The sequence below is a fragment of the Gordonia sp. McavH-238-E genome (genome assembly GCF_022348225.1).
Classification (GTDB): Bacteria; Actinomycetota; Actinomycetes; order Mycobacteriales; family Mycobacteriaceae; genus Gordonia; species Gordonia terrae.
The window spans coordinates 56510-113662 of sequence record NZ_JAKRFE010000015.1; the positions used below are offsets into that span (position 1 = coordinate 56510).

51 protein-coding genes (2 of these 51 only partly in view) are annotated in these 57153 nt (G+C 69.7%); 25 read left to right on the plus strand and 26 right to left on the minus strand.

What is annotated here, in order from left to right; genetic code table 11:
- Positions 1-704: the 3' portion of a GTPase HflX gene (hflX, locus tag MHN80_RS20600; protein ID WP_239403456.1), read on the plus strand. 769 nt of this gene lie to the left of the window's left edge; 704 of the gene's 1473 nt are visible here — the last part of the coding sequence; its start codon lies off the left edge, out of view; its stop codon occupies positions 702-704.
- A gap of 20 nt (positions 705-724) precedes the next feature.
- Here the strand turns inward: hflX and MHN80_RS20605 are convergent, their stop codons facing one another.
- The 4 genes from MHN80_RS20605 to MHN80_RS20620 form a co-directional block, all read right to left on the minus strand.
- Complete coding sequence (locus MHN80_RS20605; RefSeq protein WP_004019388.1) at positions 725-985, minus strand: HPr family phosphocarrier protein; 261 nt, start codon at positions 983-985, stop codon at positions 725-727.
- Positions 986-1095: 110 nt separating this feature from the next.
- The gene (locus tag MHN80_RS20610; RefSeq protein ID WP_239403457.1) at positions 1096-3201 is read right to left on the minus strand and encodes a fructose-specific PTS transporter subunit EIIC; all 2106 of its coding nucleotides are present in this window, start codon (positions 3199-3201) and stop codon (positions 1096-1098) included.
- Between the two features lie 77 nt (positions 3202-3278).
- Positions 3279-4244, minus strand: a complete 966-nt coding sequence (pfkB, locus tag MHN80_RS20615; RefSeq protein ID WP_239403458.1) for a 1-phosphofructokinase — start codon at positions 4242-4244, stop codon at positions 3279-3281.
- Positions 4241-5011 (minus strand): DeoR/GlpR family DNA-binding transcription regulator, encoded by a 771-nt coding sequence (locus MHN80_RS20620; RefSeq protein WP_010840857.1) that lies wholly within the window; start codon positions 5009-5011, stop codon positions 4241-4243. The genes pfkB and MHN80_RS20620 overlap by 4 nt, the downstream gene beginning before the upstream one ends.
- 149 nt (positions 5012-5160) lie before the next feature.
- On the opposite strand from MHN80_RS20620, the gene MHN80_RS20625 reads away from it, so the two are divergent.
- On the plus strand, positions 5161-6870 hold the full coding sequence (locus MHN80_RS20625; RefSeq protein WP_239403459.1) for a phosphoenolpyruvate--protein phosphotransferase: 1710 nt from the start codon (positions 5161-5163) through the stop codon (positions 6868-6870).
- Here MHN80_RS20625 and lexA read toward each other — a convergent pair.
- Positions 6848-7552 carry a transcriptional repressor LexA gene (gene lexA / locus MHN80_RS20630; protein WP_239403460.1) on the minus strand — a complete coding sequence of 235 codons (705 nt, stop codon included), beginning with the start codon at positions 7550-7552 and terminating at the stop codon, positions 6848-6850. The two genes, MHN80_RS20625 and lexA, sit on opposite strands and share 23 nt — an antisense overlap.
- Before the next feature lie 242 nt (positions 7553-7794).
- Between lexA and MHN80_RS20635 the strand changes: the two genes are divergently transcribed.
- Both MHN80_RS20635 and nrdR read left to right on the plus strand, forming a co-directional pair.
- Positions 7795-8334 (plus strand): LysM peptidoglycan-binding domain-containing protein, encoded by a 540-nt coding sequence (locus MHN80_RS20635; protein WP_239403461.1) that lies wholly within the window; start codon positions 7795-7797, stop codon positions 8332-8334.
- Between the two features lie 99 nt (positions 8335-8433).
- Positions 8434-8946 carry a transcriptional regulator NrdR gene (nrdR, locus tag MHN80_RS20640; protein WP_033203453.1) on the plus strand — a complete coding sequence of 171 codons (513 nt, stop codon included), beginning with the start codon at positions 8434-8436 and terminating at the stop codon, positions 8944-8946.
- Here the strand turns inward: nrdR and hrpA are convergent.
- Positions 8920-12909, minus strand: a complete 3990-nt coding sequence (gene hrpA / locus MHN80_RS20645) for an ATP-dependent RNA helicase HrpA (protein ID WP_239403462.1) — start codon at positions 12907-12909, stop codon at positions 8920-8922. The genes nrdR and hrpA overlap by 27 nt on opposite strands.
- Before the next feature lie 83 nt (positions 12910-12992).
- On the opposite strand from hrpA, the gene MHN80_RS20650 reads away from it, so the two are divergent.
- The gene (locus MHN80_RS20650; RefSeq protein ID WP_033203550.1) at positions 12993-14246 is read left to right on the plus strand and encodes an aspartate aminotransferase family protein; all 1254 of its coding nucleotides are present in this window, start codon (positions 12993-12995) and stop codon (positions 14244-14246) included.
- 162 nt (positions 14247-14408) lie between these two features.
- Here the strand turns inward: MHN80_RS20650 and MHN80_RS20655 are convergent, their stop codons facing one another.
- Positions 14409-14942, minus strand: a complete 534-nt coding sequence (locus MHN80_RS20655; protein ID WP_004019398.1) for an alkyl hydroperoxide reductase — start codon at positions 14940-14942, stop codon at positions 14409-14411.
- Between the two features lie 11 nt (positions 14943-14953).
- Positions 14954-15541, minus strand: a complete 588-nt coding sequence (locus MHN80_RS20660; protein WP_004019399.1) for a peroxiredoxin — start codon at positions 15539-15541, stop codon at positions 14954-14956.
- Positions 15542-15667: 126 nt separating this feature from the next.
- Here MHN80_RS20660 and MHN80_RS20665 point away from each other — a divergent pair, with 126 nt between their 5' ends.
- Complete coding sequence (locus tag MHN80_RS20665) at positions 15668-16600, plus strand: hydrogen peroxide-inducible genes activator (RefSeq protein WP_239403463.1); 933 nt, start codon at positions 15668-15670, stop codon at positions 16598-16600.
- On the opposite strand, the gene MHN80_RS20670 is transcribed toward MHN80_RS20665, so the two are convergent.
- Positions 16597-18729 (minus strand): RNA helicase, encoded by a 2133-nt coding sequence (locus tag MHN80_RS20670; RefSeq protein ID WP_033203449.1) that lies wholly within the window; start codon positions 18727-18729, stop codon positions 16597-16599. The genes MHN80_RS20665 and MHN80_RS20670 overlap by 4 nt on opposite strands.
- Positions 18730-18746: 17 nt before the next feature.
- Entirely contained in the window at positions 18747-19718 is a 972-nt protein-coding gene (locus MHN80_RS20675; RefSeq protein ID WP_004019402.1) for a proteasome assembly chaperone family protein, read from the minus strand.
- 178 nt (positions 19719-19896) lie between these two features.
- Between MHN80_RS20675 and MHN80_RS20680 the strand changes: the two genes are divergently transcribed.
- Both MHN80_RS20680 and MHN80_RS20685 read left to right on the plus strand, forming a co-directional pair.
- A complete protein-coding gene (locus tag MHN80_RS20680) occupies positions 19897-20601 on the plus strand; it encodes a hypothetical protein (RefSeq protein WP_239403464.1) in 705 nt (234 codons plus the stop codon).
- Between the two features lie 93 nt (positions 20602-20694).
- Positions 20695-21819: a DUF4192 domain-containing protein gene (locus MHN80_RS20685; protein WP_239403465.1), complete on the plus strand. Its 1125-nt coding sequence runs from the start codon at positions 20695-20697 to the stop codon at positions 21817-21819.
- Between the two features lie 46 nt (positions 21820-21865).
- Here the strand turns inward: MHN80_RS20685 and MHN80_RS20690 are convergent, their stop codons facing one another.
- Positions 21866-22561: a metal-dependent transcriptional regulator gene (locus MHN80_RS20690; protein ID WP_004018860.1), complete on the minus strand. Its 696-nt coding sequence runs from the start codon at positions 22559-22561 to the stop codon at positions 21866-21868.
- A 185-nt stretch (positions 22562-22746) separates the two neighbouring features.
- Here MHN80_RS20690 and MHN80_RS20695 point away from each other — a divergent pair, with 185 nt between their 5' ends.
- Positions 22747-23991: an acetoin utilization protein AcuC gene (locus MHN80_RS20695; protein WP_064571751.1), complete on the plus strand. Its 1245-nt coding sequence runs from the start codon at positions 22747-22749 to the stop codon at positions 23989-23991.
- Positions 23984-26833 carry a bifunctional GNAT family N-acetyltransferase/acetate--CoA ligase family protein gene (locus MHN80_RS20700; protein WP_101818749.1) on the plus strand — a complete coding sequence of 950 codons (2850 nt, stop codon included), beginning with the start codon at positions 23984-23986 and terminating at the stop codon, positions 26831-26833. Before MHN80_RS20695 ends, MHN80_RS20700 begins: the two co-directional genes overlap by 8 nt.
- A 56-nt stretch (positions 26834-26889) precedes the next feature.
- On the opposite strand, the gene MHN80_RS20705 is transcribed toward MHN80_RS20700, so the two are convergent.
- Together MHN80_RS20705 and MHN80_RS20710 are read right to left on the minus strand one after the other, a co-directional pair.
- A complete protein-coding gene (locus tag MHN80_RS20705) occupies positions 26890-27828 on the minus strand; it encodes a sigma-70 family RNA polymerase sigma factor (protein ID WP_171011532.1) in 939 nt (312 codons plus the stop codon).
- Between the two features lie 276 nt (positions 27829-28104).
- The gene (locus MHN80_RS20710) at positions 28105-28557 is read right to left on the minus strand and encodes a DUF3099 domain-containing protein (RefSeq protein ID WP_064571753.1); all 453 of its coding nucleotides are present in this window, start codon (positions 28555-28557) and stop codon (positions 28105-28107) included.
- A gap of 100 nt (positions 28558-28657) precedes the next feature.
- On the opposite strand from MHN80_RS20710, the gene MHN80_RS20715 reads away from it, so the two are divergent.
- The gene (locus MHN80_RS20715; protein WP_010840877.1) at positions 28658-28930 is read left to right on the plus strand and encodes a DUF3039 domain-containing protein; all 273 of its coding nucleotides are present in this window, start codon (positions 28658-28660) and stop codon (positions 28928-28930) included.
- Positions 28931-28982: 52 nt separating this feature from the next.
- Here MHN80_RS20715 and MHN80_RS20720 read toward each other — a convergent pair whose 3' ends face one another.
- The gene (locus tag MHN80_RS20720; protein WP_239403466.1) at positions 28983-30188 is read right to left on the minus strand and encodes a YihY/virulence factor BrkB family protein; all 1206 of its coding nucleotides are present in this window, start codon (positions 30186-30188) and stop codon (positions 28983-28985) included.
- Positions 30189-30471: 283 nt separating this feature from the next.
- Here MHN80_RS20720 and MHN80_RS20725 point away from each other — a divergent pair, with 283 nt between their 5' ends.
- The gene (locus MHN80_RS20725; RefSeq protein ID WP_004018853.1) at positions 30472-32232 is read left to right on the plus strand and encodes a DEAD/DEAH box helicase; all 1761 of its coding nucleotides are present in this window, start codon (positions 30472-30474) and stop codon (positions 32230-32232) included.
- A gap of 132 nt (positions 32233-32364) precedes the next feature.
- Here MHN80_RS20725 and MHN80_RS20730 read toward each other — a convergent pair whose 3' ends face one another.
- The 4 genes from MHN80_RS20730 to ppgK all read right to left on the minus strand — a co-directional run bounded on the left by MHN80_RS20730 (position 32365) and on the right by ppgK (position 36698).
- Positions 32365-32571, minus strand: coding sequence for a hypothetical protein (locus MHN80_RS20730; protein ID WP_004018852.1), 207 nt, complete (start codon positions 32569-32571; stop codon positions 32365-32367).
- A 258-nt stretch (positions 32572-32829) separates the two neighbouring features.
- Entirely contained in the window at positions 32830-33879 is a 1050-nt protein-coding gene (locus MHN80_RS20735; protein ID WP_239403467.1) for a sulfite exporter TauE/SafE family protein, read from the minus strand.
- A 393-nt stretch (positions 33880-34272) separates the two neighbouring features.
- Positions 34273-35838: an RNA polymerase sigma factor gene (locus MHN80_RS20740; protein WP_239403468.1), complete on the minus strand. Its 1566-nt coding sequence runs from the start codon at positions 35836-35838 to the stop codon at positions 34273-34275.
- 56 nt (positions 35839-35894) lie between these two features.
- A complete protein-coding gene (gene ppgK / locus MHN80_RS20745; protein ID WP_004018849.1) occupies positions 35895-36698 on the minus strand; it encodes a polyphosphate--glucose phosphotransferase in 804 nt (267 codons plus the stop codon).
- Positions 36699-36855: 157 nt separating this feature from the next.
- On the opposite strand from ppgK, the gene MHN80_RS20750 reads away from it, so the two are divergent.
- On the plus strand, positions 36856-37782 hold the full coding sequence (locus MHN80_RS20750; RefSeq protein WP_239403469.1) for an inositol monophosphatase family protein: 927 nt from the start codon (positions 36856-36858) through the stop codon (positions 37780-37782).
- Position 37783: 1 nt separating this feature from the next.
- Here MHN80_RS20750 and cei read toward each other — a convergent pair whose 3' ends face one another.
- The gene (gene cei, locus MHN80_RS20755) at positions 37784-38476 is read right to left on the minus strand and encodes an envelope integrity protein Cei (protein WP_004018847.1); all 693 of its coding nucleotides are present in this window, start codon (positions 38474-38476) and stop codon (positions 37784-37786) included.
- A gap of 411 nt (positions 38477-38887) precedes the next feature.
- Here cei and MHN80_RS20760 point away from each other — a divergent pair, with 411 nt between their 5' ends.
- Positions 38888-39187, plus strand: coding sequence for a DUF4193 domain-containing protein (locus MHN80_RS20760; protein WP_004018846.1), 300 nt, complete (start codon positions 38888-38890; stop codon positions 39185-39187).
- 81 nt (positions 39188-39268) lie between these two features.
- On the opposite strand, the gene MHN80_RS20765 is transcribed toward MHN80_RS20760, so the two are convergent.
- Positions 39269-39841, minus strand: a complete 573-nt coding sequence (locus MHN80_RS20765) for a DUF3093 domain-containing protein (protein ID WP_239403470.1) — start codon at positions 39839-39841, stop codon at positions 39269-39271.
- Between the two features lie 22 nt (positions 39842-39863).
- Here MHN80_RS20765 and dut point away from each other — a divergent pair, with 22 nt between their 5' ends.
- Both dut and MHN80_RS20775 read left to right on the plus strand, forming a co-directional pair.
- The gene (gene dut, locus MHN80_RS20770; RefSeq protein WP_101818756.1) at positions 39864-40349 is read left to right on the plus strand and encodes a dUTP diphosphatase; all 486 of its coding nucleotides are present in this window, start codon (positions 39864-39866) and stop codon (positions 40347-40349) included.
- 84 nt (positions 40350-40433) lie between these two features.
- Positions 40434-41330 carry a DUF3710 domain-containing protein gene (locus MHN80_RS20775; RefSeq protein WP_239403471.1) on the plus strand — a complete coding sequence of 299 codons (897 nt, stop codon included), beginning with the start codon at positions 40434-40436 and terminating at the stop codon, positions 41328-41330.
- Positions 41331-41337: 7 nt separating this feature from the next.
- Here MHN80_RS20775 and MHN80_RS20780 read toward each other — a convergent pair whose 3' ends face one another.
- A complete protein-coding gene (locus MHN80_RS20780) occupies positions 41338-42069 on the minus strand; it encodes an alpha/beta hydrolase (RefSeq protein ID WP_239403472.1) in 732 nt (243 codons plus the stop codon).
- Between the two features lie 214 nt (positions 42070-42283).
- On the opposite strand from MHN80_RS20780, the gene MHN80_RS20785 reads away from it, so the two are divergent.
- Both MHN80_RS20785 and MHN80_RS20790 read left to right on the plus strand, forming a co-directional pair.
- Positions 42284-42658, plus strand: coding sequence for an OB-fold nucleic acid binding domain-containing protein (locus MHN80_RS20785; protein WP_004018839.1), 375 nt, complete (start codon positions 42284-42286; stop codon positions 42656-42658).
- A complete protein-coding gene (locus MHN80_RS20790; RefSeq protein WP_239403473.1) occupies positions 42655-43347 on the plus strand; it encodes a DUF3159 domain-containing protein in 693 nt (230 codons plus the stop codon). The genes MHN80_RS20785 and MHN80_RS20790 overlap by 4 nt, the downstream gene beginning before the upstream one ends.
- Here the strand turns inward: MHN80_RS20790 and MHN80_RS20795 are convergent.
- Positions 43328-43990: a TrkA family potassium uptake protein gene (locus MHN80_RS20795; RefSeq protein ID WP_004018837.1), complete on the minus strand. Its 663-nt coding sequence runs from the start codon at positions 43988-43990 to the stop codon at positions 43328-43330. The genes MHN80_RS20790 and MHN80_RS20795 overlap by 20 nt on opposite strands.
- Positions 43991-44012: 22 nt before the next feature.
- Positions 44013-44681 carry a TrkA family potassium uptake protein gene (locus tag MHN80_RS20800; protein ID WP_004018835.1) on the minus strand — a complete coding sequence of 223 codons (669 nt, stop codon included), beginning with the start codon at positions 44679-44681 and terminating at the stop codon, positions 44013-44015.
- Between the two features lie 78 nt (positions 44682-44759).
- On the opposite strand from MHN80_RS20800, the gene MHN80_RS20805 reads away from it, so the two are divergent.
- The 4 genes from MHN80_RS20805 to MHN80_RS20820 all read left to right on the plus strand — a co-directional run bounded on the left by MHN80_RS20805 (position 44760) and on the right by MHN80_RS20820 (position 51381).
- Positions 44760-46775 carry an APC family permease gene (locus MHN80_RS20805; protein WP_004018834.1) on the plus strand — a complete coding sequence of 672 codons (2016 nt, stop codon included), beginning with the start codon at positions 44760-44762 and terminating at the stop codon, positions 46773-46775.
- Positions 46772-48076 (plus strand): class I SAM-dependent RNA methyltransferase, encoded by a 1305-nt coding sequence (locus tag MHN80_RS20810; RefSeq protein WP_239403474.1) that lies wholly within the window; start codon positions 46772-46774, stop codon positions 48074-48076. Before MHN80_RS20805 ends, MHN80_RS20810 begins: the two co-directional genes overlap by 4 nt.
- 151 nt (positions 48077-48227) lie before the next feature.
- Positions 48228-50186: a 1-deoxy-D-xylulose-5-phosphate synthase gene (dxs, locus tag MHN80_RS20815; RefSeq protein WP_239403475.1), complete on the plus strand. Its 1959-nt coding sequence runs from the start codon at positions 48228-48230 to the stop codon at positions 50184-50186.
- A 31-nt stretch (positions 50187-50217) separates the two neighbouring features.
- Positions 50218-51381, plus strand: a complete 1164-nt coding sequence (locus MHN80_RS20820; protein WP_374206399.1) for a glutamate--cysteine ligase — start codon at positions 50218-50220, stop codon at positions 51379-51381.
- Between the two features lie 13 nt (positions 51382-51394).
- Here MHN80_RS20820 and MHN80_RS20825 read toward each other — a convergent pair whose 3' ends face one another.
- The 3 genes from MHN80_RS20825 to MHN80_RS20835 form a co-directional block, all read right to left on the minus strand.
- Positions 51395-51823 carry an SRPBCC family protein gene (locus MHN80_RS20825; protein ID WP_239403476.1) on the minus strand — a complete coding sequence of 143 codons (429 nt, stop codon included), beginning with the start codon at positions 51821-51823 and terminating at the stop codon, positions 51395-51397.
- 120 nt (positions 51824-51943) lie between these two features.
- On the minus strand, positions 51944-53221 hold the full coding sequence (locus MHN80_RS20830; protein WP_239403477.1) for an HRDC domain-containing protein: 1278 nt from the start codon (positions 53219-53221) through the stop codon (positions 51944-51946).
- Complete coding sequence (locus MHN80_RS20835) at positions 53218-53844, minus strand: DUF3000 domain-containing protein (protein WP_033203548.1); 627 nt, start codon at positions 53842-53844, stop codon at positions 53218-53220. The genes MHN80_RS20830 and MHN80_RS20835 overlap by 4 nt, the downstream gene beginning before the upstream one ends.
- A 91-nt stretch (positions 53845-53935) precedes the next feature.
- Here MHN80_RS20835 and hemE point away from each other — a divergent pair, with 91 nt between their 5' ends.
- The 3 genes in view from hemE to hemQ are tightly spaced (at most 57 nt apart) and all read left to right on the plus strand, a layout consistent with a single transcriptional unit that may run on beyond the window.
- Positions 53936-55000 (plus strand): uroporphyrinogen decarboxylase, encoded by a 1065-nt coding sequence (gene hemE / locus MHN80_RS20840; protein WP_082932142.1) that lies wholly within the window; start codon positions 53936-53938, stop codon positions 54998-55000.
- Positions 55000-56406: an FAD-dependent oxidoreductase gene (locus MHN80_RS20845; RefSeq protein WP_239403478.1), complete on the plus strand. Its 1407-nt coding sequence runs from the start codon at positions 55000-55002 to the stop codon at positions 56404-56406. The genes hemE and MHN80_RS20845 overlap by 1 nt, the downstream gene beginning before the upstream one ends.
- A gap of 57 nt (positions 56407-56463) precedes the next feature.
- Positions 56464-57153: the 5' portion of a hydrogen peroxide-dependent heme synthase gene (hemQ, locus tag MHN80_RS20850; RefSeq protein WP_004018825.1), read on the plus strand. Its footprint extends 6 nt past the window's final position; 690 of the gene's 696 nt are visible here — the first part of the coding sequence; it begins with the start codon at positions 56464-56466; its stop codon lies off the right edge, out of view.

Consider the following 57153-nt stretch of genomic DNA (forward strand, 5'->3'; position numbering starts at 1 on the left):
AACGCGCTGCGCGCAAGAGTGGTTCGATCCCGACGATCACCGTCGCCGGGTACACCAACGCCGGCAAATCCAGTCTGGTCAACGCGATGACCGGTGCCGGGGTGCTCGTGCAGGACGCCTTGTTCGCGACCCTCGATCCCACCACCAGGCGTGCCACGCTCGACGACGGGCGCGCGGTCGTGTTCACCGACACCGTCGGGTTCGTCCGCCATCTGCCGACCCAGCTCGTCGAGGCATTCCGGTCCACGCTCGAGGAGGTCGTCGACGCCGACCTGTTGCTCCATGTCGTCGACGGCGCGGATGCCTTTCCGATGGAACAGATCTCGGCCGTCCGTCAGGTCATCAACGACATCGTCGCCGAGGAGGGCGTTTCCGCGCCGCCAGAGCTGCTGGTGATCAACAAGATCGACGCCATCGACGGCAACCGCCTCACCGAGTTGCGCGGTGCGCTCGGTGCGGATGCGGTCTTCATCTCCGCCCGGACCGGAGAGGGACTGCCCGAACTGTTCGGGCGTGTTCGCGAGTTCGTCGGTCGCGAGGACGTGGAGATGACCATCGAGGTGCCGTTCGACCGGGGCGACGTCGTCTCTCGGGTTCACAGCGAGGGTGAGGTCATCTCCTCGGAGCACACCGAGGCCGGCACGACGATGAAGGTCCGCGTCCCGGCCGCGTTCGCGGGCGAGATCGCGGACCTCCGGATCTGAGCGGGTTCGCTGCGTACGGACTAATCCGCGTCGAGATCCTTCTCGACGAGATCGACGATGGTGTCGAGCGCGGCCTGGTCGTCGGCCGTGACCACCACCCGGGTCCCCTTCTCGGCCCCCAGCGTCATGATCATCAGCGCCGATCCCGCGTCGACCGGATCGCCGCCCTCGAGACCCAGCGTCACGGGGCTGCCGGTCTCGGCGACCGCCTCGGCGATGATCGTGGCGGGTCGGGCGTGCAGTCCGACGGCGGAGCCGACGGTGGCGGTGGTGCTGGGCATGGGAACTCCTTCGAGTGGGTTGGGATGTCGGGTGGGGTCGGTCGTCGTGCGATTCGGTGCCGGGGTCTGACCCGGATGTCGGGCGGTCGGGTGGTCGCGTCGTCGAGGCGTCAGGCGGCGACCGCCTCGAGTTCGTCGAACGCGACGGCGTCGCGACTGCGATGGACCTGCTTGGCCGCGATCACCAGGACGGCGGACAAGACGGTACCGGCGACGAGTGCGACGAGGAAGAGCACCCAGTTGTTCATCGCGAAGAAGACGAAGATGCCGCCGTGCGGAGCACGGAGTTCGACGCCGAACGCCATGATCAGTGCGCCGCTGAGCGCGCCGCCGGCCATCATCGAGGGGATGACGCGGAAGGGATCGACCGCCGCGAACGGGATGGCGCCCTCGGAGATGAACGACGCGCCGAGAAGCCATGCGGCCTTGCCGTTCTCGCGCTCCGGCTCGGTGAACAGGCCGGGGCGCAGGACGGTGGCGAGTGCGAGCGCCAGCGGCGGGACCATGCCGGCGCACATCACGGCCGCCATGATCTGGTACTGCGCGGTGCCTGCGGTCGCGGCGTCGGCGATCCCGGCGGTGGCGAACAGGTAGGCGGTCTTGTTGACCGGCCCGCCGAGGTCGAAGCACATCATCAGACCGAGCACGATCCCGAGGGCGATGGCCGATCCGCCGGACATGCTCTCCAGGCCGCTGTTCATCTGCTCGGTCAGCCAGGCGAGCGGCTTGCCGAGCACCATGTAGAGCAACCCGCCGACGATCATGCTGCCGAACAACGGGATGACCACGACCGGCATGAGGCCGCGCGCCCACTGGGGCACCGGGGTCCGCGCGATCCACAGGCACACCACACCGGCGATGAGGCCGCCGATCAACGCGCCGATGAAGCTGGCGCCCACCGCGAGCGAGACGATGCCGGCCACGAAACCGGGTGCGATACCGGGTCGGTCGGCGATCGCGAACGAGATGTAGCCGGCGAGCACCGGGACCGCGAGTCCCATCACCCCCGAGCCGATCGCGAAGCTCACCGCACCCAGGTACTGCAGGAGTCCACCGGACGGCAGGTCCCACAGACTGTTGTTCAGGGCGATGAACGCGCCGTCGCTGAGGGTGCCGCCGTCGTCGAGGGTCGTGTTGGCGACCTCGTAACCGGCGAGGAGGAAGCCGAGTGCGATGAGCAGTCCGCCGGCGGCGACGAACGGGATCATGTAGCTGACACCGGTCATCAGGGCCTGGCGCGTGCGGCCCGCGAGGCCCACGCCCGACGTTGCGGTGTCGGCGGACTCGGCATCGGCCCCATCGCCGGTGACGCGCGCCGCGTTCGGGTTGCGCCCCGCGGCCACCGCCTCGGCGATCATCGCGTCGGGTTCGTTGATCGCCCGTTTCACCCCGGATGCGATGACGGGTTTGCCGCTGAACCGGTTGCGACCCTTCACCCCGACGTCGGTGGCGAAGATGACGGCATCGGCCGAGGCGATCACCTCCGGGTCGAAAGCGGTGGTGGCCGAGGACCCCTGGGTCTCCACCGCGAACTCGACACCGGCCCGCTCGGCTGCGTACTTGAGCGCATCGGCGGCCATGTAGGTGTGGGCGATCCCGGTGGGGCACGCGGTGATCGCCACGATGCGCGGCTTCGAGTCCGCGGTCTGGGCCGGATCGGTCGGGGCCGGGTCCTTCTGGGCCGGTGCGCTCTCGGGCTTCGCGGTCGACACCGCTGCAGCTGCGGGCGCTACGGCCGCCGGGGCGGCGGGGGCGGGGGGTGCGGGGTTGATGGCCTCGTCGACCAGTTCGATCACTCGCTCCTCGTTCTCCGCCGCGCGGAGCGAGGCCACGAAGTCGGGCCGGACGAGTGAGCGGGCCAGGGAGCTGAGGAGTTTCATGTGCGCGCTGGCGCCCCCCTCGGGGGCGGCGATGAGGAAGACCAGGTCGGCCGGCCCGTCCGGCGCGCCGAAGTCGACCTTCCGGGACAGCCGCGCCATGGCGAGACTGGCCGTGGTCACCGACGCGGTCCGGGCGTGCGGGATGGCGATGCCGCCGGGAAGCCCGGTGGCGGACTTGGCCTCCCGGTCCAGCGCGGCCCGCGCGAGATCGGCGGGATCGGTGGTCCGGCCGGCCGCGGCGAGCGCGTCGGCCAGCGTGGTGATGACGGCGGCGGGATCGCCGCCGGCGTCGACGTCGAGACTCACCGTCTGGGCGGTGATGATCTGCTCGGTCATGGGATGTCCTTCGGTGACAGGGGGTACGGGGTCAACGGGTGGTACTGGATGTGCGGTGCGGGTCCGTGAAGGTGGCGTCAGCTCATGCGGGCGGCTCCCGACAGTTCGGTCACCCGGACGCCGGGGAGGTCGAGATGGTCGGGAGTCGGGGCCTGGGTGCCCGCTAACGAGGCGGCCGCGGCGCCGTAGGCCACCGCCGACCGGAGGCAGTCCGCGGGCGAGGCCCCCGTGCTCTGGGCGATGAGGAAGCCGGCGAGCGAGGAGTCGCCGGCGCCGACGGTGCTGCGCGGCACGATCGGAGGGGGTGTCGCCGACCAGACGCCCGATGCGGTGACCAGGACGGCGCCGGCTGCTCCGAGTGTGGCCAGGACGTTGCCGCCGATCTGTTCCGCGATCGTGGTCGCGGCCTCGACCACGGGTTCGAGGTCGTTGCGCGACAAGGCTTCCCGCAGCGTGGCCGGGTCGGCGCCGGTCAGTTCGGCGAGTTCGTCCTCGTTGGGTTTGATCAGGTCGACGCGACCGGCAACGGTCGCCCGGAGCGGGGCGCCGGAGGTGTCCACCGCGACGCGGCACCCGGCCAGGACCAGGTCGTCGGCGATCGCGCGGTACCAGTTGTCGGGTACGCCGGGCGGGAGGGAGCCGCAGAGGGTGACCCACTGGGCGGAGTCGGCGTGCGCCCGGATGAGTTCGACGAGCGCATCGCGATCCCGCTCGGTCAGCGCGACACCCGGAGCGTTGATCTTGGTGGTCGTGCCGTCCGACTCGGCGATCGTGATGTTGGAGCGGACCTCGCCGTCGACGGGCACCGCGTCGTAGGCGAGTCCGAGTTCGTCGAGTGCGGTACACAGCGGGTCGCCCGTCCGCGCGGGGAGCAGGGCTCGGGTGGACAGGCCGGCGGCCGCGACGACGCGGGCCACGTTGACGCCCTTGCCGCCGGGTTCGGTGCGGACCGTACCGGCGCGCTGCACCTCGCCGCGTGCCAGCGGTGCGCCGAGCTCGAGGGTGCGATCGAGGCTGGGGTTCGCGGTGACGGTGACGATCATGCGATCACGACCTCGACGCCGCGCGCGGACAGTGCCGCCGAGAAGGCCGGGTCTATCCCGGAGTCGGTGATGAGGACGTCGACGTCGTCGATCCCGGCGAAGGAGGAGAGGTCTTCGCGATCCATCTTCGAGCTGTCGGCGAGGACCACGACGCGTTGCGCGGCCGCGACCATCGCCGCTTTCACCGCCGCCTCGTCGGGATCGGGAGTCGACAGCCCATGGGACTCGCTCAGACCGTTGGTGCCGAGGAACGCGGTGGTGACCCGAAGGCGGCGGAGCGCGTCCACCGTCTCGACGCCCACCGTGGCCTGGGTGAGACCACGGACGCGTCCGCCGAGCGCATGGAGCCCGTCGGGGTGGGTGCCGGCCAGCAGGCCGGCGATGGGCAGGCTGTTGGTGAACAGGGTGAGCCTCCGATCGGGCGCGGTCGCCTCGGCGGCGCGGTAGGTCGTGGTGCCGGCGTCGAAGAGCACGGAACCGCCGTCCGGCGGCAGGAAACGGATCGCCGCCCGGCCGATCGCCGTCTTCTGTTCGATCTGGCTCGACTCGCGCTCGTCGATGCCGAGCTCGCCCAGGGCGCGCATGACCTCGGCGCGCACGGCACCGCCGTGGACTCGCTGCAGATGTCCGGCACGCTCCAGGACGGCGAGGTCTCGACGAACGGTCTCGCTCGTGACGTCGAACTTCTCGGCGAGCGCGGCCACCGACGCCCGCCCGGCGACGCGCACCTCGTCGACGATCGCCTGTTGTCTCTCCTCGGCGTACACACCGCTCCGATCTCCGGTTCCGACCACCCCGCTTGTTGAGGCGTGTGGGATTGCATGTTGTAGTAATTGTGTTTACGCCTGTTTGTGTTGACAAGTCAAGCACTTTTTGTAACGGTGGTCACATCGGTAGTCGAGTGAGAGGCAAGACGATGGCGCAGATCCTGACAGGGACCCCGGTGGTCGGCGGACTGGCCCACGGTCCCGCGCTGTGGCCGGGCGAGCGACCCGATCACTCACCGGAGAAGCTCGGCGTCGGCGTGGAGATCCCCGAGGAGCGTCGTGCCGACGAGGTGACACGCTTCGCCACGGCGGCCGGCGCCGTCGCCTCGCGACTGCGTACGCGCGCCTCCCAGAACACCGGGGTGACCGCGGAGGTGCTCGCGGCGACCGCGGGACTCGCCGAGGACCGGGGGTGGATCGGGGCCGCGAGCGCGCTCATCACCAAGGGCGCCACGGCCGAGGCCGCTGCCGTCGCCGCGACCGATCAGTTCGCGGCGGTGTTCACCAAACTCGGCGGGTTGATGGCCGAGCGGGTCACCGATCTGAACGATGTCCGCGACCGCGTGCTCGCCGAACTGCTCGGTCTACCCGAACCGGGCGTGCCGACACCGCAGGTGCCCTCGGTGCTGCTCGCCGACGACCTCGCACCCGCCGACACCGCCGGTCTCGACCCGACGACCACGATCGCGCTCGTCACCCGGCTGGGTGGGCCGACCAGCCACACCGCGATCATCGCCCGGCAACTGGGGATCCCGTGTGTGGTGGCCGTGGCCGATCTCGCCGAGATCGGACCCGGCACAACGGTTCTCGTCGATGGGACGACCGGCCGGGTCGAGGTGGAGCCTGACGCGGAGACGGCGCGGGCGCGAGTCGAGGAGGATCGTCGGCACGCCGAGCTCGTCGCCGGGTGGACGGGTCCGGGGCAGACCGCCGACGGCATCGCCGTCTCGGTGCTCGCCAATGTCGCCGACGGATCGTCGGCGCGGGCCGCCGCCGGGCACCCGGTCGAGGGCGTCGGACTCTTCCGCACCGAACTCGCCTTCCTCGAACGCGCCGACGAACCGTCGGTGGACGAACAGGCCGCGATCTACCGGGAGGTCCTCGACGCGTTCGGCGGGCAGAAGGTGGTGATCCGTACCCTCGACGCCGGCTCGGACAAGCCCTTGAGGTTCGTGACCCACCCAGACGAATCCAATCCCGCGCTCGGTGTCCGTGGGGATCGAATCGCCCTGGCGCATCCCGAGATCCGAGCCCACCAGCTCGACGCGATCGCGCACGCCGCGTCGGGTTCCGACGTCGCGCCGTGGGTCATGGCGCCGATGATCGCCTCGCCGTCCGAGGCGCGCGCCTTCGCCGCGGAGGTCCGCGGCCGGGGCCTGGTCGCCGGGGTCATGATCGAGGTGCCCGCGGCCGCCATCCTGGCCGAGGCCGTGCTCGCCGAGGTGGACTTCGTGTCGATCGGCACCAACGATCTGACGCAGTACACGATGGCGGCCGATCGGATGTCGGCCGATCTCGCCGGATTGACCGATCCGTGGCAGCCCGCGGTGCTCAGCCTGATCGCGGGTGTCGCCGCAGCGGGTGTCCGCCAGGGCAAGCCGGTCGGGGTGTGCGGTGAGGCGGCTGCCGATCCGAATCTCGCCTGCGTGCTCGTCGGTCTCGGGGTGACCTCGCTGTCCAGCGCGCCGGCCGCGGCCGCCGCGGTGGGGGCTCGGCTCGGCGAGGTGACCGCGCAGGACTGCCGCGCCGCCGCCGACGCCGCGCTGGCCACGTCCGACCCCGCCGCGGCGCGAGAAGCTGCCGCGGCGGTGCTCGACCGTTCGGTCGGGGGAGAGGTCAGACTCGCCGCATCACGGTGACGACCTTGCCGAGGATCACGGCGTCGTTGCCCGGGATGGGATCGAACAGCTCGTTGTGCGGCATCAGCCACACATTGGCGCCTTGACGCTTGAAGGTCTTCACGGTGGCCTCGCCGTCGATCATCGCTGCGACGATGTCGCCGTTGTCGGCGACGTTCTGCTGCCGCACGACGACCCAGTCGCCGTCGCAGATGGCGGCGTCGATCATCGACTCGCCCACGACGCGCAGCAAGAAGAGCGAGCCCTCGCCGACCAGCTCGCGAGGAAGCGGGAACACGTCCTCGACCGCCTCCTCGGCCAGGATCGGGCCACCGGCCGCGATCCGGCCGAGGACCGGCACGAAGGTCGGCTCGGGCAGCCGGCCGGCCGGCGGGGTCTCCGGCGACGGCGATTCGCTCGGCGCGATGTTGACCGCACGCGGCCGGTTCGCATCCCGCTTGAGCAGACCCTTGCGCTCGAGGGTCCGTAGCTGGTGGGCGACCGACGATGTCGAGGCCAGGCCGACCTCGTCGCCGATCTCGCGGATGCTCGGCGGGTAACCGCGCTCGCGTACCGAGCGGCGGATGACTTCCAGGACCCCGAGCTGGCGCGGGGTGAGTGAGGCCTCGGCGGCGGCGACGTCGATGGGGGCCTCGTCGTCGGCTCCCCGCGCTCGGCCGCGCCTATCGCCGGTGTCACTCATGTTCGGTTCCTCTCGTCTTCGGAACGTGCTGGTAGATGGCCCGTGGGGATGTTCAGCCGCGTCCGAGCCTAGCGGAGTGCGACCTCCACCTCAAACATTTGTTCGATGTGTCGCGAGACTTTGTCGGTGCGCCGTGCTACAAATTCGAACATCAGTGCATCGAACATCTGATCGAAGTTCGAACACCGGATGCCAGACACCCGAACACCCGAAGATCCCGCACCGAACACCCGGAGGGCACCATGCGCACCGCCACTCTCGTCGCTCCCGTCCGTACCGAGCGTCCCGACACCGTCCGGGCGCGCACCGACCGCGCCGACCGTATCCGGACCCGGACCCCGCTGTCCGACGGTTCTCGGCCCGTCGACAACCGGCCGGCAGGCAACCGTCCGGTGGGCGGGTCGCCACTGACGCCACGCGTCGGCGGCACGCACTGCGGCTCCGCGGTGGGTGCCCGGGGCCGCGGGCCGGTCGGTCCGGATGCGGCGGTGTTCCGTCGCCGTCGCCGCACCGCCGTCGCGGTCCTCGCCGGCGTCGGCCTCGCGTTCGTCGTGTGGGTGTTCGGTGTCGTCGGTCAGAACTATTCGGACTCGATGACGCCCGCCGCGGTGAGCGCAGAGGTCGTCCACGTGCGCGCCGGGGATTCCCTCAGTACGATCGCCGGCCGGGTGGCGCCCGAGATGCCCCGCGACATCGTGATCGACGAGATCGTCGCGATGAACGATCTGCCGTCGAGTGCGCTGCAGGTGGGTCAGCCCCTGCTCACCCCCCGGTACCGCTGAGGCCGGGCGGTATCCTCGATGGCACAGGGGCCGGCCGAGAAGCGGCGGGGCGCACGGTTTCGGTGCGTTCCAGCGTCCCGCGACCTGCGTGAGGACACGATGCGCTGCCCCTTCTGCAAGAACGACGACACCAAGGTCATCGACTCGCGTGTCGCAGATGAAGGGCAGGCCATCCGACGGCGTCGCTCGTGTGTGGAGTGCGGGCGCCGATTCTCCACGGTGGAGAGCGCCGTGCTCGCCGTGGTCAAACGCAACGGGGTCACCGAGCCGTTCAGTCGCGAGAAGGTCATGCGCGGTGTGCGTCGTGCCTGTCAGGGCCGGCACGTCGCCGAGGACGCACTCGCGCAACTCGCCCAGCAGGTCGAGGACACGGTGCGCGCGAGCGGATCGGCCGAGATCCCCAGCAACGAGGTCGGTCTCGCGATCCTGGGTCCGCTGCGTGATCTCGACGAGGTGGCGTACCTGCGGTTCGCGTCGGTGTACCGGTCGTTCGACTCGGTGGAGGACTTCCAGCGCGAGATCGACGATCTGAAGTCGTCGGCGTCCGGTGGCGGACGTGTCGAGACCGCCACCACCGATCCCGTCTCAGCCGAGTCGGTCCAGAGCTCGTAGGACGCGCTTCTCCGACACGGGGAACGCGGTACCGAGACGCTCGGCGAACAACCCGACCCGTAGTTCCTCGACGAGCCACTGCGCCTCGTCGTCGACGATCGCCCGTCGGTGCTCAGGGACCTGTTCGAGCCGTTGGGCCCACCGCTCGACGACGCGATCGACGACCGCGACGCCGGCCTTGTCGCGCGCGGCGGACGCGGGCAGCGCCTCGAGACGTGCCCGCGCACCGTCGAGGTACCGCGGCAGGTTCTCCAGATGCCGCCGTGCGGTGGCTGCCACGAAGCCGTCGAACACGAGATGGTCGATCTGCTCGGCGACGTCGTCGGCAGCCAGCGATCCGGCGTGCCGGTCGATCGCCGCGCGGACCGGCGCCAGCCGTTCGAGCGCCGCGACGGCGAGCGAGAAATAGTCCGGGGCGGCCTCGGCGACGCGCGGCCTGATCCGCTCGAGGAAGGCCGAAAAGGATTGTGGCGAGCGGACTGCCGCCAGCTCGGCGTCGGCGACACCGATGGTCGCGTCCCGGATGGCCCGTCGAGTGCAGTCGGCGAGCAGTGCCTCGATGTCCGCATAGGGACTCAGGCTCAGGGCGAGTCGTTCGGCCGGATCGAGTGAGCCGGCGAGGCGTTTGGACAGCGGGGGAATCGCCAGTTCGAGCAGGGCGACGAGCCCGCGACGACGGAGACGCTCGCGGGCGTCGGGGGAGGACGCGTCCACGACGATCACGCCACGCGGGCGGCCCTTGTCATCGGCGACCACGTCGATCGTCGGGTAGCGGGTCAGCCGCTGCCCGGCGACGTCGACCGTCGTCTGTTCGGGGAGCGTGCCGATCCCGTCGGCGGTCCAGGCCCGGTACAGAGTGCGTGACACCGTTCGCGGCGCCGCGGGCACACCCTTCTGCTGGAGCTCGGACAACGAGTCCGCGCGGGCGATGATCCGTCCGGCATCGTCGGCGACCGCGAAGTGCATCCGGAGGTGAGCCGGCACTCGTTCGACGTCGAAATCAGCTGCGGTGACTCTCATCCCGGTGATCGCCGACAGCTCGCGCGCCAGTCCGGCGGCCAGCGGCTCCTTGCGGGGGGTGAGTCGGCCGAGGGCGAGGTCGGCGAATCGTTGCGCAGGGGACATGCTCTTGCGGAGTTGCTTCGGCAGGGACTTGACCAGTGCGGTGGCCAGTTCGGCGCGCATGCCGGGGACCGACCAGTCGAATCCGGCCGGACGCACATGGGGGAGCAAAGCCTGCGGGATCACGACCGTGACCCCGTCGTCGGTCGCGCCGGGTTCGAAGCGGTAACGCAGTTCGAGTCGGGTGTCGCCCTGCTGCCAGGCGCCGGGGTAGTCCGTCGGCGCGACATCGGTGCCGCCGGTGACGTCCTCGGGACGCAGATCCAGCAGATCCGGTTCGGCCCGGCGGGCCTTCTTCCACCATGAGTCGAAGTGCCGCGCGGAGGTGACGTCGGCCGGTAGCCGCTGGTCGTAGAACTCGAAGAGCTGGTCCTCGGTGATCACCAGACCCCGGGTGCGCGTGCGGTTCTCGACGTCGGAGGCGGCGTCGAGGAGTGTGCGGTTGCGCTCGAAGAAGGCGTGCTGCGTACGCCAGTCGCCCTCGACGAGAGCGTGCCGGATGAACAGCTCCCGCGAGACCACCGGGTCGATGGGGCCGTAGTCGACGCGCCGCCGGGCGACGAGGGGGACGCCGTAGAGGGTGACCCGCTCGTAGGCCATCGCGGCCCCGCGTCTGGCGGACCAATGCGGCTCGCTGTGGGTGCGCTTGACGAGATCCCCGGCGAGTTTCTCGGCCCACAGCGGATCGATCCCGGCGACGGTGTGGGCGAAGAGTCGGGACGTCTCGAGGATTTCGGCCGCCATGATGAAGGCGGGTGGCTTCTTGGCGAGCGGAGAGGCGGGGAAGATCAGCAGTGTGGTGTTGCGCGCACCGGTGAACTCGCGGCCCTCGGTGTTGCGGGCGGCGATGTTGCTCAGCAGACCCGACAGGACGGCCCGGTGGACGGCGTCGGCGTCGAGTTCGGTGGGCGCGACCGACCAGTCGAGGTCCTTGACGATCTCGGTCAGCTGTCGATGGAGGTCCTGCCACTCCCGGATGCGAAGGAAGTGTAGGTACTCCCGCTCGCACATGCGCCGAAAGCGGCTGCCGGACAACTCCTTGCGCTGTTCGCCGAGGTATCGCCACAGCTCCACGTAGGACAGGAAGTCCGACTGTGGGACGACGAAGCGCCGGTGCTGGGCGTCGGCGGCCTCCCGGTGCTCGGCCGGCCGTTCCCGAGGATCGGGGAGCGACATCGCCGCGGCGATGACGAGAAGGTGGTCGAGACAGCCGAGCTCGTGTCCGGCGATGAGCATTCGGGCGACCCGCGGATCGACCGGAATCCGCGACATCGACCGGCCGGTCGGGGTGAGCCGAGGCGGGCCGCCCTCGCGTGGGACGGTGATGGCGCCGAGTTCGGTGAGAACGCCCATACCGTCGCGGATCGCGCGGTCGTCGGGCGGCTGGACGAACGGGAAGTCGGCGATCTCGCCGAGCTTGAGGGAGGTCATCTGGAGGATGACGGCGGCCAGGTTGGTGCGCAGGATCTCGGGGTCGGTGAACGCCGGCCGGGATTCGAAGTCGTTCTCGCTGTAGAGGCGGATGCAGACGCCGGGCGCGACGCGACCGCATCGGCCTGCGCGCTGGCGGGCGCTGGCCTGGGAGACCGGCTCGATGGGCAGGCGATTGACCTTGGTCCGGGTGGAATACCGGCTGATGCGGGCGGTGCCGGTGTCGATGACATACCGGATGCCGGGCACGGTGACCGAGGTCTCGGCGACGTTGGTCGCCAGCACGATCCGGCGTCCGTCGGACGGGGAGAAGACCTTCTGCTGTTCGGCGATCGACAGCCGCGCGTAGAGCGGCACGATCTCGGCGCCGGGCCCCTTGCCGCCACCGGTGCGGCGGCGCAACGCGTCCGCGGTCTCCCGGATGTCGCGTTCGGTCGGCAGGAACACCAGGATGTCGCCGCGGCCACCGGCCCACAGTTCGTCGACGGCGGCGTCGATGCCCTGGATCTGGTCGAGGTCGGCATGCTCGCCACCGCCGGCATCGTCGCCGTCGTCGGGGCGCTCCTGCAGGCTCAGCGGCCGGTAACGGATCTCGACCGGATAGGTGCGACCCGACACCTCGATGACCGGGACCGATGTCGTCGGCGTACTGAAATGCCGTGCGAACCGGGCCGGTTCGATCGTCGCGGAGGTGATGATGACCTTGAGATCGGGTCGTCGCGGCAGCAACCGGCGTAGGTATCCGAGGATGAAATCGATGTTGAGGCTGCGCTCGTGCGCCTCGTCGATGATGAGGGTGTCGTAGCGGCGCAGCATCGGGTCGGTGGCGATCTCGCGCAGCAGGATGCCGTCGGTCATGACCCGGACGAGGGTGTCGGCGCCGGAGCGGTCGGTGAACCTGACCGAGTAGCCGACCGCGTCGCCGAGCTCGGTGTCGGTCTCGTCGGCGATGCGTTTGGCGACCGAGCTCGCGGCGATCCGCCGGGGCTGGGTGTGCCCGATCGACCCGCGGATGCCCCGGCCGAGTTCGAGGCAGATCTTCGGGAGCTGCGTGGTCTTGCCCGAACCGGTCTCACCCGCGATGACCACGACCTGGTGGTCCCGGATCGCCTCGGCGATCTCCTCCCGTGCCGCCGAGACGGGGAGTTCGTCCGGGAAGCGCAGGATGGGGACGCTCGCGCGCCGCCGGTCGAGTCGTGCACGTGCGTTGTCGACGTCGGTGACGAGCTGCTCCCACTTCGCGTCATCCGGACGCGCCGTGAGGCGGTCGATGCGACGCCGCAGCCGGTCGGCGTCGACGAGGCCCACGTCGTCGAGTGCGCGGAGCAGGTCCGGGCGCGACACACCCGGTGCGCCTGCAGACGGGGCACTTCCCGGCGACGGGGAAGCTGAGGAAGACGGGTCCGGCATGATCCCTCCAGGATATGGGTCGGTGCGCGCGGGACTTCACCCCAGTGGCCGTGCAGGGTGCGCGGACCGGCATCATTGGGGCCATGGCTGATGGTTCGAGTACCGGAATTCCGGGGTCGCTGTGGCACGGTTTCGCCGACATGGGTGCGGTGACCGCGAGCGGTCCGTTCGTCGTCACCCGGGGCGAGGGTGCGCGCATCTTCGATCGCGACGGCAAGTCCTATCTCGATGCGACCGCGGGTCTCTGGTTCACCAATGTGGGTCATGGTCGTACCGAGATCGCCGACGCCGTCGCCCGGCAGCTCGGCTCGATCGCGCACTATTCGAACTTCGGTGACATCGCGAGCGACACGACCCTGCAACTGGCCGAGGAACTCGGTGCGATCGCGCCGGTGCCCGGGTCGAAGATCTTCTTCACCTCCGGCGGCAGCGACTCGATCGACACCGCTGTCAAGCTCGCCCGTCGCTACTGGGTGGAGCAGGGACGCGAGTCCAAGCGGGTCGTCGTCAGCCGCACCAAGGCCTACCACGGCATGCACGCCGCGGGCACCTCGCTGGCCGGCATCCCGCTGAACCACGACGGGTACGGCGAACTCATGCACGACGTCCAGAACGTCGAGTGGGACGACGCCAAGAGCCTGCTCGGCCTGATCGAACGGGTGGGCGCCGACAACATCGCCGCGTTCTTCTGCGAGCCGATCATCGGTGCCGGCGGCATCTACCTGCCGCCGGAGGGTTACCTCGCCGAGGTGCGGAGCATCTGCCGCGACCACGACATCCTCTTCGTCGTCGACGAGGTCGTCACCGGCTTCGGTCGCATCGGCGGCGAATCCTGGTTCGCCTCGGCACGATTCGGCCTCGAACCCGACATGATCACCACCGCCAAGGGCCTCACGTCCGGCTATGTCCCGATGGGCGCGGTGTTCATCGCCCCCTGGATCGCCGAGCCGTTCTTCGCCGGTGGCGTCTGGTGGCGGCATGGCTACACCTACGGCGGGCACGCGGGTGCGGCAGCGGCCGCCCTGGCCAACCTGGACATCATCCGGCGCGAGAACCTCCTCGCCGAGGCGACGCGTCTGGAGGGTGACCTCGCCGCGGCGCTGTCACCGCTCACCGATCTCGATGCGGTCGCCGAGGTCCGGACCGGTCTGGGTGCGGTCACCGCGGTCCAGCTCGCCGACGCCGCCACCGCTCCGGCCGCGGTTCGCGCGCTGCGCGAGCACGGCGTCAGCACGCGCGCGGCGGGTCAAGGGGCGCTGCAGATCTCGCCCGCCTTCGTGATGACGACCGCCGAGGTCGGCGAACTCGCCGACCGGATGCGCGCGGCCCTGAGCTGACCCCGCGGCGGCCGTTCGTTCTGCTCCCTGAGGAGCGCCTGGAGCTTGCGGAGGGCGCGTCCCCACTGCTCCCTGAGGAGCGCCTGGAGCTTGCGGAGGGCGCGTCACGAAGGGGCCCGGCTGCTCGAGCAGCCGGGCCCTTGTTCGTCGCGCTGCGGCGGATCAGGCGTTGGCGAGCACCTCGGTGGTGGCGATCGCCTGGGCGACGCCGCTGACGATCGAGGCGACCTTGAGCGCCTCGAGGATCGCCTCACGGTCGACGCCGGCCTCGCGCAGGGTGTTCTCGTGTGCGGCGACGCAGTGGCCGCAGCCGTTGATCGAGGACACCGCGAACGACCACAGCTCGAAGGCGGCCTTGTCGACACCGGGGTTGCCGATGATGTTCATCCGCAGGCCGGGACGCAGGTCGTCGTACTTGCCGTCGAGGAAGCCGCGACCCCGGTAGAACACGTTGTTCATACCCATGATCGACGCGGCGCCGAGTGCGGCGTTGTAGGCCTCGGCGGACAGCGTGTCGGCGGCCTCGTCGGCGATCTCGCTCAGCACCTTGGCATTACGGCTCGCCGCTGCGGTCGACAGCAGGGTCCCCCACAACTGCTCCTCGCTCAGCGCGGTGGTCCGGCTGATCGATCCGAGGTTGAGTTTGAGGTCCTTGGCGTACTCGGGGAGTGCGTTCTTCAGATTCTCGATGCTCATCTGTTCTCCTCTCAGACGCCGGCCGTCATGAGCTCGCCGGCGTCGATGGTCGGATCGCCCTTCTTCCAGTTGCATGCGCACAGCTCGTCGGACTGCAGCGCGTCGAGGACCCGCAGGACCTCGTCGACGTTGCGGCCCACCGAGCCGGCGGTGACCGACACGAACTGGATCTCGTTGTTCGGATCGATGATGAAGGTGGCGCGGTCGGCGACTCCGTCGGCATTGAGAACGCCTGCAGCGGTGGCCAGTTCACGCTTGAGGTCGCTCAGCATCGGGAACGGGAGGGTCTTGAGGTCCTCGTGCTGTGCGCGCCACTGGAAGTGGACGAACTCGTTGTCCACCGACGCGCCGAGGACCTGGGTGTCGCGGTCGGCGAACTCGTCGTTCAGCTTGCCGAACGCGGCGATCTCGGTGGGGCAGACGAAGGTGAAGTCCTTCGGCCAGAAGAACACGATGCGCCACTGACCGGGGTGATCGTCGGACGACACGGTGGTGAAGTAGTCGTCGGGCTGCTGGGCATTGACCTTGCTGAGGTCGCCACCGATGACGGCGGTGAGGTTGTAGGCGGGGAACTGGTCACCGATGGTGAGCAGGGCCATGTGTCGCTCCTTCAGCTGGTGAATGTACGGAAACTTGCGCGCGAAAGAGTTTCGCGACGTACGAGTACCATCGTGCCGGATTCTGGCCGAAAGCGAAACGTGATGATTAGCACTACACTGATAGGCATGCCCGATAGAACTTATCAGCCCACCGTCGCCGGTCTGCGCGCCTTCGTCGCTCTCGCTCATCGCCGTCACTTCGGAACTGCCGCAGCCGATCTCGGTGTCAGTCAGCCGTCACTGTCGCAGGCGCTGTCCGCGCTGGAGTCCGGGCTCGGGGTGACCCTCGTCGAACGCACCACGCGGCGTGTCCAGTTGACGGCCGACGGGGTCGAACTCCTGCCGCGGGCGATCGCGGCGACGGAGGCCGTCGACGAGTTCACCTCGGCGGCCGCGGGCGCCGGACAACCGCTACGCGGGGTGCTGCGGCTGGGGGTCATCCCGACGGTGGCACCCTACGTCCTGCCGACGCTGCTGCGCGGGCTCGGCGAGCGGCTTCCGGATCTCGTGCCCCGGGTGGTGGAGGAACAGACCGCGCGACTGGTCGAGCAGTTGCGCACCGGCACGTTGGACGTGGCGTTGCTCGCCCTCCCCGTCGAGGTGCCCGGCATCGTCGAAGTCCCCATCTACCGTGAGGATTTCGTTCTCGCGCTCCCGTCCGGACATGCCCTCGCCGGACGTCGCCGTGTCGACCCCACCGCCCTGGCGGACCTGCCGTTGCTCCTCCTCGACGAGGGGCACTGTCTGCGCGACCAGGCCCTGGAGGTGTGCCGGCTCGCCGGCGTGCGGCCCGATCTCGGACAGACCCGGGCCGCCTCGCTGACCACGGCGGTCCACTGCGTCGTCGGCGGTCTCGGTGTGACGCTCATCCCTCAGACGGCGGTGGCGTCGGAGACGGCGTCGGGCGACCTGGCCACCGCGACGTTCGCGACCCCGCGTCCGGGCCGTCGGATCGGCCTGGTCTTCCGGGCCTCCGCACGCCACGACGAGGCCTACCGCGAACTCGCTTCCGTCATCGGTGATCTCGTCGGCGCGACCGGGGCCGTGACCCCGCTCTAGACCGGCTCGCCCGTCGAGGCGAGTGACTCGGCGGCGGCCGCCTGCGCGGCCAGGGCCTCCCACTCGTCGACGAGACTCGAGTCGACCTCGCGGACCATGGTGCCCAGATCCTCGACGATCCGCTCGATCTCGGGTGTCACCACGCTCGTCGGAACACCCTGGCGCAGAACTCGATAACAGTCCGACAGGTAGCGCAGCAACACGCCTTCGCTGCGGGCGAGGCCGTAGGCGGAGATCAGCTCGGTGAAGGTCATGGCCTTCTCCAGCATCTCGCGCAGGACCGCCTTCGGCGCCGGCGGGAACGACGACACCCAGGGATGGCCGCGACGATAGATGTCGAAGGCGGCGAAGATCTCCTCGGCCAGCGGCTGCGGCCAGGTGATCTCCTCCAGTCGGGTCATGCGCTCCTCGTACTCGATGCCGTCGGCCTTCATCTCGGCGATCGCGGCGTCGCGGGCCACCTTACGCTGGGCGAGCAGCAGCGGGCGGGGATTCTCCAGCGTCGATTCGAGGACGGAGACCACATCGAGTGCGTACGTGGACGATTCGGGGTCGAGGATCTCGAAGGTCGCCAGCGCGAAGGCGGACAGCGGATTGGTCAATGCGAAGTTCGCCGGCATGTCCACGCTCAGCGCGATGTGCCGTCCGGTGTCGTCGGGTTCGTCGAGCTGCACGACGATGCCGGCATCTCGCAACCCGCGGTAGAGCTCGATCGTGTGCTTGATGGTGCGCAACTGCCGGTCGCGGGGTTCGTGGTTGTCCTCGAGGAGGTGGCGCACCGCGGCGAAGCAGTCGCCCGGTCGGCCGAGCACCTCGAGCAGCATGGCCGTCGTCATCTGGAAGTGGCTGCGCAGCGGCTCGTCGGGGGCGTCGACGAGCTGGGTGAACGTCTTCTCACCCCACGACACGAAGCCCTCGGGGGGCTTCTTGCGCACCAGCTTTCGCAGTTTCTTGGGATCGTCGCCGGCCTTGGCCACCGCGCGGGCGTTCTCCACGTCGTGATCGGGGGCCTGGGCGACGACGTAGCCGATCGTGTCGAACCCGGCACGCCCGGCGCGGCCGGCGATCTGATGGAACTCGCGCGCCCGCAGGCGCCGGACCCGGCGCCCGTCGTACTTGCTCAACGCCGCGAACAGCACCGTACGGATGGGCACGTTGATCCCGACGCCGAGCGTGTCGGTCCCGGCGATGACCTTCAGCAGACCCTGCTGGGCGAGGCGCTCCACCAGGCGCCGGTACCGCGGGAGCATCCCGGCGTGATGCACACCGATCCCGGCGCGCAGGAGTTTGGACAGGGTGTTGCCGAAGCCGGTGGAGAACCGGAAGTCCCCGATCGCTTCCGCGATGGCGGCCTTCTCGGCCTTGTCGCAGATGCGGACGCTCAGCAGTGCCTGTGCGCGCTCGACCGCGGCGGCCTGGGTGAAGTGCACCACGTAGATGGGCGCCCGGCCGCGGTCGACCAGTTCCTCGATCGTCTCGTGGACCGGCGTCATCGCGTAGGTGTGTTCGAGGGGGACGGGCCGCTGCGCACCGGTGACCTCGACGGTCTCGCGTCCGGTGCGGCGGGTCAGATCGTCGACGAAGAACGAGACGTCGCCAAGCGTCGCCGACATCAGCAGGAACTGCGTCGACGGCAGTTCGATGAGCGGCACCTGCCATGCCCAGCCGCGGTCCGGTTCGCCGTAATAGTGGAACTCGTCGGCGACCAGGGTGCCGATGTCGCTCTCACCGCCCGCGGCCAGCGCGAGATTGGCGACGATCTCGGCGGTCGCGCACACGATCGGCGCGTCGGCGTTGACCGCGGCGTCACCGGTCAGCAGACCGACCTGGTCCGCGCCGAACATCGCGCACAGCTCGAAGAACTTCTCGCTGACGAGCGCCTTGATCGGGGCGGTGTAGAACGCGCGCTCGCCGCGGCAGCGCGCGAAATACAGCGCACCCGCCGCGACGAGTGATTTACCCGAGCCCGTCGGCGTCGCCAGGATCACGTGGCTGCCGGCGAGGAGTTCGAGGAGTGATTCCTCCTGATGGGGGTAGAGGTCGAGACCACGCCCCGTCCACCAGTCGGTGTACCGCTGCAGGGCGGCGTCCTCGTCGTCGGTCGGGACCAGGACGTGGGGTCCGGGAATCGATGCGGTCTCGGGGATCAGATCGGTGATCGTGGACCCTCGTCCCCGGGGTCCGCCTCACCGTTGCCGGTCTGCTCGGCCAGGAACCGCTCGAGTTCGGCTCCGAGTTCGTCGCCGCTGGGCAGGGATTCCTCGGCGGCGAGCAGCGAGGCCCGCTCCTGGGCGGCCTGGGTGAACGTGTCGTACTGGGTCTCCAGCGCGGCCACCACCGACTCGATCTCGCTGTTGCCCTCGACCTCGGTGTCGACCTGTGCGCGCACCTTCTCCGCGGCGCTGTCCAGAGCGGCGAGGGGGAGGTCGAGGCCGGCGAGTTCGGCGACCGCCGCCAGCAACCGTGCCGAGGCCGCCGGATAGTTGGTCTGCGCGAGGTAGTGCGGGACGTGTACGGACAGCCCCGAGGCGCGGTAGTCGTGCTCACCCATGCGGAGTTCGAGAAGCATCGACGCGCTGGCGGGCAGCTTCATCGCCGATCCCCACCGGGGCAGGTCGCCCAGGGCGTCGGGATCGCTGCCGTGCGCGGTGATCGACGGCGGGCGGGTGTGCGGCACGGCCATCGGGATCGCGTTCAGGCCGATGACGTCGGTGACGCCGAGGCCGTCGCTGAGGCGACGGACCGCGTCGACGAACTGTTCCCACCGGAGGTCCGGCTCGGAACCGGCGAGGAGGAGAAACCCCTTGCCGGAGTTGTCGCGGATGGCGTGCAGCGCCAGCGACGGCATCTCCACGTCGGTGAAGGTCTCGCCGCTGAACGAGATGGTCGGCCGGCGCGAGCGGTAGTCCATCAGTTCGTCGGACGAGAAGGTCGCGACCAACTCCGACTCGAGGCTGTCGCGCAGATGCGCCGCCGCCAGGGCGACCGCATGCCCGGCATCGGCGAACCCTTCGAGTGCGTGGATCAGTACCGGACCCGTGCCGTCGGGCCGGGTCACCTGCGGAGCGGGAAAGGCGAGTTCATACAGCGCGTCGTCGCGCGCGGGCTGCTCGTCCACGTCGTCCCTCCTTCTGCTGGCAGCTGTCCATCGAGACAGCTGAACGTCCATTGTCCCGCACCGGGGTGCTGAGAGTCATCTGGGTGCAACCACCTCGGCACGCGGGTGATTCCCGGCCTGGTGCGCGCGGTGTGTCGGAGGGCGTGCGGGGCGTGCGGCGGTGGCACAGTAGACCGTTGTGACCGAGCCGCGTGTGCCCCGACCGTGTCTGCCTTTCCCGGGCCGGACCCGTGTGCCGGCCGCCTGCCTGGTGGCCGCCGCGGTCCTGCTCTCCGCGTGCTCGGTGGCCGGGGAACCGGCGCCGTCCGGCCCGGACCTCTCCGCGCGATCGGTGTCGGCCGCAGACTTCCCGGGTGGCGCGGCGAGCGAGATCCCGGCGTCCGCGGTCGCGAACGCGCTGGCCGACGTGACCGGCGCACCGATGCCCGGACAGACCGGCACCGAGGTGTCGCCGCCGGACTGCGCGCCGGCCACCGTCGCCGCCGACGGCGCGGTCGCCTACCTGGGGCCCGGCCCGGGGGAGCGGTCCACCCTGACCACGGTCGTGGCCGGCGTCGACACGACTCTCGACGACGTGGTCGACCTGGCGCAGCGGTGCGGGCAGACCACGACGACGACGTTCGGTGCGTCGTCGACGGTCACCACCGAGGTCCTACCTCCGCCACCGGCGCTCGACGGGGTCGACACGGCCACCATCCGTCGCACGATCGTGACCGGCGGCGGCGTCCCCACGACGACGAGTGCCCTCACCCTGCTCGGCGAGCGCGACGGGGTCCGGGTCTACACCGAATACCGTTGGCCCGCAGCCGGTCCGGTGGCGCCGGAGGCGGCCGCCGCGCTCGACGCACTGTTCGTCAAGGCGAACGCGGCCGCATTCGGCTGATTCCCCACCGCCCCTGTGGATGACTCGACCCGAGTTGTCCACAGGACGAGTTCCCCGGCGTTCGCGCGGCCGCCTGCGGGTGACGCTGCGTCCATGCAGATGTTCGAATCACGTCCGTCGGGGCCACACGACCCGTCTACGCTGCTCACCTCGATCCCCGCACGTCTCGGATTCGTCCCGGAGCGATCGATCATCGTGATCGCCTTCGCCGCCGACCGGACCGTGAACGCGACCATGCGACACGACCTCGCCCTCGAGGACGACGGCAGCCCCAGCCGGGAGTTGGTCACCGTCCTCGGCGGGCTCGGAGAGATCACCTCCACCTATGGCGTCGAGGAGATCGTGGTCGTCATCGCCGACGACCGGCATCCCGTCGACGACCACCGCCACCGCCGGATCATGGCGATGAGCGACCGGTACTTCGGTGAGGTCGGCGGCGTCGCGGCGGGATTCGCGCTGGCGACCTTCGACGCAGGCGCCGAGTGGACCACCATCTGGTGTCCCGAGGACCGAGCATGGTCGGTCGAGGTGTCTGCCGACGCGGTCGGGCGCATCGACGACCCGCACACGAGTCCGACGGCGATCGCCGAAGCCGTGCGCTCGGGCCGACGAATCCTCGGACGGCGCTCGGAGATGAGGTCGATGCTCGAACCGCTGGACGGCGAGTGCGGTCCGGGTCGCCCCCGGCCGGAGTGCCATCGGTGCCGCGGCCACGACCTGGACCGGACCGATCTCGACCGGTTCGATCCCGACACCGACGACGTCGAGGTCTCGGCGCTGGCGCTCGACCTGGTGATCAGCGCGATGATCGGAGCGGACCGGGCGCTGGACTGCGACGAACTGGACCTGCTCGAACGGGCGATCCTCCGCCCCGACGTCCGCGACGCCGCGCTCGCCCTGGCCGTCACCGAACTGCGGGGAGCTGCCGAACGCCTGTGGCGAGAACTCACCAGACGACTCGCCGGACGCGGACGCGCAACCGCCGCAACACTTCTCGCGCACCTGCACTACATCGGCGGGGACGGGGCCTATGCCGGTGTCGCGCTCGACGTCGCGCTCGCGTGCACAGAACCCGGACCGCTGGCCACGCTGCTGGACTCGGCCCTACGGGCAGGCGTACGCCCGGCCAGGCTGTGGGGCACGATCGACAAGTCCTACGACGCGGCGAAACGTCTCGGCATCGTCATCCCGGCGGCGACGTTGCGCACCGCCGGGTGACCGGACCTGTTGCGTCAGATCTTCGCTGGGTCAGACCTTCGCTCGGTCAGACCTTCTCGACGACCTTCTCGACGAACAGCGAGTGCGCCATGTCGGGCGAGAGCTCGAGACCGTCGTGACCGGGCGTGTCGATGGTGATGGTGCCCGCGGTGTTCGAGACCGTCACGCGGGCGTTGGGGACCACACCCGCCTCCCGGAGCGCTCCGATGAGTTCGGTGTCGGACTGCGCGTGCTCCGACAGACGACGGACGATGACCGGCACCGTCTCGCCCGGCGGGAGGTCGGCGAGACGGGTGGCACCGTCGTCGGAACTCGGCACCTCCACGCCCAGCAGCTCCAGGCCCGGGATGGGGTTGCCGTACGGCGACGTCGTCGGGTACTCCAGGACCGCGAGCAGGCGACGTTCGACGTTCTCGCTCATCACGTGCTCCCAGCGGCAGGCCTCCTCGTGGACCTGATCCCAGGGCATCCCGATGACATCGACCAGCAGGCGCTCGGCGAGACGATGCTTGCGCATCACCGCGACGGCGAGCGAGCGGCCGCGGTCGGTCAGTTCGAGGTGTCGGTCGCCGGCAACGCGGAGCAAACCGTCGCGCTCCATCCGGGCAACGGTCTGCGACACGGTGGGACCGGATTGGTCCAGACGCTCGGCGATACGTGCCCGCAGCGGCACGATGCCCTCTTCTTCGAGATCGTAGATCGTTCGCAAGTACATCTCGGTGGTGTCAACCAGGTCGTTCACTGTGCGCAATCCCTTTCGTCCCCGCCAAGATTACCCTCTTTGCGAGCGGTGACCGCGATCTCACCGCGGCCGGGTGGTCCGCGACGAGGATGGTGCGGTGCCCGCTCGTGTCCGACGCGACATCCGTGGCCGCTGCGCGAGGTGTACCACTAGCCTGAGGTCGTGATCAACACTACGAGCGCCCGATGACGACGGCGGTCATCTGGAGCGAGGACTTCCTGTCCTATCGCTGGGCCCACACGCACCCGATGAACCCGGTCCGACTCGCCCTCACGATGACCCTCGCGCAGAGCCTCGGGGTCCTCGACGACGTCGAGACGGTCCCGCCGCAGGCCATCGACGACGACGCGCTGACCGTCGTCCACAGCCGCGACTACATCGACGCCGTGCGTGCGGTCGGCTCCGGGACCGCGTCGCTGTCGGGCCCGTTGCTCGAGCGGTTGTTCGGTCTCGGTGACGCCGACAACCCGGTCTTCACCGGGATGCACGAGGCCGCGCGCCTGCTCGTCGGCGGCACGCTGGCCGCGGCCCAGACGGTGGTCTCGGGGGCGGCGACGCGAGCGGTCAACATCGGTGGTGGCATGCACCACGCGATGCGCTCGCGCGCGGCGGGGTTCTGCATCTACAACGACTGCGCCATCGCGATCAAGTACCTGCTCGACAACGGCTTCGACCGGATCGCCTACATCGACGTCGACGCCCACCACGGCGACGGCGTCCAGGTCGAGTTCGCGGCCGACCCGCGTGTGATGACGGTCTCGCTGCACCAGCATCCGGCGACATTGTGGCCGGGCACCGGATGGCCGACCGAGGTCGGCGACGGCGATGCCGCGGGCAGCGCGGTCAACCTGGCCCTCATGCCCAACACCGAGGACCGATTGTGGCTGCGCGCCTTCCACGCCGTGGTGCCGTCACTGATCGCCGAGTTCCGGCCGCAGATCATCGTCAGCCAGTGCGGCGCCGACAGTCATCGGGCCGATCCGCTCACCGACCTCTCGCTGACCGTCGACGGCCAGCGGGCGGCGATGATCGCCATGCGCGACCTCGCCGACAAGTACTGCGAGGGCCGCTGGATCGCGGTGGGCGGCGGCGGCTACGGCGTCGTCAACGTGGTGCCGCGCAGCTGGACGCACCTGCTGGGGGTGGCTCTCGGGCGTGAGGTCGACGTATCCTCGGTCATCGACGAATCCTGGTGTGCCACAGCCGAACAGATCTCTGAGCAGGTGCATTCCGACTACGCCGCCCCGCCGGTTCGGGTCATGGGCGACGGGGGCATCGTCGACTACCAGCCGTGGGCGGGTGACGCCGGTCAGGAGCCACCCGAGGGCGTCGCCGCCAACGCCCAGCGCCAGACCGATCGCGCAATTCTCGCCACGCGACGCGCGGTGTACCCGCTCCACGGTCTCGACCCGGAGGATCCCCGTGACTGACGACACCACGACCGCAACGGACGCTTCGCCTTCCGACCCGCCCGCCGCGGTGGCCGATCAGCCGGAACCACGTAGCCCGTGGGACTACCCGCGGCACTGGATCGCCGACGTGCTGGCCTCCGACGGCGGCGTCGTGCATCTGCGGCCGATCGTGCCCGACGACGCCGACCGCATCGTGGCATTCCACTCCAAGCTGTCCGAGCGGACGCGCTACATGCGTTACTTCGGTCCGACCCCGACCCTGCCGCCGCGCGAGGTCGCACGGATGACGACCGTCGACCATCAGCAGCGGGTCGCGATCGTCGCCGAACTCGGGGGCGAGATCATCGCGGTCGGCATCTACGAGGGCCTCGGCTTCGACGGCAAACCCGAATCGGCGGAGGTGGCCTTCGTCGTCGCCGACGAACACCAGGGTCGCGGACTCGGACCGATCCTGCTCGAACACCTCGCCGGGGCGGCGGCGGAGAACGGCTTCACCCGCTTCGAGGCCGAGGTGCTCAGCGAGAACCCGAACATGGTCGCGGTGTTCCGCGACGCCGGGTATCAGCTGGCGCGGAGCTTCGACGGTTCGACCGTGCACGTCGAGTTCCTCATCGACCCCACCGAGGCGATGCTGTCGGTGCGCAACGCCCGGGAACGCGCCTCGGAGGCGCGCAGCGTGGCGAACCTGTTGCGTCCCACCTCGGTCGCGGTCATCGGCGCGTCGACGGACCCGAACAAGGTCGGCAATGCGCTGCTGGCGAACATCATCGCCGGGGGGTTCACCGGACCGGTGTTCCCGGTCAACGGACCCGCCCGGGTCGAGGACGAGGAGTCCGAACCGGGCCGACGCGGGGCCGGTCGTGAACCGACGCCGGCGCGTCGACGCACTCGGGAACGCCCGCCGTCGGTGCGCGGGATCCGTGCGTACGAGACTGTGCGGGACATCCCCGATCCCGTCGACCTCGCGGTGGTCGCGGTGCCGGCCGCGCGCGTCGACGACGTGCTCGACGACTGTCTCGTGAAGGGTGTGCGCACCCTCGTCGTGGTGTCGTCGGGCTTCGGCGAGTCCGGTGAGGAAGAGGGGTTGGAGAACGAGCGCCGGCTGGTGGCCCAGGTCCGCGAACACGGGATGCGTCTGGTCGGGCCGAACGCCCTGGGGGTGGCGAACAACGACCCCGCGGTCGCACTCAACGCGACCCTCGCGCCGCGCATCCCGGGCGCGGGCCGGGTGGGGTTCTTCTGTCAGTCCGGCGCGCTGGGGATCGCGATCCTCGACACCGCAGCCCGACGCCAGATCGGCCTGTCGACGTTCGCCTCGGCCGGCAACCGCGCAGATGTGTCGGGCAACGACCTGCTCCAGTACTGGGACACCGATGCCACCACCGACGTCATCCTGCTCTACCTCGAGAGCTTCGGTAACCCGCGCAAGTTCTCCCGCATCTCGCGCCGGGTGTCCCGCTCGAAGCCGATCATCGCGGTCAAGTCCGGACGGGGCGCCATGACACCGGTCCGCGCGGCGCGATCGGCGGCCACCCTCGACGACCAGATCGCCCGGATGATGCTCGAACAGGCGGGGGTGATCCAGGTCGACACGATCCCCGAATTGTTCGACTGCGCGGCGTTGTTCGCCTATCAGCCGCTCCCGCGGGGACCGCGCGTCCGCATCATCGGCAATTCCTCGGTGCTCGGCAGCCTGGCGGCCGACACCGCGCGCAACGGCGGCCTCGAGGTCGTCGACACGATCGATCTGGGAGCCGGTGCCTCCGAGGAGGAGTTCGAGTCGACGGTCTCCGCGGCGATGGCCGACCCGGGTGTCGACGGGATCATCGTCGTCTTCGTGCCGCCGGTGGCGGTGGGCGCCGACTGGCATGCCCGCGCCCTCATGGCGGCGGCGAACACACCCGACGCCGATGGCGACAAACCGATCGTCACGACCTTCCTCGCCGTGGACGGCATCCCACCGGGCTTGACCAGGCCCGGTCCGGGCGGGATGCCGACGAAGGGGTCGATCCCGTCGTACGGCTCACCCGAGCGGGCCGCGGCAGCGTTGGCGAGGGCCTGGCAGTACGCCCGGTGGCGCCAGCGGCCGGAGTCCGTCGTGCATCGTCCCGAGGGCACGGACCCCGAGACGGCCCGGATGTTCGTGCGTGAGGCCATGTCGGGCGAGGGTGTCCCCGACACTCCCGGCGAGCGATTGCTCGGACACGTGGAGTCGGCGAAGTTGTTGCGCTGGTACGGCATCCATGTGGTCCCGTTCCGGGAGGTCACCACCATGCACGAGGCGTCCGCGGCCGCGCGCGAGCTCGGACTGCCGGTGGCGGTGAAGGCGACGTCGGACAAATGGCGCGGCCGGCTCGACCGCGAGGGCGCGCGCCTCGACCTGCCCGACGCGACATCCGTGGTGACCGCGTTCGCCGAACTCACCGAGCTGACCGGTGATCGGGTGCTGCACGTGCAGAAGATGGCACCGAAGGGCGTCGGCACGGTGATCCGGGTCCGCGACGACCCGTCGTTCGGTTCGGTCATCTCGTTCGGTCTGTCCGGGCGGACGTTCGATCTGCTGGGCGATCACGGTTACCGAGCTGTCCCGCTGTCCGAGCTCGACGCTCGTGAACTGATCGAGGAGCCGCGGTCGGCACCGCTGCTGTCGGGATACCGCGGGGAGGAGCCGGCCGACAAGGAGGCGCTCGCGGATCTCCTGCTCCGCATCTCGACCCTCGTCGACGACATCCCGGAGGTACGCGAAGTCGTCTGCGACCCGATCCTTGCCTCGGTCGACGGGGTGGCCGTGCTCAATGCCCGGATACGAGTGGGCCCGGTGCCCGACAGGCGGGACACCGGACCCAGACGACTCGGCTGATCGGCGGACCCGACCGAGAGACTCAGTGAAGGCGGCAGTCGAGCGTGGGGGGACGCTCAGCTCGCGTAGGCACGCAGGCGCTCGGCACGGTCACCGTGGCGGAGCTTGCCCATGACCTCGCGCTCGATCTGACGGACGCGCTCGCGCGACAGCCCGAACATGCGGCCGATCTGGTCGAGGGTGCGTGGCTGGCCGTCGTCGAGGCCATAGCGCATCCGGATGACCTGCTGTTCCCTCTCGTCCAGCGTGGCGAGGACGGCCCGGATGTCGGAGTGCAAAAGTCCGGCGATCACCGCGTTCTCGGCGGAGGTGGCCTCGGCGTCTTCGATGAAGTCTCCGAGCGGTGCTTCCTCGTCGCTGCCCACCGGCATGTCCAGGCTCACCGGGTCGCGGCTGTGGTCGAGGAGGTCGGCGATCTTCTCCGCGGGGATGCCCGACTCGTTGGCCAGTTCGTCGTCGGTCGCCTCTCGGCCGAGCTGCTGGTGCAGCTCGCGCTTGATACGGGCCAGCTTGTTGACCTGCTCCACGAGGTGGACGGGGAGCCGGATCGTGCGACTCTGATCCGCCATGCCGCGGGTGATCGCCTGACGAATCCACCAGGTGGCGTAGGTCGAAAACTTGAAGCCCTTGGCGTAGTCGAACTTCTCCATGGCCCGGATCAGACCCAGGTTGCCCTCCTGGATCAGGTCGAGGAGCGGCATGCCGCGGCCGGTGTACCGCTTGGCCAGCGAGACGACCAGGCGGAGGTTCGCCTCGAGCAGGTGCGCACGGGCGGCCTCACCTTCCCGGACGATGACCGCGAGGTCACGCTTCTTGGCGGCGGAGAGCCGCTTCTTGTTCGCCAGAACGTGTTTGGCGTAGAGGCCGGCCTCGATCTGCTTGGCGAGTTCGACCTCCTGCTCCGCGTTGAGGAGAGCGGTGCGACCGATTCCGTTCAGATAGACACGGACCAGATCCGCCGCTGGAGACTGGGCGTCGAGATCTTGTTCGGTCATCGCCGGCCGGGTACCCGGAGGGGTGACTTCGGCGAAACCTTTGGTCGGGGTCGAACGTGCAACTGTCGAGCGTGACATGCGGCCTCCTGACTTGAGTGCGTTCACTGGGTCCAACGTCCATGTGTGGCCGATAGTTCCCGAGAGTGCTTCGGAGCAAACCTCGATGAGGCTTGGTGACCTGCGCATTCTTTTTCGTGACTCGACAAGCGGCTGAGAAGTTGCTGAGATGTCGCGCGCGACGGAACCGCGCCGCGATGCGGTGAACGGGTCGAGGTGTTAGGCGCGGGGATCGTCGGGGTCGACGACCTGCCCGTCGACGGTGCGCGACAGTTTGTTCTCGGTGTCGGGGAGTGCGGGCGGGCCCACGACATGGTGGTCGGCGCCGTACTTGTACTGGGGGACCTCGCCGCGCTTGCGCGGTGGACGGTCGTTGGCGATGAGGACCGCCGCCCAGGGCAGCGGGATGGAGATCGCGACGATCGCCAGCGCCAGGAGGCCCGACCCGGTGATGCCGTAGGCGATACCGGCGATCAGGAGGGCGGGCACGCGGAAAGCCATGAGGAACAGGTATTTCCGAACGCGTGCCCGGTGCTGGGCCTCCAGCGAGTCCGGCGCGTCGGTGATCAGGTAGGTCTCGGCGGCCGACCGTTTCGACAGGGGGTGGCCGTGCTCGTCGACGTGCGGTGACGCGCTCCTGTGGCCGTACTGACCGCGACCGGTCTCACCCATGGATTCCCTTTGTTCGAACACCCTCTCCACTGTCCCACTTTCGATCATCGAATGCACCCGCGGCTTCGCCCGCCGCCGCCTGTTGACGCACAATGGACGCATGGGAACCGAAACCATCGAACGCCCGGACCTCGACGAATGGTCCGACACCAAGACCGACGAGCGTCCCGACGCCGACGCGACCGATCGGGATGACGACGACCGCCCCAAGTTCTTCCACTACGTGAAGAAGAACAAGATCGCCGAGAGCGCGGTCATGGGGAACCACGTCGTCGCCCTCTGCGGCGAGACCTTCCCGGTGACGCGGTCGGCCAAGCCCGGGTCTCCGGTGTGCCCGAAGTGCAAGAAGATCTACAGCAAGATGCGCAAGTAGCGGCTGCCTGATCGGGCCCGCCCGCTGCCGGGCGGCGGCGGGCCCGGCGCCGTCAGCCGCGCCCGCGTTCGCGCGGCTGCCTGCGGATCGGACCGGAGGACAGCCGGTCGGGCAGGGTCCGGAGCTGTCCGGTGAAGTCCGAGGTCTGTGAATTCACCCAGTGGCGCACCTGGGTCGTGGTCGAGGCCTTCGCCGGCCAGAACTGTTGCACCGCGGCGTTGAACTCGGCGCCGATCACGATGCCGAATCCCAGCGAGAACGTGAAGAGCAGGAACGCGATCGGCGTGGCCAGCGCTCCATAGGAGACCCCGGCCTCGGTGATCTTGGTGAGGTAGATGCGCAGCAGATAGCTCGCCACCCAGAAGAACACGCCGGCCACGACGGCGCCGCCGATGAGCCGATGCCACGGCAGGGGATTGGGCAGCGCGAGGTGGTAAAGCGTCGTGAGCACGAACAGGAGCAGGACCGCGACGAACGGGAAGTAGCCGTAGTCGATGAGGGTGGTGACGAACGATCCCCACGATTCCGGCACGATGGCCCGCAGGTAGTTCGGTCCGAGGGCGACGAGGGGCAGCAGGAACACCGCCACGCTCAGGAATCCGACGTAGAGGAACAACGCGAAAAACCGCTGCCACACCGGATTACGGACCTCGTGCTGATCGTGGGCGTGGGCGATCGAGGCGATGAAGCACGATACGGCCGACGATCCCGCCCACAGTGACAGGACGAAGCCGACCGACATCAACCCGATCCGTCCGCGACCGAGCACGCTGTCGACGGTGGGGGTGATCAGGTCGTCGACGACGGTCGGGGTGAACGTGCGGTCGGCGAAGTCGATGATGCGGGCGTACACGACGTCGACGGTGTCGGGACCGAACCAGCCCGCGACGTAACCGACCGAACCGAGCAACCCGAGCAGCAGCGGCGGCAGGGACAGCGCCTGCCAGAACGCGGCCTGCGCGGCCCAGCCGATGATCCCGTCATCCCAGGACTTGACGATGGTCCGCCAGATCACGCGATGGATGTTCGGCAGCACCGGCAGGCCGGGCCCGGTCGGTGCCTCGTCCCGAACCGGGTCGTCGTTGCCCGGCTTCGCCGAACGGCCGGCGTCGGCGGGCACCTCGACGTCGCCGGACGCGGGCGCGGCCCGCAACGCGGCGGAGCGCAGGGGTTCGGTCGCGGCGTCGCCGATCGGGGCGGTGATCGCGGCCGACACGGGCGCGGGTGGCGCCCCCGCGGGCAGGCTCGGCGCAGCCACCGACGACGTCTCGTCGGCCAGCGGGACCGGATTCCTCTTACGCGTTGTGATGTGTTCAATATCCCTGATCGGAGGGGCGGTTGGGTACTCGGGTCACCAGGCGAGTCGTTCGGATCGCCCACGAGGGGTGACTTCCGTGGGCGCCTCGGCCCGGTGTCGGGATGCGGGAGCTGTCGCCGGTCGGCGGTACGATTGGCGGGTCCCCTTGGGCGCGGGTGCCGCACGCGAGGGGTCATTTCATGTCCGGCAGTACACCCGCACGCGTGGAGGAGCAGCACTGAAGGTGACGTCAGCCGAACCCTCCGCCAGTGGTCCGTCCGGGTCCACGAGCGCCCCCACACAGCAGCTCCGCGCCTGGCAGCGTCGTGCGCTGACCAAGTACCTGACGCAGAAGCCGAAGGACTTCCTCGCCGTGGCGACCCCCGGCGCAGGCAAGACGACCTTCGGTCTGCGCATCGCCCGCGAACTGCTCGACGACCGCACCGTCGACAAGATCACCGTGGTCGCGCCCACGGAGCATCTCAAACACCAGTGGGCCGAGGCCGCGGCGCGCGTCGGGATAGCGCTCGACTCCCGGTTCACCAATGCCGCCGGACAGACCAGTTCGGACTTCCACGGCGTCGTGGTCACCTACGCGCAGGTGGCCGCCCACCCGGCTCGGCATCGGGTGCGCACCGAGAACTACCGCACGCTGGTCATCCTCGACGAGATCCACCATGGTGGCGATGCCAAGTCCTGGGGTGAGGCGATCCGCGAGGCCTTCGACGACGCCGAGCGCCGGCTGCTGCTGACCGGTACGCCGTTCCGCTCGGACGACTCGCCGATCCCGTTCGTCACCTACGAACCGGAGGCCGGCGGGCATCAGCGTTCCAAGGCCGACCACACCTACGGCTACGCCGACGCCCTGAAGGACGGCGTCGTCCGCCCGGTCGTGTTCCTCGCCTACTCCGGTGAGGCCAGTTGGCGGGACAGCGCGGGCGAGGAGTACACCGCGCGCCTGGGCGAGCCGCTCTCGGCGGAACACACCACGCGCGCCTGGCGCACTGCCCTCGACGCTCACGGCGACTGGATCCCCGCGGTGCTCACCGCCGCGCACACCCGCCTCGGACAGTTGCGCGCGACCGGCACACCGGACGCGGGCGGCCTGGTGATCGCCACCGATCAGACCGCGGCCCGCGACTACGCCGAACTCCTCACCGCCATCACCGGTAGAGAACCGACGGTCGTGCTCTCCGACGACCCGAAGTCGTCGTCGCGGATCGGCCAGTTCGCCGCGTCCACCGACGAGTGGATGGTCGCGGTCCGCATGGTGTCCGAGGGTGTCGACGTGCCGCGCCTGGCCGTGGGCGTGTACGCCACCAGTTCGTCGACCCCGCTGTTCTTCGCGCAGGCCATCGGCCGCTTCGTGCGATCGCGTCGGCCGGGTGAGACCGCGAGCGTCTTTCTGCCGTCGGTGCCGGTGTTGCTCGACCTGGCCAGCCAGATGGAGGTCGAGCGCGATCATGTGCTCGGCAAGCCGCACCGCGAGAGCGACGGCCTCGACGACCAATTGCTGATCGACGCCAACAAGCAGGAGGACGAGCCGGGGGAGGACGAGCCGAAGTTCCAGTCCCTGCACGCCGACGCCGAGCTCGATCAGGTCATCTTCGACGGCACGTCGTTCGGCACGGCGACGTTCGCGGGCAGCGATGAGGAGTCGGACTACCTCGGCCTTCCGGGGCTGCTCGACGCCGATCAGGTGCGTGCCCTCCTGCGCAAGCGGCAGGAGGACCAGGTCACCGCGCGGACGGCTGCGTCGACCGCGGAGTCTCCGGCGAATGCCGAGCAACCGACGCCCGGCCGACCCCCCGGGACGACCGGTGAGAACCTGCACGCGCTGCGCAAGGAACTGAACACTCTCGTCGCCATGCATCACCATCGCACGGGTAAACCGCACGGCATGGTGCACAACGAATTGCGGACCCGTCTCGGTGGGCCGCCGACCGCGATGGCCAGTGCCGAGCAACTCAAGGAACGGATCGCCGCGCTGCGCGAGTGGCGCTGATCGGTCGGGTAGGGCGAAGGCCCGGACATGACCGACACGACGGACAGACGCACGACACGACAGAGCCCGGCCGGATGATTCCGGCCGGGCTCCTGTGCGCGTAGGAACGCCCGTGTCAGATCGTCGGGATCGTCAGACCAACTCGCCGGCGGACTCGACGACGGTGGCGCTCAGCTCGACGAGACGGGCTTCGTGCTCGTTGAAGTGATGGCGGCAGAAGAGAAGCTCGCCGCCCTTGGGCAGGACGGCCCGTACCTTGGCTGCGGCGCCGCAGCGATCGCAGCGATCGGCGGCAGTGAGCGGCAGGTAGATCGGGGCTGTGGTGGCGATGTCAGTCATGGTTGTCGTTCCTCCGTCCCGGTCCGGCGCCGGTGTCCGGTCGCCTTCCCTTCGAGCCGACACATCCGGGCGATGCGTCAACCTCACTCTGTCAGACGCTCGAGGCGTTCGTATTGTTCCGGGGGTGCGCTCGGTGTGTCGTCACTCACCGTTAACCTCGCGCAACAACTGGACAACGATCGCCCGAACGCAATGCGACCCGGCCATGGGGGCCGGGTCGCACCACTCTACGTGTTCTGCGCGGGTCGGGTCGGACGGTCAGCTCGTCCGGGTGGGGGAGTGCGTTCCGCTTGCGCCCGCGTCGGGTTCGGGTGCGGTGCCGGCGGCCGGGATGTCGGACGTCGATGCCGCCTCGGTGCCCGAACGCTCCGTGCCCTCGGCGCTCACGAGCGCCTCTTCCTGCTCCTCGCGGAAGTGGGTGACCGCGTCCGAGGACTCGTTCTCACGGTCGCGCAGGTACTCGCGAAGCGAGTAGGCGAACGCTGCTGCCCAGGCGATGGCGATCACGACGTAGAAGACGTTGCGCACCGAGCCGGGGGCATCGATGAAGTCGCTCTTCAGCAGGCTGCGGGTGTTGGTGAGGACGATCAGGCCGCCGACCGAGGCGCCCAGAAGGCGCGGCGGGATGTGGCGCACGAGCCAGGCGGCGATCGGTGCGGCGATCACGCCGCCGACGAGGATGGCGCCCACCCACGCGAAGTTGATGCCCTGCGAACCGAGGCTGAACAGGAAGCCGAGGCTGGCGGCGACGGCGATGATGAACTCGCTGGTGTCGATCGAACCGATCACCTTGCGGGGTTCGAGGCGGCCGCTGGCCAGGATGGCCGGGGTGCCGACCGGCCCCCAGCCGCCGCCACCGGTGGCGTCGACGAATCCGGCGACGAATCCGAGCGGGCTGAGGAAGCGCTTGCGCAGCGGCTTGCCGAGGTTGTGCCGGGGAATGCCCTGGAAGGTGAAGCGCACCAGGATGTAGAGACCCAGCAGCAGGAGGATCACGGCCATGACGGGGGCCGCGGTCTCGGTGGAGAGATTCGACAGGATCGTCGCACCGAGGAATGCGCCGATGGCACCCGGAATCGCGATCCGGCGCACGACGCGCCAGTCGACGTTGCCGAACTTCCAGTGCGAGACGCCGGACACCAGCGTGGTGCCGATTTCGGCCAGGTGCACCGTTGCCGACGCGGCGGCCGGGTTGGTGCCGATGGCGAGGAGGAGGGTCGTGGTGGTGACGCCATAAGCCATGCCGAGACTGCCGTCGACGAGCTGTGCAGCGAAGCCGACGAGGCCGATCAGGACAATCGTTCTCATAGTGGGTCTTTCCGAGAAGTCACACCGTCAGGGGCGTGACGAGGCTGGAGCGGGCACGATGCGGCCGCGAGAAGAGAAACGCACAAGGTGGGGACGCACGTGGGCCCCGGGGCGGGTTGGGTCGCCTCACAGACACAGCATCGAGGCTGTGCGCAGCAGGTCAACGGTGGCGCGGCGCACCAACATGGCGCCGCGTCTGCTCCCGGTCACTGCGTAAGTCACCGCGCCATCCTATGTAGTGCCTCGCCGAAACTCCGACTCTCCGCCTGTGTCGAAATCGGAGCGCGCGCAAACCTTGACAAATCTGCCTTTGCGTGTCTGTGCGGGCACGAAAACGCCGTCGCCCCCGTACCGGTGAGGCACGGGGGCGACGGCGTCGAACGAAGGGGCGACCTAGTCCAGGTAGTCGCGCAGGACCTGCGACCGCGACGGGTGGCGCAGCTTGGACATCGTCTTGGACTCGATCTGCCGGATGCGCTCGCGGGTCACGCCGTACACCTGGCCGATCTCGTCGAGCGTGCGGGGCTGACCGTCGGTGAGACCGAACCGCAGGCGGACGACGCCGGCCTCGCGCTCGGACAGGGTCTCCAGGACCGACTGCAGCTGATCCTGCAGCAGCGTGAAGCTGACCGCGTCCACCGCGACCACGGCTTCGGAGTCCTCGATGAAGTCACCGAGCTGGCTGTCACCCTCGTCGCCGATGGTCTGGTCCAGGGAGATGGGTTCCCGGGCGTACTGCTGGATCTCCAGCACCTTCTCCGGGGTGATGTCCATCTCCTTGGCGAGCTCCTCGGGCGTCGGCTCGCGGCCGAGGTCCTGGAGTAGCTCACGCTGGATACGACCGAGCTTGTTGATGACCTCGACCATGTGCACCGGGATACGGATGGTGCGGGCCTGGTCGGCCATGGCACGGGTGATCGCCTGACGAATCCACCAGGTGGCGTAGGTCGAGAACTTGTAGCCCTTGGTGTAGTCGAACTTCTCGACCGCGCGGATCAGACCCAGGTTGCCCTCCTGGATCAGGTCCAGGAACGCCATGCCGCGGCCGGTGTAGCGCTTGGCCAGGGACACGACCAATCGGAGGTTCGCCTCCAGTAGGTGGTTCTTGGCACGGTTGCCGTCGCGCGAGATCCAGTTGAGGTCGCGCTTCTGGGCGGTGCTGAGCTTCTCGCCTGCGTCCATGATGCGTCGGAGACGCTCGGTGGCGAAGAGCCCGGCCTCGATCCGCTTGGCGAGCTCGACCTCTTCCTCCGCATTGAGGAGGGCGACCTTGCCGATCTGCTTCAGATACGCGCGGACGCTGTCGGCCGAGGCGGTGAGTTCGGCGTCCTTGCGCGCCTGGCGCAGGGCCTCCGATTCCTCCTCGTCCCACACGAAGTCGCCCGACTTCGCAGCGGCGGACTCGTCTTTGGCGCCCGCCTTCGCGGTGGCGGAGGCGGCGCCGGCGGCGGCCGGGGCCTTCGCGTCCGCGGACTCCTCGTCGTCGTCCGACTCGTCGGAATCGTCATCGTCGTCGACCTCGAGGTCGTCGATCTCGACGTCTTCCAGCTCGGCGTCGGGACCGTCGATGTCGTCGATCGAGTCCGGGTCGTCGGGCTCGGCGTTCGGATCGTCGCCGGCGCCCTCGGCCGACGCGGCCTTCTTGGCAGCTTTCTTCGGGGCCGCCTTCTTGGTGGCCTTCTTCGCTGCTGCCTTCTTGGCGGGAGCCTTCCGGGCGGCGGTCTTCTTCGCAGCCTTCTTGGCGGTCCGTTTGGCCGGGGCGTCGGTCGCGGCGGGGGTCGACTCGGTCGACTCCTCGGCCTCTACATCACCCTGATGGGTCGTGATGGCTGCCACGTACAACCTTTCGAACTGTCTTCTGTGGTGTCTACTGTCGTCTGTCACCAGACGCGACACGGCAGCACGAGCCGCCGTGGACGAGGTCTTGGTTTCGCGGTTGGAATGACCGGTGACGACCATTGTAACGACATCGTCCGGTCCGGTGTGTCAAAGACCTGGTCAATGGACGCGCGGCGCTAGGTTTTGAGGCCCCGCGAGACCGCCATGGCGGCGCCGACGATGCCTGCTGTGTTGAGCAGTACCGCCGGTACCACCGGGGTCTTGTTGGTCAGCAGCGGAATCCACTTGTCGGACTTGCGGCTGATGCCTCCGCCGGCGATGAAGAGCTTCGGCCAGAAGAGTGCTTCGTAGGTCTCTAGCACCTCGGAGACCTTCTCGGTCCACTTCTCGTAGGACCAGCCCTTCTCCTCCCGGACGCGGGAGGAGGCCTGATGCTCGGCTTCCTTCTTGCCGACCTGGAGGTGTCCGAGCTCGGTGTTGGGCACGAGGGTGCCGTCGATCAGGATCGCCGATCCGATCCCGGTCCCGAACGTCAACAGCATCACGACCCCTGCGACGTCCTTGCCGGCGCCGTACGCGTCCTCGGCCATGCCCGCGGCGTCGGCGTCATTGAGCACCGACACCTGCCTGCCGTCGAGGTGTTTGCTGAACAGCTCGTAGACGTCCGTGCCGATCCAGGCCTTGTCGATGTTGGCGGCCGTGCGCATGATCCCGTCGGTCACGACGCCGGGCAGGGTGATGCCCACCGGGCCCGTCCAGTCGAAATGCGCAACGACCTCGGCCACCCCGTCGGCGACGGCGTCGGGTGTCGCCGGCTGTGGGGTCAGCACCTTGAACCGCTCGCCGACGAGCTCACCGGAATCGAGGTCCACGATCCCGCCCTTGATCCCGGACCCACCGACGTCGACGCCGAAACCGAGGTTGGTCGAGGGCGTCGAACCGTCGGGGTCGGACGATTCGGGGACGGACGTGTCGGTCATGGCGGGGCTCCCTGTCCGGGTCGGCGGCAATCGACATCCAGGCTATCCACGCGACCTGCCGAACGCGCGACATCGCAACACTTGTCGACACGTTTCGCCCGTTCGAGGCGAGAGATCGGTCACCGCGATCGGCGGTGCGGTCGGGCCATGTGCTGACATGGAAGGCGTGGATCAGACAATTCCGGTGGACGAGCTCGCCGCGGTCGCCGACGCCGTGGCCCGGGAGGCCGCCGCGCACGTGCGTCGCCGCCGGCCCGAATTGTTCGGTGCGACACCGGGACACGGCGAGCCGCCGGAACCGGGCACCGTTGACGCGACGGTGCAGCCCGTGTCGACGACGTCGACGGTGCAGGCTGTGTCGACGAAGTCGACGGAAACCGATCCGGTCACCCTCGCCGACACCGAGACCGAGCGACTGATCCGCTCGCTGCTCCGTCAGGCGCGCCCCGACGACGAGGTGCTGGGTGAGGAGGACGGCGGCAGTCGCGCGGTGCCCTCCGGCGTCCGATGGGTCGTCGACCCGATCGACGGCACCGTCAATTTCATGTACGGCGTCCCGGCCTACGCGGTGTCGGTCGCGGCGCAGGTCGACGGGCGGTCGGTGGCCGGGGTGGTCGTCGACGTCGCCCGCGACGTGACCTACGGCGCGACCCTCGGCGGCGGAGCCTGGGCCGCGGACTCGACCGGGGTCCGGCGCCCGTTGCGCTGCAACCCTGTCAGTCGTGCCGAACTGGCCCTGGTGGCAACGGGTTTCGGGTACGACGCAGCACGACGCCGACAGCAGGGCCGCATCGTCGCCGAACTGCTGCCGCGCGTGCGGGACGTGCGTCGCATCGGCGCCGCAGCCCTCGACCTGTGCATGGTCGCCGCCGGCGCGGTCGACGCGCACTACGAGCACGGGCTGAGCCCGTGGGACTGGGCGGCGGGAGGCCTCATCGCTGCCGAAGCCGGCGCCGTCGTCCAGACGCCGCCGCCGGACTCCCGGGCCGACGAGGGACACATCACCGTCGCTGTCGCGCCGGGTGTGGCCGACGAATTCCTCGCGCTGCTGGACGAATTCGATGCGCGTCGCCCGCTGACCTGAGTCAGCAGGGAGTGGAGTGCACGGCCTCGACGAGCACCGGGTCGACGCCGCTCGCCGGGTTCTTCGGGTCCGCCGAGCGCAGTGCCTCCAGGGCGGCCTGCGCGTCCTGCGACATCTCGCCGCCCGAGTGGTGGACACCCAGGGCGACATCGACGGCCGTCCCGCGCCGGCCGTCGTCGACGAGCTGGGCGCACGGGAACGCGAGCCACGTGGCCGCCGCGGCGGCGCGACCCGCCGGGCCGAACCGGATCTGCGCGACACAGTCGAGATCCCGGTTGGGGTACACCGGATCATCGGCGTATGGGTTGTCCGGTACGGGCGTGAAGCCCTGGGCGGTGAGGTCGTCGGACACCGTCCGGGCAGCGCCGCGTTCGTCGGAGGCGTTGAGGACCCGCACACCGAAGGTGGACAGCGGAGCCGGTGCGACCCCGAGCATCTCGTCGCGCCCGACGACGGTCAGGGTCGGCGGTGCGGCCGGTGCGGGTGCGCCGGCTTCCACCGACGTCGGGGGCGTCGGCTGATTGCAGGCCGTCGGTACGGATTCGGTGTCGCCGCCACCGAGCGCGATCGCCCACACCACCACACCGACGACCATCAGGACGACGACCGTGATGATCGCGGGCGCGTAGCGGCGCCGACGGTAGGGGCGGCCCTGCTCGTCTGTCGGATAGCCGGACGTAATCTTCGACACCACCGTGAACTGGCTCCTCAACTGGGCGTTGCGTGATCTCGGATCACTCTAGAGGGTGGCCCCGCGGCGGACCGCGTGCCTCGCCGGGAGCGGTGTCGGCCGCGCGAATCGGGTCGTCTGCCAACGGACGAGGTGAAACTTACCGACGAGTTGGGTGCAGTGTATTGACCTTGGATGGGGCGTCGACTATGCTTCGGGCGCCCGCGCTTCCAGACCCGGGGTGCGCCTGATATCTAACCGTGATCGAAATCACGCAATACGTTTGTTTCTCTGGTACGAATCTCGCCCGAGACGACGTTGCAGTGACCCCATCGGTAAGACAATCCCGGCGGAGTCGTGCGCAAGAACACCGGGTGGCGACGTCAGCGCCGTCACCGTGAGCGCCCCTCACACTCTCGACAAGTTAGGCACAGAATGGCTACAGATTATGACGCGCCACGGCGGACGGAGACCGAGGACCTCAACGAGGACTCGCTCGAAGAGCTGAAGGCCCGGCGCAGCGAGGCCCAGTCCTCGGCGGTGGATGTCGACGAGAGTGACACCGCGGAATCCTTCGAACTCCCCGGCGCCGATCTCTCCGGCGAAGAGCTGTCGGTGCGTGTCATCCCCAAGCAGGCCGACGAGTTCACCTGTACCAGCTGCTTTCTCGTCTATCACCGCAGCCGGCTGGCCGAGGAGAACGGAAGCTCGCTCATCTGCGTCGACTGCGCGTGAGCAGGTCCGCCGCCAGCGACTGACAGCTGACGAAAGGGGCCGTCGCCGAACACCGGCGCGGCCCCTTCGTCGTGTCCGGGGTCAGGCGGTGGGGGCGGGACGGTCGGCCGCGGCGTCCTCGATGCCCAGGGCGGCGAGGAGTTCGGCCGGGCGCCGGGTGGACACGAGCCAGTACGGGGTCGGGTCGTCGGGATCGTCGAGGACGATGAGGACCATCGTCTTCACCCAGGACCGGTGCACGAGGTAGGCGGCCGGATCGAGCTGGCGGCCGAGTGCCGCGCTCTTGGCCGACGCCGGAACCGTCGCCCCGCGGGCCACGACGCCGCGCGGCAGGACGGCGCGATGGGCGTGCAGTTCCCGATCCGGGGTCACCCGGATGCGGGTGCGGCCCATCGACCACAGCATCACCACGCACAGCACTCCGGTGGCGACGTAGCCGATGATGCTCCAGGCGCTCCCACGCGCCGACAGCTGGATCTCGTAGCCCACCACGCCGGTGAGGACCACGGCGGCGAGCCACCACCACCAGGGGACGTACAGGCGCTCGTCGAACCGATCGGTCGTCGAGTCGGTCACGCCGGCGTTCCGCCCGGTGGGTGCGGGGGAGGCGTCCGACGTGCCCCCGGGGCGCTCGGGCGAATGATCTGCGGTCACGTGACCAGCGTAGTCTGCGTCCGTGACCCCAGATCTCCCCCCTGCGCAGCCCTCCGCCCCGGCGTCGATCGCGGTCCGTCGCCTCGACCCCGACCTACCCCTGCCGACCAGGGCGCACCCGGGTGATGCGGGGGTCGACCTCTATTCGACGATCGATCTCGAACTGCCCGCCGGGCGCCGGCAGCTCGTCGGAACCGGGATCGCGGTGGCCCTGCCGGTGGGCACCGTCGGGCTGATCCACCCGAGGTCGGGCCTCGCCGCCCGGGCCGGCCTGTCGGTCGTGAACACCCCGGGCACCATCGACGCCGGCTATCGCGGCGAGATCAAGGTCTGCCTGATCAACCACGACCCGGAGCAGACGATCTCGATCGCGCGCGGCGACCGGATCGCCCAGCTGATCGTGCAGCGGGTCGAGCTGCCCGACTTCGTCGAGGTCGACGAACTCGACCAGACCGCCCGGGGCGACGGCGGTTACGGATCGAGCGGCGGTTCGGCGATTCTCGCCTGACCGCTGCCCGGTGGTGGTGGATTACTGTTTTCCGTGTGGCCGGCAGATCGTCGTCGCCGGCGGTGACGAACCAGGAGTGACGCGATGGCACAGGACGGATCAGAGGAACTGCGGGTCGGTCAGGCGCGCGGTCCCTACGACCTCGACGCGCTGACCACCCGACCGCAGGAGCTCGAGAACTCCCATCTCGACCTCGGCTCGGTGCTGGTGCCGGTGGTCGAGGGTGGCCAGGTCACCGTGGAGATGTCCGAGGCCCACCAACCGCAGAACGTGTACCTGGTGACTCCCATCGGCCGCATCTCGGTGACGGCGTTCGCGGCACCGAAATCCCCCGGGATGTGGCGCGAGGTGGTCCGGGAACTGGCCGGTTCGCTCCGCGACGACGGCGCCACCACGAGTGTCGAGGACGGGCACTGGGGGCGTGAGGTGGTCGCCGAGGTGGACGGTGTCACCCATCGGTTCATCGGGGTCGACGGGCCGCGCTGGCTCGTCCGGTGTGTGGGCAGCGGGCCCACCGAGAACTCCGAGGACCTCGCACGGCTGAGCCGTGCGGTGCTCGCCGAAACCGTCGTCCGGCGCGGTTCCGAACCCTTCCCCCCGCGGGACCCGCTCCCGATCGTGCTGCCCCCGGTGCTCGCCGAGCAGGTCGCGGCCGCCCAGCAACAGATGTTCGCCGACCCCGCGGCCGGACAGAATCCCCAGAACCCGAGCGCCCAGAACCCGACGGCCCAGGCTCCGGTCGCCGGGGCCGACGCGGACGCGACCGACGAGTCGGGTCCCGTCGCCGGCGGCGCGCTCGATCAGGTCGCGCACGCCACCGTGTACGGCGAGAACACCTATCGCGATGACGCGGATGCCGCTGTCGAGGTTCCCCAGGACGAGTCACCCGCGGCCGAGGCGCCCGATGTGCCGGCGGACGCTGATGACCAGGAGCCGCCGTCGTCGGGATCGGCGATGCAGCGCTTCCTGCGACGGCGCTGACGTCCGCTCACGCCTGCGGGTCCATCAGCCCGAGGATGCCGTCCCGCGTGCCGGCTCCGAGGAGCCCCGGGTTTCGGCCCCAGTCGTCGAGGGCGACCTCTGCGAGAGCCGATCGCGGTGCGGCGGCGTGCCATTCACGGGCGACGGCGATCGGGTGCACGGGATCGTCGGGGGCCGCGACGATGGCGAGGGGCACCGTGAGGCCGCCGATCTCGGCGGGCACCGGAGCCCGGTAGCCGGCCGCCTCGCGCAGGGCGGCGGCGAGTCCCGGGTGCAGGCGCCGCCACGACCGGGTCAGTTCCGCGGCCAACCAGCCGGGGCTGCTGCTCGTCATCGCGGCGATGGTGGCCTCGAGTCCGTCACGCTCGAGCGCCTCGGCGGTGGCGACGGCACTCGCGGCCGCGGGGGCGGTGTGGGCCTCGCCACTCCATGCCGGCAGCGCGGCGAGCACTCCGGAGCACCGTCGTCCGGCGTCACCGATGGCCCAGTCGAGCGCGATCGCGGCCCCGATCGAGACGCCGCCCACCAGGATCGACCGATGGGCTCGAGCGGCACGCTCCAGCCCCAGTCGGTGGCCGTCGATCAGCGACGCCGTCGGTTCCAGGGCGATGAGCTCGATGCCGAGGTCGGCGGCCGCGCCGCCGAAGGAGCGGGAGGCGTGATCGGCGTCGGAACCCGTTCCCGGGATCACGACCAGAGCGGTCGGAGGCGGGCGGTGCAGACGGTCGGTGCCGGGCATCAGGGCATCATCCCCTAGTGTGTCCCGGGGCCCCGCGCAGACCCGAGTTCGCGGCGGCCCGGCACCGCGGAATGCCCCCGTGGTCGTCTACGTTGTCACTGGCACGGGCCGGGGTCTACGCTGGCGGACAGGTCACCGATCACTCGTTCGGCGACCCACGGTCACCGCTCTGCACAGCCCGCGGTACCGGCCGAAATCCATTGGGAGGGTCGAGATGCCCACTGCCGGCTATCTCAAACGACTTACCCGTCGGCTGACCGAAGATCTCGGTGACGCCGACGCAGAGAAGATCGCCGAGGAATCCAAGGCGACGGGCGCCCAGCGCGCATCCGAATGCTGCCGCGGTGACGAGGTCACCATGCACGGCGAGCTCCGCGCCGTCGAGACGTGTTCGCGGTCGGCCAAGGCGGGTGTGAAGGCCGAATTCTTCGACGGTTCCGACATCGTGATGCTCAAGTGGCTGGGTCGCAACCGCATCACCGGGATCGAACCCGGCCGCAAGGTCACCGTCCGCGGCCGCCTCGCCGAGCAGGACGGACACAAGGTGATCTACAACCCTTATTACGAGCTGCACGGCGTCGACGAGTGACCGGCCCGGCGCCCGACCAGTCGGCATCTGAACCGTCGGCTCCCGAGCGGACGACGCCGACGGTCCTCGAACAGATCGGTGGCGTCTCGGGCCTCGTCTACTCGACGGTGCCCGTGGTGGTGTTCGTCCCCGTCAACTCCTTCTTCGACCTCCGCACGGCCATCTACGCCGCGCTCGGTGTGGCAGCGCTGCTCTTCGTCGTACGACTCATACGCCGCGAACCGCTCACACCCGCGATCTCGGGCCTGCTGGGTGTCGGGATATGCGTCTTCATCGCCGACCGGGTGGGAGATGCGAAGGGCTACTTCCTCTTCGGCATCTGGAGCACCCTCGTCTACGCGATCGTCTTCGTCATCTCGATCCTGGTGCGCCGGCCCCTCATCGGTGTGGCGTGGCACCTGGTCAACGGCGAGGGATCGAGCTGGCGCAGACAACGCTCCATCCTGCGTGCCTACGACATCGCCACGGCGCTGTGGGCGCTGCTCTTCGCGGCGCGCTACCTCACCCAATCGGAACTGTACGACGACGGCGCGACCGGGTGGCTGGCCTTCACCCGCATCGCGATGGGGTGGCCCCTGACCGCTCTCGTGGTGCTCGCGACGATCCTGCTCGTCCGCCGCGCGCAGCGCGCCGAAGCGGCCCGCGCGGAAGCCTCGGCGGACGCCGAGATCACCGCACGATCTGCATAGCCTCGTAGAGGGCGGGTTCGGCCTCGGTCGGCGCGATGAAGATCAGTTCGTCGCCGCCCTCGATCGGGTCGTCGCGCTGCGGGACGATCACCCGTCCGCCGCGCAGGATCGCGACGAGTGCCGCGTCCCGGGGGAGTTCCAGCTTGCGTACGGGTTTACCCGCGAGCGGCGTGTTCGACGGCAGGGTCAATTCGACCAGATTGGCCTGTCCCTGGCGGAAGGTCATCAACCGGACCAGATCGCCGACCGACACCGCCTCCTCGACGAGGGAGGCCAGCAGTCGCGGCGTCGACACGGCGACGTCGACGCCCCAGTCCTCGCCGAAGAGCCACTCGTTGCGGGGATCGTTGACGCGGGCGACCACCCGGTTGACCGCGAACTCCGTCTTCGCGAGGAGACTGACGACGAGGTTGGCCTTGTCGTCGCCGGTCGCGGCGATCATCACGTCGTAGGTCTGCAGCTGCGCGTTCTCGAGATTGGCGAGTTCGCACGCGTCGGCGAGCACCCAGTCCGCGCCGGCGACGGCGTCGGTGTCGATGTGACCGGCGTCGCGCTCGAAAAGCGTGACCTCGTGGGCGTTCACGAGCAACTCGCGTGCGATGGAGCGCCCGACCGCGCCGGCTCCGGCGATGGCGACCTTCACTTCAGGACTCCTTCGGCCCGGATCATCCGGACTCGTTCTGGGTGAACGGCTTCGCGGCGAGGCCGCGGGCGTTCTTGAGATTGTCGAGCATGACTGCCCCGTAGATCACATCATCCTGTTGGACAACGGTTTTCGCGTCGGGCAGGACCGGGCGTCCGACGCGGCTGAGGAACACGACCCGCGCCCCGGTCTGTTCCTGGAATCGGGCGACCGAGATCCCGATCCAGGACTCGTCGACGTCGATCTGCGCGATGGCCAGCGAACCGGACGGGTCGCGCCACTCCATCGTCGTCGTCTCGCCGAGTGCCGAGACGAACCGTTCGGTCGTCCACGGCACGGTCGCCACCGTCGGGATCCCGAGACGCTCGTACACCTCGGCTCGCTTGGCGTCGTAGATGCGGGCCACGACGCGCTCGACGTCGAAGGTCTCGCGGGCCACCCGCGCCGAGATGATGTTCGAGTTGTCCCCGGACGACACCGCGGCGAAGGCGTCGGCGTGCTCGATGCCCGCCTTGACCAGGATCTCGCGGTCGAACCCGACCCCGGTGATCGTGCGGCCCGCGAAATCGGGGCTCAATCGCACGAACGCGCTCGGATCGCGGTCGATGATCGCGACGTCGTGTCCGCGCTTCTGCATCGCCATTGCGAGCGAGGATCCGACCCGCCCACAACCCATGATGACCACCTGCACGGCATTCCTCTCCACATGCGGCTCGTCTGCCGCGAGTCGAACCTACCCGGCTCGGCGCCGACGCTCTAGGGTTGCCTGGTGTCCACCGTCTCCAAGGTGTCCGTCGCGACGAAACGCCTGCTGCTCGGCAGGCCGTTCCGCAGCGACACCCTCGGTCATACCCTTCTGCCCAAGCGGATCGCCCTGCCGGTCTTCGCGTCCGACGCGATGAGCTCGGTGGCGTACGCGCCGCAGGAGATCTTCCTGGTCCTGTCCGTCGCGGGGATCAGCGCGCTCGCGTTCACGCCGTGGGTGGCGATCGCCGTCGCGATCGTCATGATCGTCGTCGTCGCGAGCTACCGGCAGAACGTGCACGCCTATCCCTCGGGTGGCGGCGACTACGAGGTGGCGACGGTCAACCTGGGACCCAACGCGGGCCTCACCGTCGGCAGCGCCCTCCTCGTGGACTACGTGCTCACGGTGGCGGTCTCGGTCACCTCCGCCGCGGAGAACATCGGCTCGGCGATCCCGTTCGTCGGTGAGCACAAGGTGTGGTTCTGCGTGGGCGCGATCATGCTGCTCGCCGCGGTGAACCTCCGCGGCATCAAGGAGTCCGGCGCCTTTCTGGCGATCCCCACCTACGGGTTCATCATCGGTGTCCTGGGCATGCTCATCTGGGGCTTCACCGAGATCTTCGTGCTCGGGCAGGACATCCATTCCGAGACCGCGGACTTCGGGATCGTGCCCGAGCAGGACAACCTCACCGGGCTGGCGCTCGTCTTCCTCGTCGCCCGGTCGTTCTCGTCCGGCTGTGCGGCGCTGACCGGGGTGGAGGCCATCAGCAACGGCGTGCCGGCGTTCCGGAAACCCAAGTCCCGCAACGCCGCGACGACGCTGCTGCTGCTGGGTGCCTTCTCGATCACGCTGCTGCTGGGCATCGTCCTGCTGGCCGAGAAGATCGGCGCGAAGTACGTGATGAATCCGGAGCAGGATCTCATCGGCGCGCCCGAGGGCTATCAGCAGAAGGCGATGATCGCGCAACTCGCGCACGCGGTGTTCGACTCGTTCCCGCCCGCGTTCTTCTTCGTCGCCACCGTCACCGCCCTGATCCTGCTGCTGGCCGCCAACACGGCCTTCAACGGATTCCCGGTGCTGGGTTCGGTGCTCGCGCAGGACCGGTACCTCCCACGGCAGCTGCACACCCGCGGCGACCGGCTGGCGTTCAGCAACGGCATCCTGTTCCTGGCGATCGCCGCGATCATCTTCGTGGTCGCCTTCGGCGCGCAGGTGACCGCGCTGATCCAGCTCTACATCGTGGGTGTGTTCGTGTCGTTCACCCTGAGCCAGACCGGCATGGTGCGGCACTGGACGCGCCTGCTGCGCACCGAGACCGATCCGAGCGCGCGCCGCCGCATGATGCAGTCCCGGGTGGTCAACACCGTGGGCTTGGTGATGACGGCCACCGTCCTCGTCGTGGTGCTCCTGACCAAGTTCACCGAAGGGGCCTACATCGCGGTCATCGCGATGGTCGTGCTGTTCGTGATCATGAAGCTCATCCATCACCATTACGCATCGGTGCAGCGGGAACTCGACCGCGCCGAGGAGGACGACGAGGCCGTCCTGCCGAGCCGCACCCACTCGATCGTGCTCGTGTCCAGCCTGCACATGGCGTCCAAGCGTGCCCTGCGGTACGCGCGGGCGACCCGGCCGGACGTCCTCGAGGCGATCACGGTCAACGTCGACGACCGCGACACCCGCAAACTCGTCTCGGAATGGGAGGCCAGCGACATCACGGTCCCGCTGAAGGTCATCGCGTCGCCGTACCGCGAGATCACCCGTCCGGTCGTCGAATACGTGCGCCGGGTGCGCCGCGAGTCGCCGCGTGACGTGGTCACCGTGTTCATCCCGGAGTACGTCGTCGGACACTGGTGGGAGCAGATCCTGCACAATCAGTCGGCGCTGCGCCTCAAGGGACGCCTGCTGTTCGAACCCGGCGTCATGGTGACCTCGGTGCCGTGGCAGCTCACCTCGTCGGACCGGCGCAAGGAAGACCGTGCGTACTGGGCGCCGGGGGAGACCCGCCGCGCACTGGGCGAACCCGAACGGCGACCGTGACCGGGTCGGGATCGCCCCGCCGGGTCGAGGTCACCGTCGACCGACCGGCCAACGGCGGTGAGGCGGTGGGCCGCGCGGACGGCCGGGTCGTGTTCGTGCGCGGGGCGATCCCCGGCGAACGGGTGGTCGCCGAGATCACCGACGACCGGCACGACTCGTACTGGCGGGCCGATGCGGTGGACGTGCTCGACGCCTCACCCCATCGGGTGCCCTCACCGTGTCCGGCGGCGTCGGCCGGAGCCGGCTGCTGCGATCTCGGCCACGTGGCGCCCGATCATGCCCGGGACCTGAAACAGGCTGTGCTGCTCGATGTCCTGGACCGGGTGGGCCATCTCCCGCGGAACGTCGTCGCGAGCACCGAGCTGGCGACCGTCGGTGTCCGGCGGCTCGGGGACGCCGACCTCGGCTGGCGGATCCGTACCCGCCTCGCCGTGGACGGGCAGGGGCACCCGGGCCAGTCGGCGTTCCGCGGCCGGACGATCGTGACCGAGCCCTGCGTGCAGCCCGCCGCGGGGATGCTCGACGGACTCGCCGACGGTCGCTTCACCCCGCACTCCGAGCTCGCGGTCGTGCTCGACGCCGACGGCGCACGCCACGTCACCGAGCTGGCACCGGTCGAGAAGCCGCGGCGGGGCCGCGCCGACAGCCGGCGCCGCGCGCAGCAGAACCGTGTCCGGCGGTCGCGACCCCGCGCCCAGGCGATCCTCGAAGGCGGCGCGAACGCGGTGCACCGTGTCGGCGGGCGGTCCTGGGACATCCCGGTCACGGGATTCTGGCAGGCGCACCGCGAAGCGCCCCGGACCTACTCCGAGACCGTCGCCGAACTCGTCGGTGCGCATCTCGGGACGCCGCCGCGCGTGGCGTGGGATCTCTACGGCGGCGCGGGAGTGTTCGCGGGCGCGTTGCTCGACGGTCCGGGTGGCCTGGACTCCGTTCACATCGTCGATTCCGATCCGGCCGCCCTCGACGCCGCCGACCGTGCTTTCGCCGGCGAGGGCGATCGGGTGCGCACCCACAGGGGCGAGGTCGCGACCCGGATCGCGGACCTGACCGGGCGGCCCGACGTCGTCGTGCTCGACCCGCCCCGCACGGGTGCAGGCGAGCGGGTGATCACCGCGGTCGCCGACGCCCGGCCCGGCATCGTCGTCCACGTGGGCTGTGACGCAGCCCGGTTCGCACGTGATCTCGGACTCTTCGCCGAGCGCGGATTCCGCGTCGCGGAGATCCGCGGTTTCGACGCGTTCCCGCTGACACACCACGTGGAAGCGGTGGCCTGCCTCCTCCCGTCCGCGCCCGGGTGAGCAACGCGGGTCCGGACGGTCCGGCGACGGCGGTGTCCCGGCCATCCGCCGGTCCGGCTCGCGACGAATGCTTCCGTAGACTGACCTGACATGTGCCGGACGTCGTCGGCACAACAGCCGACCCGGCCTCGCGCCGGTGATGGAGGAAACGATGGGTGTGCTCGACCGGATCAGCTCACCGGCCGATCTCCGGCCGCTGTCGGACGAGGAGATGGAAACCCTCGCGTCCGAGATCCGGACGTTCCTGATCGAGAAGGTCGCGGCCACCGGCGGGCACCTCGGTCCGAATCTCGGTGTCGTCGAGCTGACGCTCGGCATCCACCGGGTCTTCGACTCGCCGTCGGACGCGATCCTGTTCGACACCGGCCACCAGTGCTACGTCCACAAGATCGTCACCGGACGCAAGGACGGCTTCGATCAGCTGCGTCAGCGCGCCGGGCTCACCGGCTACCAGGAACGCGCGGAGTCCGAACACGACTGGGTGGAGTCCTCGCACGCCTCGGCGGCGCTGTCGTACGCGGACGGGCTGGCTAAGTCCTTCGAACTGACCGGTCAGTCGCACCGCACGGTGGTCGCAGTCGTCGGTGACGGCGCTCTGACGGGCGGTATGTGCTGGGAGGCGATCAACAACATCGCGGCCTGCAATCGCCCGGTGGTCATCGTCGTGAACGACAACGGGCGCTCGTATGCGCCGACGATCGGCGGTCTGGCCAGCCATCTGTCCGGGCTCCGGCTGCAGCCGGGGTACGAGAAGTTCCTCGACGAGGGGCGGCGCGTCGTCAAGCAGGTGCCCGTCGTCGGTGAACCGGCCTATGCGGTCCTGCACGGGATGAAGAGCGGACTCAAGGATCTGCTGGCGCCGCAGGCGATGTTCACCGACCTCGGTCTCAAGTACGTCGGGCCCGTGGACGGTCACGACATCGACGCGGTCGAATCGGCTCTGCGCCAGGCCCGCGACTTCGGCGGACCGGTGATCGTCCACACCGTGACCCGCAAGGGCATGGGGTACGCCCACGCCGAGAACCACGTCGCCGACCTGATGCACGCCACCGGGATCATCGATCCGGTCACCGGGCGACCCACGAGTGTGTCACCGCAGGACTGGACCGCGGTGTTCTCCGCCGCGCTGCTCGACGCCGGCGCCAACCGCCCCGACGTCGTCGCCATCACCGCAGCCATGCCCGGACCGACCGGACTCACCCCGTTCGGCGATCGCTACCCGGATCGCATGTTCGACGTCGGCATCGCCGAACAGCATGCGATGACCTCGGCGGCCGGGCTCGCCCTCGGCGGACTGCATCCGGTCGTCGCCATCTACTCGACGTTCCTCAACCGGGCATTCGACCAGCTGCTGATGGACGTCGCGCTGCTGAAGCAGCCGGTGACGCTCGTCCTCGACCGTTCCGGCATCACCGGCCCCGACGGTCCGAGCCACCACGGCATGTGGGACCTCTCGCTCATGGCGATGGTGCCCGGTCTGCGGGTGGCCGCACCGCGGGACGCGGTCCGGCTTCGCGAGGAGTTCGACGAGGCACTCGGTGTCGCCGACGGTCCGACCGCGCTGCGGTTCTCCAAAGGCGCGGTCCCCGAGGACATCCGGGCCGTCGAGCGGCTCGACGACGGGGTCGACGTACTGCACCGGACCGACCGTGACCTCGGCCCGGCCGGCGGCGACGTGCTGATCGTCGCGGTCGGCGCGTTCTGCGGACTGGCCGTGGACACCGCCGAACGCCTCGCGCGTCAGGGCATCGACGCGACGGTCGTCGATCCGCGGTGGGTGCTGCCCGTACCGACATCGGTGGTCGAGGTGGCGCGCCGCCATCGGCTGGTCGTCACCCTCGAGGACGGATGCACCAGCGGCGGTGTCGGTTCCGCCGTCGCGACCGCGCTGTCGACGGCCGAGGTGCTGGTGCCGGTGCAGATCAAGGGCATCCCGCAGGAATTCGTCCCCCACTCCTCCCGGGGTGAGATCCTCGCCGATCTCGGGTTGACCGCACAGGACCTCGCCCGGTCGATCACCGCCACGGTGTCGGGCATGCAGGCCGGGCCGGGCCTCGACCACGCGATCCAGAACGCGCCCGACGCGGCGGAGAGCCGCGCAGAGGACTGACACCCGCAGCGGACTGAACGCGACGGTCCCCATGCCGGACAGGTCCGGTTTGGCCGGTACCGCGGCTGGGCATTTTCACCTGGTGAACGATGACCCGCCGGCACCGACCCTCGGGGTCGAGGAGGAGTTCGTCCTGGTCGACCGGGAAACCGGACGGCCGGTCGGGCGCAATCGTGAGGTGGCTGCGGCGGCGTCGGCGCACGGTCTCGACCTCGAGTTGGAGCTCACCTCCTCGCAGATCGAGATCGCGACGCCCACGGCCGGCTCGGGTCCGGAGATCGGCGATCACCTCCGTCGGCTACGTGACATCCTGGCCGCGGCCGCCGAGGAGGTGGGTGTCGACGTGGTCGCGTGCGGGGGGCCGCCGCGCGTGCCCGACTCGTTCCCGGTGACCGACACCGGCCGGTACCGCGCGATCGCCGACCGTTACGGCATGCTCGCCCACGAACAGGGCATCAGCGGTTGCCACGTCCACGTGGGCGTGCCCGACACCGAGACGGCGGTCGCGGTGTGCAACTGGCTGCGGCCGTGGCTACCCCTGCTGCTGGCGCTGGCGGCCAACTCGGCGATCTATCGCGACGCGGACTCGGGCCACGCGAGCTGGCGGTCGGTGCTGTGGTCGCGGTGGCCGGCATCGGGCCCACCGCCGCATCTGCGCTCGGCCGAGCACTTCGCCGACACCGTCGAGCTCCTCGTCGCGACCGGCGCGATCCTGGATCCGCACATGCTCTACTGGGATGCCCGACCGTCGGATCACCTACCCACGGTCGAGGTACGGGTCGGCGACGTGCAGATGCGGGCGGAGGAAACACAGGTCTTCGCCACCGTCGTCCGGGCCGCGGTGATGAGCGCTCTCGACGACCTGCAGCACGGGGGACGACGGTCACGCTCCGGCGCGGTCCTCGATCCGGCGCTTCTGTCCGCCGCCTATTGGATCGCCGCTCACGACGGGATCGACGACCGCGCGCTGGACCCGGCGACCGGGGCTCTGATGTCCATCTGGACCCGCGTCGATCAGCTGCTCACGACCCTCGCACCCGCGCTCGACCGACTCGGCGAACGTGAGCACGTCGAGCAGGCGCTGAGTGTGATGCGACGGGACGGTAACGGGGCCACCCGGCAGCGGCGGATCTTCGAGGAGTCCGGGTCGGCGCTCGCCGTCGTCCGGGCGGCCACGCTGCGCCGGGCCGGCTGACCACAGCCAGGGTTCAGCGCAGCGTCGCCAGGTTCGAGATCGACTTGTGCACATCGGCTTCCAGTACCTTGGCGACGAGCCGGCCGACCGGGCCGTTGAGCAGCCCGCCGGACAGCTCGGCCGAGAGGTCGAAGTGGGAGCCGTCGACGATCTCGTCGACCTTCATCGCCAGATCGATGTTCACGCCGCCGCGTCCGGTTCCGGAGAGTGCGATCAGGCGCGGCTCGTCGTAATCGGTGACCGTCCAGTGGATGACGTTGCGGAAGCCCTTGACCTTGATCAGCGACGAGATGGTGGTTCCCTCGGCGATCGTGTCGGGCACCGGCGAACGCCAGCCGCCGAAGATGGTCATCCATTCGTCGAAGCGCGAGAGGTCGCTCGCGAGAGCCCAGGCCGCGCTGGGGTCGAGGTCGGAGTCGATGCCGACGGAGACTGTGGCCACAGAACTGCTCCCATCGCAGGAGGTGGTCCGCTCGGGAAGATGACTTCCCCCGGGCGGTTCGTGCACTCGGGTGGTTCGCATTCGGGTCGTGACCGAATGTACGCGAACGACGCGGTGTGGCTACTCGCCCGCTGCTGTCGGCCCTGGTCGAGCGGCTTCGAGGAGGGCCTGCGTCAGGGGCTCGGCACACAGTGTCCGCTGCCAGACGCGGGCGCCCGCAGCGGCCAGGTGCGCATCGAGCGCCGCGGCCGTGATCGGCTCGGGCAGCCCGTCCCAGCACAGTTGCCGCACCACATCGGGAGCGAGAAGGTTCTCCATCGGCAGGGTGTGGCTTTCGGCGATCTCTTTCAGCGCCGGACGCACCGTCTGCAGTCGCGTTGCGGCCTCCGGATTGCGCTGATCCCAGCGACTGACCGGTGGCAGGCCCGGCCCGGTCGTCTTGCGCGACGGGAGCTTGCTGTCGGGGATCTCGCGGGCCCGTTGCAGCGCCGACAGCCAGATCCCGGCCTGGCGTCGTTGCCGCGGACCGCCGAAGACCGGCAACTTGGTGAGTTCGGCGATGGACTCGGGGTTCACGGTCGCGGCGTTGACGATCGCGGTGTCGGGCAGGACACGGCCCGGTGCGACATCCCGGCGCTGCGCCAATTCCTCACGCGCGGTCCACAATTCGCGCACAGCAGCCAGTGCGCGGGTCGACTTGACGGTGTGGATGTTCGAGGTCTTGCGCCACCTGTCGGTGCGCGGCGGGGCGGGCGGCCGGGAGAGGATGTATGCGAATTCCTCACGCGCCCAACCGTCTTTGCCGGCCGCGGCGAGCGCGGCGTCCATCGCATCACGCAGTTCGACGAGGACCTCGACGTCGAGTGCGGCATAGTTGAGCCACTCGTCGGGCAGGGGACGACGCGACCAGTCGGCCGCACCGTGACCCTTGAGGAGCCCGAGCCCGAGGAACTCGGCCACCATCGCCGCCAGGTTGACCTTGGCCAGGCCCAGGAGGCGTCCGGCCAGTTCGGTGTCGTACAGCTCGACGCACTCGAAACCGAGTTCACGCAGGCACGGGAGGTCCTGGTCGGCGGCGTGCAGCACCCACTCCGGTCCGCGCAGAGCGTCGATCACCGGTGCCAGTGCGTCCGGATCGCCGATGGGGTCCAGCAGGAAGCTGCCCGACCCGTGTCGTTTGATCTGGATCAGATAGGCCCGTTGTGAGTAGCGGTAGCCCGATGCGCGTTCGGTGTCGACGGCGATCGGTCCGCTGCCCGCCGCGAGAGCTGCTGCGGCGTCTGCGAATTCGGCGGCCGTTGCGAGGACCGGGGGTACGCCGTCGGCCGGCTGGAGCAGTGGGGTGACCTCCGGTGTGGGGTCGTCGGGAGCCGGGTCGTCGGGCGCGGGATCGTTCACGTCGCGCCGAGTTCGGTCACCCCGACCGGTGGGAGACCGGCTGCGGAGGCGAGGACATCGCAGAACGCCTCGAGATGGCTCCCGAGCCCGTCCGCGCTGAGTGCGGTCCACGAGGCCCGCACCTCCAGTTGGTGTGCGCGCGGCGGCCCGGCGATGTCGCCGTAACGGACCGACGTGGTGGAGGTGACGGTGCCACCGAGGGCGGTCACCTCGACGCGGTGCGCCGACCCCTCCGGTGTGGCGGTCGCGCCGACCGGTACGCCGAGCGCATCGCTGATCCAGCTCCAGGCCACCTCGGGCAGCAGGGGGTCCATGGCCAGTGCGGCCTCGACCTCGGCCTGTAGGAACGCGACGAGACGCATGGTGCCGTTCCAGGCATCCTGGCCCGCGGGGTCGAAGAGCAGGATGAGTCGCCCGAACGCGCTGCCCTGCGAATCGGTGGGCACCACGTCGAGGTCCTCGGGCGGACGCACCTCGGCGCCGACAGCGTAGCTGTAAGGCGCCAGGCGCTGCGGTGGGCGGATGGGTCCGACCTCGATCTCGCGGCGCACCCGGGCAGCATGCAGCGACTCCACCGCCGCGCGGAAATCAGCAGGCTCGTCCGGAGCTCCCGAAGAGGTCACCGTTCGACCGTAGGGCGGGCGCGCCCGGCCACGGCGGAGGCGCGCCGACACCACACGTGCGGGATCGGGGGGCATGGCAGAGTAAGCGGTGATGTCGAACGCAACTGGTACCCGGGTCCATAGGTCGCACCTGCCGCTCGTCGCCGCGGCCACCGGCGCGACCCCCTCACGCCGTCCGGTGTGGTTCATGCGGCAGGCCGGCCGGTCGCTGCCCGAATACCGGGCCATCCGCGCCGATCACGGCATGCTGGAGTCCTGCTTCGACGCCGAACTGGTCTGCGAGATCACGATGCAGCCCGTCCGCCGGCACGACGTCGACGCGGCGATCCTCTTCTCCGACATCGTGGTGCCGCTCAAGGCCGCAGGCATCGACCTCGACATCGTCGCCGGAACCGGACCGGTGATCGCGGAGCCGGTGCGCTCGCCCGACGCGGTGTCGCGCATCCCGCGACTGGAGCCCGCTGCCGTCGGCTCGATCGCGCGGGCCATCGAACTCCTGCTCGGCGAACTGGGCGACGCCACGGCGCTGATCGGCTTCGCCGGTGCGCCGTTCACCCTCGCCTCGTACCTCATCGAGGGCGGGCCGAGCCGCAACTACGAGCGGACCAAGGCGATGATGCACGGCGACCCGGAGACGTGGGGCGAACTCATGGCACGTCTCGCCGACATCACCATCGCGTTCCTGCGCGTCCAGCTCGACGCGGGCGTCGACGCGATCCAGCTGTTCGACTCGTGGGCCGGCATGCTATCGGCCGCCGACTATCAGCGTTTCGTCGCGCCGCACAGCGCCCGCGTGCTGGCCGAGGTCGCCGAATACGGGGTGCCGCGCATCCACTTCGGCGTGGGCACCGGTGAGCTCCTCGCGCCCATGGCGCATGTCGGCGCCGACGTCATCGGCGTCGACTGGCGCGTGCCGCTCGAGGAGGCCGTCCGCCGGGTGGGTCCGGGCAAGGCCGTGCAGGGCAACCTCGACCCGACACTCCTGTTCGCCGGACAGGACGTGGTCGACAGTGAGGTTCGGCGGGTCGTCGCGGACGGCGACCGCGCGGTGGCGGCCGGGGCGATCGGGCACATCTTCAACCTCGGTCACGGCGTGCTGCCCGGCACCGACCCGGATGTGCTGACGCGGGCCGTCGAAGTGATCCACAGCCTCTGATGTCTCCGCGCGTCCGGATCGCGATCGTCGGCGGCGGGATCTCCGGCCTGACCGCCGCGTACCGCCTTCGTCGTGCGCTCGGGTCCGACGCCCACATCGACCTCGTCGAGGCATCCGGACGGCTGGGTGGTGTGCTGCACACCGCGACCGTCGGCGAGCGGGCCGTCGACGTCGGAGCCGAGGCGTTCATCGTCCGGCGTCCCGAGGCGCTCGACCTCGTCACCGAACTCGGCCTCGCCGACCGGATCGTCTCACCGACACCGCGGCGTCCCGCCGTGTGGTCGGGGGAGCGGTTGCATCCGCTGCCCGGTCCGGCATTGATGGGGATCCCGGCCGGCCCGGCGGTCGTCGAGGGTCTCGCCGACCCCGCCGACCTCGTTCGGATGGCCGACGAACCCGGACGGCCGTTGAGTTGGCAGGCCGGCGCCGACATGTCCGTCGGGGAGCTGGTCGCCGAGCGGTTCGGGCCCTCCGTCGTCGCTCGGAGCGTCGATCCGATGCTCGGCGGGGTGTACTCCAGTCTCGCCCGTGACATCGGGGTCCGTGAGGCGCTCCCGGCCCTCGCGACGAGTCTGGACGCGGGTACGCCGTCGCTCAGTGCCGCCGTCGACGCCCTCATCACCGCCGGCGCGGGTGCCTCCGGCCCCGTCTTCGGTGCGCTCGTGGGCGGTTACGCGGTCCTCCTCGACGCCCTGCGGACCGCGGCCGGTATCGATCCGCAGATGGCCGGTCCCGTCACCGATGTCACTCCGTCGGCAGACGGTTGGGTGCTCGGATCCGATGGTGCCGTGGATCGGCCACCGTACGACGGGGTGATCCTGGCGGTGCCCGCCTGGCGGGCCGGCGACCTGCTGCACCGGTCCGTGCCGGAGCTGTCCGCTCCGCTGCGGGCGGTCCGGCGCGCCTCCTCCGTCGTGGTGTCGATCGCGCTTGCGCCGGGAACGGTGCTACCCGAACACTCCGGCGTGCTGGTGGGCACCGGAGAAGGATTGCGCGCCAAGGCTTTCACGTTCAGCTCGCAGAAGTGGGCCCACCTGTCCGACACCGGCCGGCCGGTGTCGGTCCGGGCGTCGTTCGGACGGTTCGGTGCGCCGGTTCCGGATGAGACCACCGAACCCGGGGTCGACGAGCGGTTGCGGCACGATGCGCTCGAGGATCTCGACGAGGTGTGCCGGGCCGCCGGCGTCCCGCCGGTGTCGTCGCGGGTCGTCGACGTGTACGTGCAGCGCTGGGACGAGGGACTGCCGGTCTATGCGCCCGGACACCTCGCCGCGATGGCGCAGGTGCTGAGTGTGCGGCCCCCGCGTCTCACCCTGGCCGGGTCGTCGTACGCCGGGGTCGGGGTGCCGGCCTGCATCGGCCGGGCCGGTCGCGCGGTGGCCGAACTACTCGACGATCTGGCGTGACCCGGCAGGGTTGACCTGCCTCGTCGTCGGGTGGGCTGCGGTGGCACGATGGCTTCCATGAGCCGCTTGGATTACGCAGAACTCAACTCGACGATCCGCTACCTGATGTTCTCGGTGTTCGCGGTCCGCCCCGGTGAACTGGGCGCCGATCGTGATCAGGCCAAATCGGATGCCGCGGACTTCTTCAAGTCGCTCGAGGACAGCGGCGTCGTGGTGCGCGGTGTCTACGACGTGTCCGGACTGCGCGCCGACGCCGACTTCATGATCTGGTGGCACGCCGAAGACGTCGAGCCGATCCAGGCCGCCTACGCCAGGTTTCGCCGCGAGACGGTTCTGGGACGCGCGTGCAACCCGGTGTGGAGCAACGTCGCGTTGCATCGCCCGGCCGAGTTCAACAAGAGCCACATCCCGGCGTTTCTCGCGGGCGAGGAAGCCGGCAACTACATCTGCGTGTACCCGTTCGTGCGGTCCTACGAGTGGTACCTGCTGCCCGACGAGGAGCGTCGCAAGATGCTCGCCGACCACGGCAAGGCGGCCCGTGCGTACAAGGACGTCCGCGCCAACACCGTGTCGTCGTTCGCGCTCGGCGACTACGAGTGGCTGCTGGCGTTCGAGGCGCCCGAACTGCACCGCATCGTCGATCTGATGCGTGACCTGCGCGCCACCGAGGCCCGGTTGCACGTCCGCGAGGAGACGCCGTTCTTCACCGGTCCGCGCGTCGAGGTGTCCGCGCTGATCGACGCGCTG

What these genes read in the sequence shown, in the direction of transcription:
- MHN80_RS20605 (WP_004019388.1), bottom strand. Translation starts at nt 985, where the DNA reads ATGCCCAGCACCACCGCCACCGTCGGCTCCGCCGTCGGACTGCACGCC.
- MHN80_RS20610 (WP_239403457.1), bottom strand. Translation starts at nt 3,201, where the DNA reads ATGACCGAGCAGATCATCACCGCCCAGACGGTGAGTCTCGACGTCGAC.
- pfkB (WP_239403458.1), bottom strand. Translation starts at nt 4,244, where the DNA reads ATGATCGTCACCGTCACCGCGAACCCCAGCCTCGATCGCACCCTCGAG.
- MHN80_RS20625 (WP_239403459.1), top strand. Translation starts at nt 5,161, where the DNA reads ATGGCGCAGATCCTGACAGGGACCCCGGTGGTCGGCGGACTGGCCCAC.
- lexA (WP_239403460.1), bottom strand. Translation starts at nt 7,552, where the DNA reads ATGAGTGACACCGGCGATAGGCGCGGCCGAGCGCGGGGAGCCGACGAC.
- MHN80_RS20635 (WP_239403461.1), top strand. Translation starts at nt 7,795, where the DNA reads ATGCGCACCGCCACTCTCGTCGCTCCCGTCCGTACCGAGCGTCCCGAC.
- nrdR (WP_033203453.1), top strand. Translation starts at nt 8,434, where the DNA reads ATGCGCTGCCCCTTCTGCAAGAACGACGACACCAAGGTCATCGACTCG.
- hrpA (WP_239403462.1), bottom strand. Translation starts at nt 12,909, where the DNA reads ATGCCGGACCCGTCTTCCTCAGCTTCCCCGTCGCCGGGAAGTGCCCCG.
- MHN80_RS20650 (WP_033203550.1), top strand. Translation starts at nt 12,993, where the DNA reads ATGGCTGATGGTTCGAGTACCGGAATTCCGGGGTCGCTGTGGCACGGT.
- MHN80_RS20655 (WP_004019398.1), bottom strand. Translation starts at nt 14,942, where the DNA reads ATGAGCATCGAGAATCTGAAGAACGCACTCCCCGAGTACGCCAAGGAC.
- MHN80_RS20660 (WP_004019399.1), bottom strand. Translation starts at nt 15,541, where the DNA reads ATGGCCCTGCTCACCATCGGTGACCAGTTCCCCGCCTACAACCTCACC.
- MHN80_RS20665 (WP_239403463.1), top strand. Translation starts at nt 15,668, where the DNA reads ATGCCCGATAGAACTTATCAGCCCACCGTCGCCGGTCTGCGCGCCTTC.
- MHN80_RS20685 (WP_239403465.1), top strand. Translation starts at nt 20,695, where the DNA reads ATGCAGATGTTCGAATCACGTCCGTCGGGGCCACACGACCCGTCTACG.
- MHN80_RS20695 (WP_064571751.1), top strand. Translation starts at nt 22,747, where the DNA reads ATGACGACGGCGGTCATCTGGAGCGAGGACTTCCTGTCCTATCGCTGG.
- MHN80_RS20705 (WP_171011532.1), bottom strand. Translation starts at nt 27,828, where the DNA reads ATGACCGAACAAGATCTCGACGCCCAGTCTCCAGCGGCGGATCTGGTC.
- MHN80_RS20710 (WP_064571753.1), bottom strand. Translation starts at nt 28,557, where the DNA reads ATGGGTGAGACCGGTCGCGGTCAGTACGGCCACAGGAGCGCGTCACCG.
- MHN80_RS20715 (WP_010840877.1), top strand. Translation starts at nt 28,658, where the DNA reads ATGGGAACCGAAACCATCGAACGCCCGGACCTCGACGAATGGTCCGAC.
- MHN80_RS20730 (WP_004018852.1), bottom strand. Translation starts at nt 32,571, where the DNA reads ATGACTGACATCGCCACCACAGCCCCGATCTACCTGCCGCTCACTGCC.
- MHN80_RS20735 (WP_239403467.1), bottom strand. Translation starts at nt 33,879, where the DNA reads ATGAGAACGATTGTCCTGATCGGCCTCGTCGGCTTCGCTGCACAGCTC.
- MHN80_RS20740 (WP_239403468.1), bottom strand. Translation starts at nt 35,838, where the DNA reads ATGGTCGTCACCGGTCATTCCAACCGCGAAACCAAGACCTCGTCCACG.
- ppgK (WP_004018849.1), bottom strand. Translation starts at nt 36,698, where the DNA reads ATGACCGACACGTCCGTCCCCGAATCGTCCGACCCCGACGGTTCGACG.
- MHN80_RS20750 (WP_239403469.1), top strand. Translation starts at nt 36,856, where the DNA reads ATGGAAGGCGTGGATCAGACAATTCCGGTGGACGAGCTCGCCGCGGTC.
- MHN80_RS20760 (WP_004018846.1), top strand. Translation starts at nt 38,888, where the DNA reads ATGGCTACAGATTATGACGCGCCACGGCGGACGGAGACCGAGGACCTC.
- MHN80_RS20775 (WP_239403471.1), top strand. Translation starts at nt 40,434, where the DNA reads ATGGCACAGGACGGATCAGAGGAACTGCGGGTCGGTCAGGCGCGCGGT.
- MHN80_RS20780 (WP_239403472.1), bottom strand. Translation starts at nt 42,069, where the DNA reads ATGCCCGGCACCGACCGTCTGCACCGCCCGCCTCCGACCGCTCTGGTC.
- MHN80_RS20785 (WP_004018839.1), top strand. Translation starts at nt 42,284, where the DNA reads ATGCCCACTGCCGGCTATCTCAAACGACTTACCCGTCGGCTGACCGAA.
- dxs (WP_239403475.1), top strand. Translation starts at nt 48,228, where the DNA reads ATGGGTGTGCTCGACCGGATCAGCTCACCGGCCGATCTCCGGCCGCTG.
- MHN80_RS20820 (WP_374206399.1), top strand. Translation starts at nt 50,218, where the DNA reads ATGCCGGACAGGTCCGGTTTGGCCGGTACCGCGGCTGGGCATTTTCAC.
- hemE (WP_082932142.1), top strand. Translation starts at nt 53,936, where the DNA reads ATGTCGAACGCAACTGGTACCCGGGTCCATAGGTCGCACCTGCCGCTC.
- MHN80_RS20845 (WP_239403478.1), top strand. Translation starts at nt 55,000, where the DNA reads ATGTCTCCGCGCGTCCGGATCGCGATCGTCGGCGGCGGGATCTCCGGC.